Below are 56395 nucleotides of genomic sequence, written 5' to 3'. Positions count from 1 at the left end.
ACACGGACGCGTTGAATGCGCCCATCAACAACGTGTTCATCCGCGGCGATCTGGTCGAGGGCCCGGCCAGCGGTAGGCTGGATGGACGGGCCATGCCGGCCACGACCGAAATGCCGACTGGCTCCAGCGGCAACGGCTGCACCGTCACCGAAGTCAACACCAGCGGCATGCTGCCCGAAGGTGACGAGTCACTGATTCGCTTCAGCGCCGGTAGCGCAACGGCGGACGTCAAGGTGGTGCCACCGGGCTCGGCCATGCTTCAGGTCAGCCCGTCCAGCTACACTGATCCGAGTGATAGCGTCGTGAGTGTAAGCCTGACGCTGACTCTGCTGGCCAGCGGCGGCGATCCGATGCCTGGCGTTGACCTGGTCGGCGAATGCAGCGCTGACGACGGCGGTACTCTGAAGCTGACGTCTGGCCCCGGCGTGACCGACGCCGACGGCAGGACAAACGCCCGCGTAGAAGTTGGGCTCACGGAATGCACCGGTGATCCTGATTCCGAGGGCTTCCCGCGCCTGGGCCGCTGTACATTCACCACATCCAGTGGCTCGCCGGTGGGCACTTTTGTCGCTACTGGCGTCAATGCCAGCGCCAGCGGGGTCTCACCACCTTGCACGCCCTGAGGGGGCTGAGGGGCCATCTGTCCACGAAACCCAAGGCCCGGCACTGCCGGGCCTTCTTTTTGCCGGGAAGCAGTACAATGGCGGCATGCTTCACGATGACCGTTCCGGCAGCACGCCGCTGCTTGTCAATGTTCCCCACGCGGGTGTCGAACTGCCGCCAGAGCTGGCCTCCCGGCTGAGTGGCAACAGCCGTGAGCTGCCCGACACCGACTGGCATGTGCATCGATTGGCCGAGGCAGCCGCCGGATCGGAAGTCTCGGTGTTGTGCGCCCGTTATTCCCGCTACGTGATCGACCTCAATCGCGGCAGCGACGACAAGCCGCTGTATGCCGGCGCAACCACTGGCCTGGTGCCTACCGTGAATTTCGACGGTTCACCGGTCTATGGTGAAAGCCCGCCCGACGAGGAAGAAGTCGACGCGCGCATCGAACGCTATTGGCGGCCCTACCACCACAAGCTCTCCGCCGAGCTCGAAGCCCTGCGCCGCCGCCACGGCTTTGCGGTGCTGCTTGACCTGCACTCGATCCGCAGCGCCATTCCCCGACTGTTCGAGGGTCGGTTGCCCGACCTCAATCTGGGCACCTTTGAAGGCCGGAGTTGCGACCCCGAACTGCAACAGCGGGCGGCCGACTTGCTGGCCGGCGCAAGCGGGTTCTCCAGCGTGGTCAACGGCCGCTTCAAGGGCGGGTTCATCACCCGTCACTACGGTCGTCCGGAGGCAGGCGTACACGCGCTGCAGCTCGAGATTGCCCAGGCCTGCTACATGGACGAGTCACGACCCCGAGACTGGGACCCGACCGCCGCTGCTCCGCTGATCGCGCAGCTGAAGCAGCTCATCGATACGCTCTCGCAATGGCGCCCGGCATGACGCAAAGGCTGTACTGTTCACGGGTTCTCCTGGCCACGGGCTGGCGTGAGGACGTCACCCTGGAAATCGACGCCAATGGCGTCATCACCTCGGTCATCCCCGGCTGCGCCGAAGGCGCCGAGCGCCTGTCCGGGCCGGTGCTGCCGGGCATGGTCAACGTCCACTCGCATATTCACCAGCGACTGATTGCCGGCCTGACCGGCCGCAGCGCCGGGGCGGAGGACAGCTTCTGGAGCTGGCGCGAGCGCATGTACAAGGCCGTCGGCCTGCTCACAGGCGAAGATTTTCGCGCCCTGGCGGCCTGGGGCTTCATCGAGCTGCTCGAAGGCGGCTACACCACCACCGGCGAGTTTCACTATCCGCATGGCCTGGGCGGGCAGCAGCCTGCCCAGACCGCCGGGCAGGTGCTCGACGCGGCTCAGCAGGCCGGCTGCGCCCTGACCCTGCTGCCGGTCTGGTATCGCTACGGCGGCTTTGGCCGCCAGCCGCTCGGCGAGCGCCAGCGGGCCTTCGGCATGGAGCTCGAGCAGATCGTCGAGCTGGTGACCTCTCTCCAGCGCGAGGCCGGCGGCCTGCAGCGCATCGGCGTGGCGCCGCATTCCCTGCGCGCCGTCGACGCGCGCGATCTGCCGCAGCTTCTGAAAGGCATCGGCGAGGGGCCGGTTCACCTGCACATCTCCGAACAGCCCGCGGAAGTGGCGAGCTGCCTCAAGCACCACGACCAACGCCCGATCGACTGGCTCCTTGAGCACGTCGACATCGACAGCCGCTGGTGCCTGATTCACGCCACCCACGCCAGCGAAGACGAAATGCAGGCCCTGGCTGAACGCTCGGCGCTGGTAGGCATCTGCCCCACCACCGAGGCCGATCTCGGCGACGGCCTGTTTCCCGTGCGTGAATATCTCGATCATGGCGGCCGCGTTGCCGTCGGCTCCGACAGCAACCTGGTAATGTCGGCCGCCGAGGAGCTGCGCCTGCTCGAGTGGGGGCAGCGGCTGCGCCTGCACCAGCGCAACGTGCTCTGCGACGCCGACGAGCATGTCGGCACCGGGCTGTGGCGGCAGGCGGCCGCCAGCGGTGCCGCCGCGCTCGAGCAGCCGGCCGGCGCTCTCGAACCGGGCCGGCGCGCCGATCTGGTGGTCCTGAACGACGCCCATTCGCTGCTCGCCGGTTTGCCGGCGCCCGAGATGCTCGACAGCTTCATCTTCGCGCACGCCGCCGGCATGATCGATCAGGTCCGGGTCGGCGGCCAGACGCTTGTATCCGCAGGCCGCCATCCGGGCAGGGCGGCACTGGAGGCGCGCGTGGCCGATCTTCGTCGCCGGCTCGTCGAGGCCACGGCATCTGCATGAGCTCGGGCCCGCCCCATTCTCCGGCGGCCGAGCGCAACCGCCGGCCCATTGGCGAGGTTCTGCAGCGCTGGCTCGAACCCGACGCGCGCGTGCTCGAGATCGGCGCCGGCAGCGGCCAGCACGCCGCCTGGTTCCATTCCCTGCTGCCCGGAGTGACCTGGCAGGCCAGCGATCTGTCTGAAAACCTGCCCGCGATCCGCGCCCGCCTGAGCGCCGAGGCGCCCGATCTGCCGGCGCCGCTGGCGCTGGACGTGATGGCGACCCGGGACTGGCCTGATGGTCCGTGGGATGCCGTGTACACGGCCAACACCGTGCACATCATGCCCTGGGAGTGCACGCCGGTGCTGCTCCAGCGTGCAGCCGAGCGAGTGCGCCCGGGCGGCCTGCTGGTGATCTACGGCCCCTTCCGCGACGGCGAGCGCTTCGATACGGACAGCAACCGACGCTTCCATCAGCAGCTGGGCTCGACCGACCCGGCCATGGGCCTTCGCGACATCGGGCAGGTTCACCGCGAAGCGGAATCCTGTGGCTGGACGTCCGAGGCTGAAATTGCCATGCCGGCCAATAATCGAATCGTGATCTTCAGGAGACAACAATGAGCGTCAACTATGATGAGCTGGCCCGGCAGGCCGAAGGGCTGCTGTCCGGGCAGAAGCACCGCATTGCCAACGCCGCCAACCTGAGCGCGCTGATCTACCACGCGCTGCCCGAGGTCAACTGGGTCGGCTTCTATTTTCTCGAAGGCGACGAGCTGATCGTCGGCCCGTTTCAGGGGCAGCCGGCCTGCGTACGCATCGCCATGGGCGAGGGCGTGTGCGGCACGGCGGCGGCCACCCGGTCAACGCAGCGCGTCGAGGACGTTCAGGCTTTCGAGGGGCACATCGCTTGCGACCCGGTTTCGCGCTCGGAAGTGGTGGTGCCGCTGATTGTCGACGACCAGGTCATTGGCGTGCTCGATCTCGACAGCCCGCGGCGCGGTCGCTTTGACGAGGCCGATCAGCGCGGGCTGGAAAAGCTGGCGGAAGCCTACGTCAAGTCGCTGGGCTGAACCAGCGTGCGGATTTGCCCGCAGCCGGGCGCGGGTGGCATGTCGGCATCGATGATGACCAGCGTGCCGGGCTGGATGCCCAGACGCGGGCGCTGGTTGGTGAGCCACTGCACCAGCCACTCGAAACCGGGGTTGTGGCCGGTCAGCAGCAGTGATTCGGCGTCCTGATGCTTTTTCAGAATGCCGACCAGATCCTCCTCGAGCGCCTCCCACAGGTCCGGCTCGACAATGTGCTCGGGCCCTTCGAGCCCATCGAGCATCAGCTGCGTCGTTTCGCGGGTGCGCACCGCAGGAGAAACACGCACGGTCGACGGAACGTCCAGACCCGACTGCTGAATCCACTCCCCCAATTTGCGCGCGGTTTCGCGACCGGACTCGGTCAGCGGGCGCTCCTGATCCTTCTGGTCGCGCGCAGCCGAGCAGGCGCGCGCATGACGTAACAGCCACAGCTCCATCCGGGCAGGCCTCTCCATTGATTGCAAGGGGCGTCAGCATACCAGCGCGCGAACCTTTGTGCGTCGCTTCCATATCCGGCCCCAGTTCGGGGGGCGCAGACTACGCCGCTTTCCGCTTTCTTCTCGCAGGAAAAGGCTTGTAACCACGCAAAACAAGGAAAACACGGAATACACGGAATACACGGAAAGTGAATTGAAAACCGTTAACGGAAACGCTTGCAGCGCCCGGCCGCAAGCCGCCGGGTCAATAGCAGTGCGAGCGACTGGTTTGATCAAGCGCGTCGGCTCAGCGCAGCGCCGCCAGGCAGGCGGCGACGTCCAGATTGCCGCCGCTGATGATCACGCCGATACGGCGGCCGGCAAATCGCTCCGGATCGGTCAGTATGCCGGCCAGGGCCACCGCGCCCGAGGGCTCGGCGGTCTGTTTGAGCTGTGCCCAGATCAGCTCCATCGCCGCCAGGATCTGCACCTCGGAAACCGTAGTCACGGCGGTGACATGGCGCCGGATCAGATCGAGATTGCGCTCGCCCACCAGCGCCCGCAGGCCGTCGGCGACGGTGTCGGGTTGATGGTCCGCAACCCGGCGGCCGGCGGCCAGCGAACGCGCGGTATCGTCGGCGCCGGCCGGCTCGACGCCGACCACCTCCGGTGGCCGCGTGGTTGTCAGTGCGGCCAGGGCCGTGCTGGACACCAGCCCGCCGCCGCCCACCGGTGCGACGATGCAGTCGAGATCCGGTACCTGCTCGATCAGCTCCAGCGCCGCGCTGCCCTGGCCGGCGATGATGCGGTCGTCGTCATACGGTGGAATCGGTTCCAGGCCGGTGTCGACCAGCCGGGCAAGCATCGCTTCGCGCCCGGCCTGCGTGGGCTCGCAGAAATGAACCCGGCCGCCGTGGCGGCGAACATTGTCGACCTTGTCGGCCACCGCACCCTCGGGCATCGCAATCTCGGCGCGCAAGCCACGCTGCGCGGCCGCACAGGCCAGCGCTGCGCCGTGGTTTCCGGATGAATGCGTGGCCACGCCGGGGCAGTCGCTGTTCAGCAGCGACACCGCATGGCCGGCGCCGCGCAGCTTGAACGAGCCGGTGTGCTGCAGGTGCTCGCACTTGAAAAACAGGCGCGCGCCCGTCACTTCATCAAGCACATCGGATGTCATGACCGGAGTCGTTCGGATCATCGACCGGATCCGCTCCCGGGCGCGGACAACGTCTTTCGGGGTCAGCGTGGATTCGACAGGCATCCGCCCATGATACTTGCCCGATCGAACAGGAGCCCGCTCATGTCAGCCCGTGGTGACCAGCCCCGCACCCCCGTTTTGCGCCAGGACTACCGGCCGCCGGCCTGGTGGGTCGAGCACGTCGAGCTCGATTTCGACCTGGACGCCGCCGCAACCCGCGTAAAAAGCCGCATGCGGGTGCGCCGCAATCGTGAGCTCGGTGAGCTCGAGTCCGCACCGCTGACCCTGTCGGGTGCCGGCCTGGAAACCAAGCGCGTCGAGATTGACGGCGAGCCGGCGCAGTTCGAGGAGCGCGCCGGCGACGGGATGCTGATCGTCGAGAATGTGCCTGAGCGCGCCGAGGTCAGCATCGAGGTAGTCGTCCACCCCGACCGCAATACCGCGCTCGAAGGGCTGTATCAATCCGGCTCCATGCTGCTGACTCAGTGCGAGGCGCAGGGCTTTCGCAAGATCACCTGGTTTCCCGACCGCCCCGACGTGATGGCCACCTACCGCGTGCGCCTCACCGGCGATCGTGAGCGCTTTCCCGTTCTGCTGTCCAACGGCAACTGCGTCGAGTCCGGCGAACTCGACGACGGCCGGCACTTCGCCGTCTGGGAAGATCCCTTTCCCAAGCCCAGCTACCTGTTCGCCATCGTCGCCGGCGATCTGGCCGAGCTGAGCGATACCTTCACCACGCGCTCGGGCCGGGAAGTGACCCTGAAATTTCATTCCGAGCCGGAGAACATCGACCGGCTCGACTACGCCATGGACAGCCTCAAGCGCGCCATGGCCTGGGACGAGGAACGTTTCGGGCTGGAATACGATCTCGACATCTTCCACGTCGTCGCCACCCACGATTTCAACATGGGCGCGATGGAGAACAAGAGCCTCAACGTCTTCAACGCCCGCTACGTGCTGGCCGACCGCGAAACCGCCACCGACGCCGACTATGCCGGCATCGAGTCCGTCATCGGGCATGAGTACTTCCACAACTGGACCGGCAACCGCGTCACCTGCCGCGACTGGTTCCAGCTCACGCTCAAGGAAGGACTGACCGTCTACCGCGATCAGGAATTCAGCGCCGACCAGCGCTCGGCCGGCGTCAAGCGTATCCAGGACGTCGCCGATCTGATGGCACACCAGTTTCCCGAGGATACCGGCCCGATGGCCCACCCCGTCCGGCCCGAGCGCTACGTCGAGATCAACAACTTCTACACCGCCACGGTCTACGAAAAGGGCGCGCAGGTGGTGCGCATGTACGAAACCCTGCTCGGCCGCGCCGGTTTCCGCCGCGGCCTGGATCTCTACTTCCAGCGCCATGACGGGCAGGCGGTAACCTGCGACGATTTCCGCCGCGCCATGGCCGACGCCAACGAGCGCGATCTCGAGCAGTTCGAGCGCTGGTACCGCCAGGTCGGCACGCCCACGGTCGCGGCCGCCACGCGCTTTGACGAGGCAACCGGCGAGCTGGTACTCAGCCTCTCGCAGTGCCTGCCCGAGCACCCGGACAACCGCGACATCGGATCGCTGATGATTCCGGTAAAGGTCGGCTTTCTCGACGCCGACAACCGCCCGCTGCCGGTCACCCTGGCCGGGGAAACGGAGCAGGGCCCGGAAACCCGCCTGCTGGTACTCACCGACGACAAGACCGAGTTCCGCTTTCGCGATCTGCCGACCGACGCTCTGCCGTCGCTGCTCCGGGACTTCTCCGCCCCGGTGAAGTTCGATTACGACTACGCCAGCCGCGACCTGGCCCGCCTGGCCGGCTTCGACCCCGACCCGTTTTGCCGCTGGCGCGCCATGCGCGATTTGAGCCTGCGCGTGCTCGGCGACCTGATCGAAGGCCGCGACGGGCACGACGCCGAGCTGCTGATAGAGGCCTGGGCGGCCGTGCTCGACGGCTCGGATGCCGATCCCGCGCTGGCTGCCGAGCTGCTGAGCCTGCCCTCGGTGGGCGAACTCGCCCAGGATCGCGATCCGGTCGATATTGAAGGCATCCACGCTGCACGGCAGGAATTGATCGGCCTGCTGGGCGAGCGCCTGGAGCGCGCGCTGCGGCAGCGCTTCGATGCCCTGGCGCCGAGCGATGAATGGTCTCCCGATGGCCCGGACGCCGCCCGCCGACGCCTGCGCAACGCGGTACTCGGCCTGCTGGCCGCCGCCGGCTCGGAGTCGGCCGCCGAGCTGGCCTCGAATCACTATGCCCGGGCCGACAACATGACCGACCGGCTCGCCGCCTTGCGCGCCCTGGTTCACAACGGGCTCGAGGGCGCGGATCGAGCGCTGACCGACTTCGAGCAGCGCTTCGCCGATGATGCGCTGGTCATGGACAAGTGGTTTGCCGTCCAGGCCACGCGCGCCGACGAGGCGGTGGTCGACGACGTGCGCCGCCTGATGGGCCACGCCGCCTTCCGGCTGAGCAACCCCAACAAGCTGCGCGCGCTGATTGGCGCGCTGGCGATGAGAAATCCGGTGGCCTTCCACCGCGCCGATGGCGCCGGCTACCGGCTGGTGGGCGAAGTGCTCGAAAAGCTCGACGAAATCAACCCCCAGATCGGCGCCCGCCTGACGACCTGCTTCAACCGCTGGCGCGCCTTTGACGACAAGCGCTCGGCAATGATGAAGGAACAGCTCCAGAAGTTGGCGGCCAAAAAGGGCCTGTCGCCCGACATCGGCGAAATCGTCACCGCGGCGCTGAAGGAGCGTAAAGACTGAAATCCGGAATCACGGAAGACACGGAGTTCACGGTCAATCGCCTTTCCCGGAAGGCTGCAGGTCAACATGCGATCCGCTCCGGCTCTCGGTAATCAGTGCCCCCGCTTTGGGCCATGGCTCTCGCCAGCGGAAAAAAGCGTCGAGCAGCGCCACGCACAAGGCCGCCGACAGCGCCCCGATCAGCGTCAGCACGATCCGGGGGAACGTCGCGTAGCCGGGATCCTGGGTCGAAAGTGCGCCGGCGATCAGCGCCAGGGTTACCGAGAAAGCGTACTGATACACGTTGGCCGGATGCGGGCCCTGGAGCATGCGGTTGCCCAGCCACAGGCCGCCGAGAAAGATCAGCCCCAGAAGAATCGGGAGATGCGGCGACAGGGTGAAGAAAAATAGCGCCAAGAGCGCGATCGCGCCGCCGTAGAACGTGGCGCGGATTCGCTGCCGGGCTTCGTGAAAGACCGCGCGACGGGTCGGGAAGACGACGACCATGGCGGCGATCACCGCCATCATCATGTCCGAGGGCTGCATCACGGCATACAGCCAGAAGCTCAGCCCCAGAAGCACCGTCGCGCGAATCGCGGCTCCGACGCTGACGTTGCCCGGCGTGGGTATCGGCTCATCGACGTGCTGCTCGCGGCTTCGCGGCGGAAACAGCAGATAAACCAGCGGCCCGATCACCAGCGCCACGAGCGATGCCTGGATGAAGCCGTCGCGCATCGACTCGACGGTCGCGCTCCCGTGCATGCCCATCACCGAAAGCAGCACCGCCATGATGACGATCAGCATCCCCGCCTGGGCGCCGGTCTTGAGAATCATCCGGAACCCGGCGAAGTAGACCAGCCACATGGCACCGATGTAGACCAGCGGCATCGGACGCAGCTGCTCGACAAGCCAGGTCATGGCACAGACCAGCACGATCATCGCCACGGGCCCGCCGATCGCCTTGCCGGCATTGAAGGCCTTGCGCTGCGCGCCGATCATGCCCGCCGGCAGCGCGGCGATGATCGGCGCAAGCGCCGGGTCGAAGATCGCGATGGCCAGGTAGGAAAGGGCGCCCGTTGCGTCCAGGCGCAGCGCGAACAGCGGGTCATCCTCGGTTCTCGGGCGCGGGGTGACGTACATGGTTTCAGTGCAGGTAGCTCGTCCACGAGCGCAGGCGCTGCAGCGTGCGGCCGACAAGCGCGATCGGGTTCAGCGCGCCGTGCGCAAAGACCAGGGCGTGCACCTTGCCGCCCACCCGCGCTGATCGCGGCCAGGCGTCCATTCCGCCGGCCAGCTCGATGCGCACCGGAATCCGCCGCGCCGGTTCGAACCAGCGGTTGGCGGGCTGATTCACCACCAGGCCGCCCTGGCTGCTGCGGCCCGGGTCGATGCCCCAGGCGATGCTTTGCACCCGGCCTTCGAAAATCCGCCCCGGCACGGCATCGAACAGCAGGTGCACGTGATCTCCGGGGTCGACCGCGCGCAGCTGGTTCTCGCGAAAATCGACGGTGACCCAGGCCGCCTCGGCGTCGATGAAGGTCATGGCCGGGCTGCCCGCCGAAATGAACTGGCCCTCCGAGAGCGTGACGTTGGTGACCACGCCGAAGTGAGGCGCCCGCACCGACGTCGAGGCCAGATCGTACTGGGCGCGCTCGAGGCGCGCCTGGGCGGTGAGAATGGCCGGGTTGTCGCGGCCCCTGGGCCCCAGCTCGGCGCGCGCGCTTTCCAGGTTGGCCTGTGCCGAACGCAGGCCGGAACGGGCGTCGGCCAGACGGGCGCGTGCCGCGTCGGCATCGGCCTCGGATACCAGGCCGCGTTCGGCCAGCCGCAGGATCCGGTCGACCTCCGAGCGGGTGGTGTCGAGCTGGCTGCGTGCCTGGGTGACGGCCGCCTGCGCAGCCACCAGCGCGGTGCTGGAGGCGTCGATGCTCTGAGTCGTGCTCGCCAGCTCGGCTTCGGCCTGCGCGACGGCGAGCTCGAAAGGTCGCGGATCGATCCGGAACAGCTCGTCACCGGCCTCGACAACGGCATCGTCATCCACGGTCACCGCCGTGACCTGGCCGCCGATCCGCGGCGCGATCTGGACAACCTGGGCCGAGACCGTGCCGCGCGACGAGCTGGGGGCCAGCCGATCGCTCAGGGCGTAGTACACCACCAGCGCGAGGAGCAGCAGGATGATTCCGATGGCGATCGGTGCGGCCGGATTGCGGGATTCGGATTCGGTCTTGCGGGTGTTCGTGTTGTTATCCGGCATCTGGAATCTCCCTGAGCCTGCTCGCTGTCGATGGCGGGGTACACTCGCGTAAACTGTCCTTCGCGGGCGGCCCTGATGGATGGACGCCTGTCGTTTGCAGTGTGTGTCAGCCGGCCGAAGCAATCAACTGGAACCGCCCGATTGGCTCGAAAAATTCAAAGCACAGGAGTAGGTCTCATGCAGCATCTGATTCGCGCCATCGCCCTGGCTGCGGCCGCCGCGAGCGTCGGCTGCGCGACCACGCCCGCGCAGGATGCCGGCCCGGACGAGCGTCGGCAGCCCTCGCAATCGCCGGCGACGGCCCAGGGCTCCGATCCCGAACAGCTCGGCTGGATGCAGGGTTTCCCGCCGCCTGATGACAAGCTCATCCGCTTTACCGACCCGGATTATTTCTCTTTCCCGAAGCTGCGCTGGACGGTGTGCCACTTTCGCGAGCTGATGCCGACCGTCGGCGTCGATAACGGCAGCGGTGCGGCCCGAGCGCTGCCGCGCGCAATCGATCCGGCGATCGGTGAGGTGACGTTTGCGCCCATGGGCAGCGACAAGAAGATGAGCTGGGACGAAGCCTTCGACGCCAACTACAGCGACGGCGTGATCGTGCTCCACCACGGCCGGGTGGTGTACGAACGCTACGCCGGCTGCCTGACCGAGCGCAGTCTGCACGGCGCCATGTCGGTCACCAAGTCGCTGACCGGCCTGCTGGCAGAAATCCTGGTGGCCGAAGGCCGGCTCGACGAGCGCGCCCGGGTCGGTGATCTGATTCCCGAACTTCAGGGCAGCGCCTTCGGCGACGCGACCGTGCGCCAGGTCATGAACATGACCACCGGCCTGGACTACTCCGAGGACTACAGCGACCCCGACGCCGAGGTCTGGACCTACGCAAAGGCCGGCAGCCCGCTGCCCAAGCCCGAAGGCTACGACGGGCCGCGCAGCTATTTCGATTTCCTGCAGACGGTCGAAAAAAGCGGGCGCCACGGCCAGGCTTTCGGCTACAAGACCGTCAACGCCGACGCGCTCGGCTGGCTGATTGCGCGCACGAGCGGTCAGTCGGTGGCCGAGCTGCTGTCCGAGCGCATCTGGAGCCGCATCGGCACCGAGCGCGAGGCGTTCTACACCGTTGATTCCATCGGCACGCCGTTCGCGGGCGGCGGCTTCAACGCCACCCTGCGCGATCTCGCCCGGCTCGGGCAGCTGATGCTCGATGACGGCCGCCTGGCCGGCGACCAGATCGTCCCGCCGCAGGCCATCGCCAGCATCCGGCGCGGCGGTGACCCGGAGAAGTTCGCCGTCGCCGGCTATGACGCGCTGCCGGGCTGGAGCTACGCGAGCATGTGGTGGAACAGCCATGACGAGCACGGCGCGTTCGCCGCGCGCGGCGTTCACGGCCAGACGATCTGGATCGATCCGGCCGCCGACATGGTCATCGTGCGTTTCGCTTCGCATCCGGTCGCGGCCAATGCGGCCAACGACGCGACCTCGCTGCCGGCCTACCGCGCGGTGGCCCGCTACCTGATGGACAAGAATCCGATGCCCCATGATGATGCGCTGCTGCGCGGACGTGAGTGGATCATCGAGGATGTGGCCGGCCGCGGCGTGATCGACGACACCCGGGCCAGCCTCGAGTTCTTGCCGGACGGTCGCCTGGCGGGCAACGCCACCTGCAACCGCATCATCGGCAGCTACCAGGCCCAGGAAGGCGGGCGCTTGAGCCTGTCGCCGACGGGCACGACGAAAATGGCCTGTCCCGAGGCGTTGATGAATCAGGAGCAAGCCATACTGACGCTCTTGTCGGTCATCGAGCGCTACCGCATCGATTCGACCGGAGCGCTGATTTTGTCGACGATCGAAGGCCCGGTCATCAGGGCCAGGCAACAATAGCTTTGTCGATAGCGGTTGCTGGGCCGGTGGTGCTGCGGGAACCTGCGGGAAAGTCTGCGTGATACGTCGAATGCTCTGGATATTGTTCATTACCGTTTGCGTCAGCCTGCTGGCGGTGATCGTGGCGCGATGGCTGTTCGCGCTGCCGGCCCACCAGGCTGAACCGACGACTGCGCTGGCGCCCGCAACCGCGGGCCGGCTGGCCGAATCGGTGGCCGCGGAGACGTCCCGGCATCCGGGACGGTCCGGTGTCGTGCCGCTTTCCGACGGTGCCAGCGCCTTCGCCGCGCGATTGTTGCTGGCCGATGCCGCCAGCTCGTCGATCGATGCGCAGTACTACATCTGGCACGGCGATCTGACCGGCTACTTGCTGCTCGAACGGCTCAAGCGCGCGGCCGACCGCGGCGTTCGCGTGCGCCTGCTGCTCGATGACAACGGCACCGCCGGGCTGGATGCCGAGCTCGCGGCCCTGCACGCGCATCCCAACATCGAAGTGCGGCTGTGGAACCCCTTCAACCTGCGCACCCTGAAGGCGCTTTCCTACGGCTTTGACTTTTTCCGCCTCAATCGCCGAATGCACAACAAGAGCTTTACCGTCGACAATCGTGTCAGCATTCTCGGCGGGCGCAACGTCGGCGATGAGTACTTCGGCACCGGCTCGGCCGCGCTCTTTGTTGACCTCGACGTACTGACCGTCGGCCAGATCGTTCCTGAAATCTCCCGGGATTTCGATCGCTACTGGAATAGCCGGTCGGCCTATCCGGCTGACCAAATTGTTGCTGCCGGCGAAAGCCGGGATCCGGTCGGCGAGAGCCTGACGCGTTTCCGCGACAGCGAGCAGATGGCGCATTACCGGCAGGTGGTCGAGGCTTCGAAGTTGTTCGAACAGATCACCAAAGGCGCGCTGGATTTTGAATGGACCCGGGCTACTCTGGTCAGCGATGATCCGGCCAAGGGGCTTGGTGCTTTGCCGCGCAAGGACCTGCTGACCGGTCATTTGGCAGAAGCGCTGGGGGATGTCTCGGAGCGTTTCGACGGGGTATCGCCGTATTTCGTTCCCGGTGAGGAAGGCGTCAAGGCCTTCACCCGTCTGGAAAAACACGGCGTGAGCGTGCGGATGCTGACCAACTCCATGGCCGCCACCGATGTGTTGCCCGTTCACGCCGGCTACGCCAAGCGGCGCGACGATCTGCTCGCGGCCGGGGTGCAACTGTTCGAGCTGCGTCCGGCCGCCGCGCCGGCCAAACCGTCGGACATCCTCGGGCCGTTCGGTTCTTCGGCGGCCAGCCTGCACGCCAAGACCTTCGCCGTTGACGGTGATCGCATCTTCGTGGGTTCATTCAACTTCGACCCGCGCTCGGCACGCCTGAATACGGAAATGGGCGTGCTCATTCACAGCGAGCACATGGCCGGAGGTCTGCACCGGGCCTTCGACCAGGGCCTGGCCGGACTGGCCTGGAAGGTCCAGAATCGCGGCGGTCGGATGGTCTGGACCGACGCTGCTGACGCCAATGCTGCGCCGCTTGAGCGCGAGCCCGGCAGCAATGCCTGGAAGAATGCCGCGATCACTGTGGTCGGCTGGCTGCCGGTCGAGTGGTTGCTTTAACCTCTGCTCAGCCCCGCGTTTCTTTCCAGAGCCACGCGGTCCAGCACCCGGGTCCAGGGAAAGTGCGGGCCGGGATCGAGTTTGCGGTGGACTTCGATGGCTGCATCGTCGCTGGCCGCGACCGTTCCGGTATCCAGCTCGTCGTGGCCGGCGATATGGCGCAGCCCCGGCAGCCTGGATCGTAATTCTGACAGCAGCAGGATCAAGGCCTCGATCTGGGCGGTGCTGTAATCTTCCGGCCAGTCCTGATGGCGGCTGTCGAACCAGTCGGGCCAGCGCCCGCGGTTGACCAGTTCGATACCGACCGAGTTCCGGTTGTGGCCGCGCACGTGGTGCGCCACCCGCTCGAGCGCCACCCACTGATGAACCGAACCGTCGCGGTCGATATAGAAATGCCCGCTGTTGCCCGTCTGCGAACCTTGGTAGTGAATCCGCTCGCCGTACTCGCGCGCCGTTTCCAGATCCGGCAGCTCGGTGGCGTGAATCACCACCAGCTCGATCGACGCGAGCGGGCGCTCGTCGAGCCGGTCGACGTAGCTCAGCGGGTTGTAGTTCATGTCCAGCGGTACGGTAGTAGTCATGGCCCAAGAAATTCCATTCCGTGAATTCCGTGTCTTCCGTGGTTCAGGATTTCTTTTCCGAAGTTTTCGCTTGGCGTCTTTGCGTTTCAAGGGTTTTGATTTTCAGCTGTCACTTGCCCGAGATGCGATCGCATCCAGCGCGGCGTCGACGCGTTTGCGATCAAACCATGCCCCGGCGCGCATCACGCCCAGGATCGAGCGCGTATTGTCGATATCGTCCAGCGGATTGTGTTCGAGCAGCACCAGGTCGGCCACGCAGCCCGGCTTAAGACATCCGCGGTTGGTTTCGCCGAGGTATTCGGCCACGTTGGTCGTCGCCGTGGCCAGAGCTTCGGCCGGCGTCAGGCCGGCTTCGACGTATATGGCCAGCTCATGGTGAATGGCATCGCCCGGCACGCTCAGGATCTGCGGGGAGTCGGCGCCGGCCAGGATCATCGCGCCGGCCTCGTGCAGGGCCTTGATGAGCCTGCGGCGCAGCTCGATATAGCGCTCGGCATTTTCTTCGGAGCCGTAGCTTGCGCGCATCCGGCCGATACGCTCGCGCCAGCGCGCGGCGGTGTCGGCCGCAATCCAGCGCATCGCGTCACGGTTCATCAGCGCCTCGATATCGCCGGTGGCCCAGTTCTCGATCAGGCTCTGGGTGGGCACGTTGGCGATGCCTGCATCGGCCGTGCGCCGCGCCAGTTCGGAGATCTGGCCCGCGTCCATGGCCGCGATCAGGTTGGCTCCGAACAAGCCGGGGTCGCTACCGTGGAGCTCATGGTTTTCCGGCACCATCTCCTGAGCATAGCCGTCGAGATGATCGATCGTGCCCTGGCTCGACTCCAGCACGCGATCGAGGCCCACGGCCACCGAGACGTGCCCCGAATAGCCGATGCCCAGCGCGTCGGCGCTGCCGGCGATGGCATCGAAGGCTTGCGGCCACAGGCCCGGGTGCAGCTTGAGAAAATCGTAGCCGGCCTCGTGCTGGGCCAGCACCATGCGCCGGGCGTCCTCGGCCGACGAGACCGAGCCGCCATTGAACGACGGGCCGGAGGTGATCAGGCGCGGGCCGGGAGTCTGGCCGTCGGCCAGCTTCTGGCGAAGCGCCAGATGGCCGGGCTCGCCGAGCATGCCGCGGATGGTGGTGATGCCGTGGGCCAGCCACAGCATCAGGGTGTCGTGAACGTGCTGCTCGCCGTCGCGCATTGGCGGTACGTGTGCGTGCATTTCCGCCAGGCCTGGAATCAGGTAACCGGCGTCGCTGACAACCTCGCTGGCAACGGCGGTGTCAATCGAATCGGCCGCGACGATGAAGCCATCGCGAACGCCCAAGTGCATCGGTTCGGACACCGTCGCCCGGTCGATATCGACCAGGCGAACATTTTCGAAAACAAGGCTCTCGCCATGAGCGAGCCCGGCAAGCAGCGCTGCGGTCAGGACGATGGATACTCGGCTCCACATGGTTGGCTCCTCGCGCAAGAACGATCGAATGGCAGCTTCGAGTGTAACGGATGTCTCCCCGCGCGCTCGAAAGTGGGGCCCTGGTGCCCGGCCGACTTGCCGCATTCAGCCCCCTCCAGTAAAGTGCTTGCGGCTGATATCGGCCTGCAGACTGTATCCATTTTGATCGCCAACCCGCTCGAACGTCTGTTGTCGCGCTCCCCCCAGGACTGGGAGTTGTCCGCTGCTGCCCTGCACAGACAGCTTCGGCGGGAGCGGGCGCTGGTGGAGGAGTTTGCCAGCCGTGTGCCGCCGATTCCGCTCGTTCAACACCGCACCGGGCAGGATGACTCTGCGCTCGGTACCGCCGCGTTTGCCGATCTCGAGGCCCGGCCGCGCCGGATCTTTCCCACCGATGATCCGGCGGTGACATACGTGGAGCTGACGTTTCGCTATGCATCGGCTGAGGGGGATACGGCACACGAGCTGAATCTCGGCCATACACGGCTGTATGCGCGCATCGAGGATCCGCTCTACCTGGAAGGCCGTGGTCATACGGTGGAACAGGTTCGCGACTCCGAACGCTTGCGCTCGGCCTACTTTCGGCGCGTGTTTGCGCTCATGGCCGTACAAAGCGACTGCAATCTCGAGCTGGCCGAGTGGTTCAACGAGCTGATCCTGCCCGAGAGAGATGCAAGCGAGTTCGATCTGCTCGCGGCGATCCAGACCTTCAACCACAATATCGTCAAACAGCGGCGTTCTCCCGGCGGCGGGCGCGATGCCTTTCAGCGCGCCATGCATGATTACGACTTCAGTACGCATACCCCCGAGGAAGGACCGATTTCCCTGCGCCTGTCGGTGCGTCCCCACCGACAGGAAGACGGCAGTCATTCACAGTCGATCACGCACGTGCTGGTGGGCAATTCACGCGGGCCTGCCTTGCGTACGGCCAGCGGCAAGGTCATGTTCGCGGCGGCCGGCGGAAACGTGGAGCGGCATTTTCGCGCGTTTGTCGAAAGCCGCAGCGCCGAGCGGCTCAACAGCCTGGAGCGGCGCTCATGGCGCAAGAATGCCGAGGAGAGAATCTGGGGCGGGCCCGGCGAGTGCGAGGCCTGGTTCCACAACCACGAGTCCTTTGTCATGAAGGGGCTGGAGTGGTCGCTGGAGCGAGACAGCAATGATGCGCCCAGGGTGGTTGGCAGCCACCGCAACGTGGCGGTCTACCGCAGCGGTTCGCATCGGGTCGCCGTCAAGGCGGTGCCCTTCGAGTCAGCCGGCGATCTGGTCCGTCTGGCTCAGGCGCATCAGTACGTTCACGGGGTTCAGGTGCCGGCGCTGATGGCGCAGGCAGACAGCTGCCCGGAGCTTGCGGGCGAAATCCTGGCTGCCGCCACCGGGCTTCTCAGCGAACGCAGGTATACGCGCGACATTTTTCCGGCCTCGGCCATGAAACTCTTCGAGCAGAACTGGACCCGCTTGTTCACCCGCAATATCGGGCCCTTGCTGCACCAGGTGACCGTGGACTATGAACACAAGCTGATGCTGACGGTGCTGGATTGGAGTGAGCACGGCATGCTGTCGGACATGGTCGCCCGCCGCCGCCTGCTCGAGGACTGCTCGCTCAGCCATCGACTGCGGATGGCCGCCAACCTGTTCCGCAATGGCTACCAGTTGCTGCAAGATGACGTCACGCACAGCGATCTCAAGCCGGAAAATATCGTCAACCAGCCCGGGCCCGCCTATCGCGCGCTCAAGAAGGCACGACACAAGGGTTGGGAGAGCCTGACCATTCCCGAGCTGGAGGGGCTGATGGATGGTGAAGCCACCTTCGAAGGAGATTTCTCCGGCATTCATTTCGGGCGCGAAGGAGCCATTGACAACCTGGCGAAGGGCGAGGGCCTGCCAACCTCGATTCGCTACTCGAGCTGGAAATTCACCAGCCTGGGTCTGAGCGAAGGAACGCAGCCCACCGCGCTGCGGCAGCAGAAGGGGGTGCTGCCCCGAATCGATGCGCTCTTGCTGGAGCAGGATATTGCCAACCGCGGCACGACGGCGTGGGAAATCGTTTACGGCTCGCTCATCGACTGCCTGCCGCCGGAAGAAGAAGCACGGCGTCTGCGGCGTCGGAAAAGCGCTCAGGAGAATGTTGCCCGCCATCTGGCCGAGGCCATTCGTCTCAAGCGGCAAGGGCGCGTGGACGCGGGGGTGATGCAGCAGCTCGAAACGGCAATGCAGCAGTGCGACAGCCGCCTGCTGGATGTCGTCAGCCTGCGTTCGGAGACCGTCAGCGACAAGAAGCGAATCACGCCTCTGGTGCAGCACGCCAGGGACAACAGCAGTGGCCTGGCTGTATGGCTGGACCCGCGGGTGATCGAGATGCTCGACCATCTGGTCTGCGATTTCCGCCGCGACCAGGTCACGCGCAGCCGGGTGGCAAAGTTGTATCGCACGGCTGAAACCTTGCTGCGCGCCGAAGCAACCCGACTTGAGCGCGCTGACCGCCAGACCGCCAATGCGCGGCGGCGCCGGATGCTGTCCTACCTGCAGGTCAATCGTCTGCACTTCAATCCGGACTGCGGTCTTCTCGGGCTGGCTGAACTGCCACGGCAGCTTCGGGAGTTTGCCGAGCTGGTTGATCGGGTTCCCGACGCACGCGCGGCCCTCCGCGAATTCACCACCACCTGGAACAACATCCGCCTGTGGGACGTGAGTGTTGTCGAGGCGCTGGAGGAGTTGCGACAGGCGCGGGGCGGTGAGCCCGGCGCCGGCGACAGCGGCCGTGAAGAGCTCTACCAGCTGGTACGCTCGACGCTGCTCAGCGAGCACGCCAGGCTGGTCAGGCTGGAGTCCCGCGTCGACGAACAACGCATGCAGCCGCCGTTTCTCGGTCTGCTCGAGCGGCGGCGCATTCGGCTCTACGACGCCGGTGGCAAACTGCGCTTCAGCCATACTGTCGAGGCCTGAACCGCCCGCCGCCTGGGAATCGTGGTAGCGTGCAATGCATGCAGATGATTGCCAGATACCCTTCGCGTTCACAGGCCGAGGAGCGCGCCGCCTTCCTGCGTTCACGCGGTATCGTTACTCAAGTCACGGACATGACCTCGTTGCGGCTCAATCTGGCGCATCGGGGCCGGTTTCGGGCTGCGCTGTGGGCGGTGCTGGGCGAGCAGGCCGAGGATGCCGCTGCCTTGCTCGAAGATGCCGATCATCGGGCCACCACCGCGCTCGACGAGCACGAGCTCCAGCGGTTCGAAGACGAGGGCGCGGAGATTGCCCGGCGCACGCTGATCCGCTGGCTGACGATCACGGCGTTGGGTCTGGCTGCACTGGCAGCGCTGATCGTGGCGCTGGGACTGTAACCGCATGCCGGAAGGGCCGGAGATGTACCGTGCCGCGCGCGATATCGCCGCTGCGGTGGGGCAACGCCCGCTGGAAGAGGTATGGTTTGCCTTCGAGCGCCTGAAGCCCTGGTCGCAGCGCTTGATTGGCCAACCCCTGGCACGGGTCGAGACGCTGGGCAAGGCATTGCTGCTGTGTTTCGCTGATGACACCACGATCTATACCCACAATCAGCTCTACGGGCGCTGGATGTTCGCTGCGGTTGGGCGCCGCCCCGATACCCGCCGGCAGCTGCGCCTGGCGTTATCCACCGACGAGCGCTCGGCGCTGCTCTACAGCGCCTCGGAAATCCAGGTGATCGAGTCCGGCAGGCTCGGCGAGCACCCCTTCATCGCCCGGGCCGGTCTGGATATCCTTTCCAGCGGCGCGGAGGTCGAGCGCGTGGCCGAGTGGATCAGCCAGGATCGTTTCGGCGGCAAGCGTCTCGGCCATCTACTGCTTGATCAAGGCTTTCTGGCCGGCGTGGGCAATTATCTGCGCTCGGAAATCCTGTACGTCGCCGGCTTGCACTGGCAGCATCGACTGCGCGATCTCGACGATGCTGCGTTATGGGGGCTGGCGGCAGCCGCCCATGGGCTGATGTGGCGCTCGGCCGAGACCGGCGGGCTGACCAACGATCCCGATCGCATCGTGCAACTCGAGCACGCCGGCTGGCCGCGGCGTGACTATCGGCATTACGTATTCAATCGCGACGGTCAGGTCTGCCATGCCTGCAATACGCCGATCGAGCGCATCAGCGTCAGTGGTCGGCGCCTGTATTGCTGTCCGAGCTGTCAGGCCCGGCGGCGTGCTTTTTGATTGGCCGGTCTCGCCAGCGCTCGGCCACGCGCAGCGCGTGCGCCGTGTCACGGGCAAAGGTCAGCTGGCGGCTGACGCGGCGAATGCCGGCCCGCCGAAGCTTGACGATGATGCGCGGCTCGGCGTGGGTGACGATCAGGCCGACCTTGCGTTTGGCAAGCTGCTCGAGCATGGACTGGAAAACGACAATGGCCGACATGTCCATGCTGGGCACTTCGCGCATGTCGAGGATGACCATTTGCACTTCCGGTTCGAGCCGGTGCAGGGTGGCCAGCGCGCGTTCGGCCGCGCCGAAGAACATCGGCCCGCGCAGCCGGTAGGCGGCGAGGTCGGTTGGCAGGTCCCGCGGCAGGCCGCCTTCCTTGCCGATCATCGGCTGCGAGGCGGTCACGTCGGCCATGCGCTGAATGAACAGCATGGCCGCCAGCCCCACACCCACGGCCACGGCCACCACCATGTCAAAGACCACCGTCAGGCCGAAGCAGGTCAGCAGGATGGCAACATCTCCGCCCGGAGCGGTTCTGAGTATGCGCAGGAAGTGTCCGGCTTCGCTCATGTTCCAGGCCACGACCAGCAGCAGGGCAGCCATCGACGCCATGGGCAGTTGCGACAGGATGCCGGCCAAGAACAGCATCGCCAGCAGCACAACGGCGGCGTGTACCATCCCCGCTACCGGCGACGCCGCACCAAAGCGCACGCTGGTTGCGGTGCGCGCAATGGCAGCGGTCGCCGTGATGCCGCCAAACAGGGGGGCGACCAGGTTGCCGATACCTTGACCGACCAGCTCCGAGTTGGGGCGGTGTCGGGTCCCGGTCATGCCGTCGGCAATCACGCCGCACAGCAGCGACTCGATGGCGCCGAGCATGGCGATCGCCAGGGCCGGGCCAAACAGGTCGCGCAGCAACGCGAAATCAAGCTGCAGCGGTGTGCCGTCCGGGCCGGGAAGATGCCACGGCAGGCTGAAATGCGGCAGCCCCGGCGGAATGCCCTGTCCGGAGACGCCGCCCAGCTCGTAGCTGAACTGGCTGGCAATCGTGGCCACTTCGAAACCCGGCCAGTAACGCGCCGCCAGCCAGGCGCCCAGCCCGGCAACAAGCAGCGCAATCAGCGGCGAGGGTACGGCACTTTTCAGGCGCGGCCAGCCCAGGAGAATGCCCAGGGTCAGCAGGCCCACGGCCAGGTCCTGAAAACTGGTGCTCGGCAGTGCCAGCACGATGTCGTGAACCTGCTCCAGGAAATGCCCACCTGATTCGGTGGCAACCAGTCCGAGCAGATCGCGAATCTGCAGCGTGGCGATCACCACCGCAATCCCGGCGGTGAAGCCGACCACCACCGGATAGGGAACGAAACGGATCATTCGGCCCAGGCCGGTGGCGCCCATCAGCACCAGCAGCAGACCGGCCATCATCGTGGCCAGCAGTAATCCGCCCAGGCCGTGCTCGGCAACCACCGGCATCAGTACCACCACGAAGGCGGCGGTGGGGCCGGAGATGTTGAAGCGCGAGCCGCCCGTGACAGCGATCAGAAAGCCGGCAACAATGGACGTATACAGACCGTGCTGCGGCGGCACGCCAATGGCAATTGCCAGCGCCATGGCCAGCGGAATGGCCACGATGCCGACGGTCAGCCCGGCAAGAATGTCGCGTTTGAGTTCGTTGAGCCCGTAACCGGCGCGCAGGGTGTCGATCAGGGCTGAAAAAGGGGATCGATCGAGAAAGTTCGAGGGTGCAGTCATAGGCCCCTGATTATAGCGCTGGAGAGTGCCGGCCCGCGTCTGCGCTTGACTCGGTCGGCGTCAGCCGACAATCTGGTCGCCACCCGGGATCGTGAGCGCCATCCCGACGACGGCTTGCCAGCCTGGCGTACGCAGCAAAAGAGGTGAGGTCATGAAACTCTACACGTTCCCGGAGGCGCCCAGCCCGCGCCGCGTTCATCTGTTTCTCGCCGAAAAAAGCCTGGAGATCGAGCAGGTTTTCGTGGACATGCGCAAGGGTGAACACCTGACGCCAGCGTTCGCCGCTGTTCACTCCGATCTCACGCTGCCGGTGCTCGAGCTCGATGATGGACTGCGTCTGGGCTCCAGCGCGGCCATATGCCGCCATCTCGAAGGCCTGAAGCCCGAGCCGCCGCTGCTCGGAGTGACGCCGCAGGAGCGCGCCCGCATCGATGATCGTGATCGCTGGGTGGAAATGAACGGTCTGCTGGCCGTCATGGAAGGCTTTCGCAATTCGCTCGAGGGCTTCAAGGACCGCGCACTGCCGGGTCGGCGCCCGGTCGCGCAGATTGCCGAGCTGGCGCAAAGAGGGCGTCAGCGCTTCGACTGGTTCATGCACGACCTTGACGGCATGCTCACCGCGCATGATCACGTTGCCGGCAACGAGTTCAGCGTTGCCGATATCACCGCGCTGGTCGCTCTCGATTTTGGCCTGCGGGGCTTGAAGATGGAAATGCCCGCCCGAGCCAGGGCGCTCACGGCCTGGCATGCACGCGTTTCCAACCGCCCGGCCATCAAGGGCTGAAGAGCGCTCTGGGTCCAGTCAGTTCGACGGCCAGTAATGGCTGTCGGGCAGCGGCCGTGGCCCGAAAATGGCCTGACCGACGCGGACCACCGTGGCGCCTTCGGCGATGGCTATCTCGAAGTCGCCGGACATGCCCATCGATAGCTCATCGAAGTGCATATCGACCGGTCCGTCCTGGCGCAGCCGTTCCCGAAGCCGGTACATCAGGCGAAAGCAGTCTCTGACGCGCGAGCGATCGGTGGTCAGCGCGGCCAGGGTCATCAGGCCGCGCACCCGCAGGGCGGAGAAGGGTTTGAGCGCGTGCGCGAAATCGATCGCGTCATCGGGCTCGAGGCCGTACTTGCTCGCCTCGCCCGAGCTGTTGATCTGGATGAATACGTCCAGGCTCCGGCCTTCCATCTGCAGGCGCCGTTCGAGCGTTTCGGCAATCCTTATTCGATCCAGCGCCTGGAACTCGTGGGCGAAGCGGGCCACGTACTTGGCCTTGTTGCTTTGCAGGTGGCCGATGATCGACCAGCGCGCGTCCAGGTCGGACAGGGCTTCGACCTTGCGCTGAGCCTCCTGGACCTTGTTTTCGCCAAAGCTTGTGCAGCCGGCCTGCCAGGCCAGGCGCATGCGGCGCTCGTCGACGGTCTTGCTTACCGGCAGCAGCGTGACCTCGGTCGGGTCGCGATCAGCCTGTTGGCAGGCGGCCGCGATCCGGCGCTTGACCGCGGCGAGGTTGCCGGCAATGTCAACGCCATCGGCCGCGGCCTGGTGGTGGGCGTTCGAGTCGCTTTTTCTCACTGTTCGGCCCGGCCTCCGCAGGTATCTTGCACGAGTTTGCCGATTCCATCGGCCAGCGCCGCGCGTGCGCCCGGTGCCAGCGCGTGCCCGGCGGCCGCAGCGTGGTCGATGCGGGCAAAGACCGTTGCCCCGTGGGCGCGCACTGCGGCTTCGAGCCGGTCGATGGTCTCGCTGACCGACCAGGGGCTGGCCAGGGTTTGCAGACCCTGGTCCTGGTGCGGCGGTGTGCTTGCATCGGGCATGGCGTTTTCCTTCTGATCAGTTCTTGAACCTGCTGGCCCACTGGCCTGACCGGGCAGCGTCAGGTTCCGTCGTGGTTGTCGGCGCTGTATGTTTCCCTTTCGGGATCCTTGCGCCACACCAGGTAGGACAGCACGGTCGACACGAGTGCTGCGCTTGCAACGGCTGCGGCCATGACGATCCAGGCGGTCTGGCCTTCCGTGATCCACAGCGCCGGCAGCGAGATCAGGCCAGCGGCCATGAACAGGCGCGCGCCCCAGCGGTGCGTAACGTCCCAACTGCGATCCGACGACAGGCTCCATGGCGTACGGACGCCGGCAAACCAGTTCGGTCGCGCCTTGCCCAGCGCGTTGCCGATGACCATGATGAAGACCGCGACGACGCTGCCGATCAGCCTGGGCATGGTCGACCCGCTCATTTCGACCAGACCGACTGCCGAGAGGGTAATGACGCCCTGCGCGATGGCCAGAATGAACAGCGAGCCGAGCCAGCCGGCCAGCCACAGCGGTTTCGACCGCTGCAGGTTGCGACCGCGCGGGTCGATGGCCGGTGCGATCGCGAAGATCGCGATCAATACCAGCGCGGTGCCCGGAATGGCAAGAAAGGCCTCGATGGGCCCGGCGGTGCGATCGACCTCACCGGCCATATTCCAGTGCACGGCAATGGCCTGACCCTCGGGGGTCATCAGCCAGCCGGCCAGGCCGAGCAGTGCGATCGCGACAAACAGCGGAATCGAGAACAGCAAACCCTTGCGAACCATCATTCCTTCTCCTGTTCCTGTTCTTTTTCACGTTCGTTTTCATGCGCCTGGCTCTTGCCCGCGCCGAGGATACTCATCAGCGCGCTCATGGCTTCTTCGGCGACCGAGACGTTGAGCCGGTAGCGGATGGTGGTGCCGATGCGTTCGGCCTGGATCAGCCCGGCGTCTCGCAAGGTGGCAAAGTGGCGCGACATGGTCGGTTTCGACACTGGAAACTCGTCGGCCAGCTCGCCGGCGGAAAGCGGCCCGCTTCGCAGTTTTTTCAGCACGGCCCGCCGGACCGGGTGGGCGAGCGCCTGGAACAGATCCGTCATGGATCTAATTTAACAGGCACGCTAATTAGCGTCAATGCTAAATATCATTTTCCTGATGCTGACGAAGCAGCCGCGAAGCCAGGCCAACGCCAACCAGCCCGATGATTGCGCCGGGGCCGGCGCCCAGGACCAGCGCGCCGGCCAGGCCGGCGAACAGGGCGAAACCGCCGGCCAGGATGGCGGGCGTGGAATCGCTAGCGGGCGGTGTCCTGCGGCGGTGTGTTTCGATCCAGGCGACGATCGCCAGCACCGGCACGACCATCAGCAGGCACAGGCCAAGCCACCACAGCCGGCCGCTCCAGAAGCCGGGATCGCCAGGCGTGCCGGCATCGATGGGCGCACCGAGTTTCTCGCCCAGCCAGGCGGCGGGCAGCTCGGCCAGCTTGTGCCACAGATACAGCGGCATGCCGAAGGCGCCGAGAAAGGCGACGATGCCCGCCAGGCGCTCGCGATCAAGCAGCCAGCGCGCGGGTTTTTCGCACAGCAGCACCAGGCCGACCTGCAGCCACATCACGCCAATCAGCGCGAGCGTTGGCGGCAGCATGTTGCTGTTGCCCTCGAAATCCAGCCCGACCATGCCGACCGGGTAGCCGCTTTTGACGGCAGCGACGAGCCAGGCTGCGCCCAGCGCAAGCAGCCCCAGGCCCGCCAGCGCCCCGTGAAATCGGCGCCGTTTCCAGGCGATGCCGAGCTGCTGCGGCAGCAGCCAGACGAAGAGCGCATTGAGCCAGCCGATGCCGCCTTCGGTGGCGGTCACGCGTGCACCCAGGCTGGCCCACTGCGCGGGCCAGAAGGCGCCGGCGCGAAGGATATCGACAGCCGCGGCCAGCGCGATCAGCGCCACCACCGCGCTCAGTCCGAACCGGCGGTCGACGGTCACGCCCGCCGGCAGCAGGGCCTGGACGGCCAGCAGCATGACCAGAAACCACAAATGGATGGTCAGCGAGCCGCCGAAGGCGCCAAGAACACGGCCACCGGAGAACTGTGCGATGACGGCCAGCAGCGTCAGCGCAGCCATGTAGGTGAGCGTGGGCCGGGCCAGGCGCAGGGCGCGGGCGCCCCACCACCGGGTTTGCGAATGGCCCTGGTGCAGGCGGCGGGTCACGCCTTGAGTGCTCACGGCAGCCGAGACGAACACGAACAGCGGCACCACCTGCACCAGCCAGGTGAACAACCCGGCCGCGGGCCAGACCTTGAGGATGTGATCGGTGGCAATCAGCCGGTCGTCGGCCAGCCGCGGCAGCGTGGCCAGCCAGTGGCCGAAGACGACGACCAGCAGCGCCAACGCGCGCAGCGCGTCGGGGTAGATATCGCGTTGAGGGTCCCGGGCCGAGCTCAGGGTGCGCTCCTGAAGGAGACAAAACCCGAGTATAAACGCCGCCCGGGTCGGCGTGCGCGGCGGCGCCAGGCCAAGGCGCCGGAAAACGCAATGACCCGGGTCAAGAAATTGTTATAATGCATCTCAAATACCCTTTTAACCAAGAGTCAACAACGACAATGCCCGACAGATCCACCCTGCTGCCGCCCGAGCGGCCCTTTGTGGTCAGCAAGTCGCGCGTGGCCTCGGCCCCCGACTCCGATGCTGCCTGGACGCGACTGATATTTGCCTACATCGGCTTTGGCACCTTCTGGCTGATCATCGGCACGCTGGCGGGCGAGTATCTGGGCCTCAAGTTTTCCTGGCCCGACCTCGATCACATTTCCTGGTTGTCTTTCGGGCGCCTGCGCCCGGTGCACACCAATACGGTGTTCTGGGGCTGGGGCTCGCTGTCACTGATCGGGCTGGCGCTTTATGTGGTGCCCAAGACCAGCCAGAGGCGCTTGCACAGCATTCCGCAGGCCTGGGTGGCGCTCGGTCTGATCAACCTGGCGGTGCTGGTCGGCGATCTTCTGCTGATGGCCGGCATCAACAGCGGCGGCCAGGAATATCGTGAGTTCATCTGGCCGGTGATGGGCGTGTTCTCCGCCGGGGTCATCATGGTGGCATGGAACCTCATCCGCACCATTGCCGGCAGGGCCATCGAGGAGATCTATATCTCCAACTGGTACATCATGGGCGGCTTTCTGTGGACTGTCGCCCTGATGGTCATCGCGCATATTCCGACCTATCAGAACACCGGCGTCAGTCAGACCATCATCCAGGGCTACTACATGCACATGGGCGTGGGCATGTGGTTCACCCCGCTGGCGTTGGGGGCCACTTACTATTTCCTGCCGCGGCTGCTCAACAAGCCGATCTATTCCTATTCCCTGGGGGTGCTGGCCTTCTGGACGCAGATGGTCTTCTACAGCATGATCGGCGCGCATCACTTCATCTATGCGCCCACGCCCTGGGCGCTGCAGACGGTGGCCATCATTTTCAGCGTCGGCATGGTCGTTACGCTGGCGGCCGGAACCGGCAACTTCCTGATGACCATGAAAGGCAGCGGACGCACCATCGCCCGCAGCTACAGCTTGCCGTTTATCCTCGTCGGGGTCGTGTGCTACTTCGTGTTCTCGCTACAGGGCACCTTCGAGGCCTTCCGTTCGCTGAGCAAGGTCTGGCACTTCACCAACTTCACCGTCGCCCACTCGCATCAGACGATGTACGGTTTCGTGGTGTTTTTGATCTGGGGTGGCATCTATGGTCTGCTGCCGCGCCTGACCGGGCGTGAGCCGTCCGCCCTGCTGGCCGGAGTGCACTTCTGGTTTGCTCTCGTTGGCCTCGTTCTCTACTCCACTCCGTTGATGATCGGCGGCACTCTGCAGGGCTACAGCTGGATGTCGGATGCGCCCTTCATGCGCTCGGTCACGCTGATGGAGCCGTTCTATCTGTGGCGAGCCGTGGGCGGTACCCTGATGTTCCTCTCGCATCTGGTGTTTGCCTGGAACCTGTGGCGCATGCGTCCGCAGGGTGACGGAGCACCCCGTGGTGCAGCAGCAGAGGAGGTGCAGGCGTGAGCTTCCATCGTAATCACTGGATGCTGTTTGGCACCATCTTCTTCGGCTTCATCTTCCTGGGCATCATCGTTGGCATTGCGCCGGCCTACTGGACCCAGGCTCAGGTCGAGGTCAACTACACCGGCGACACGCTCTCCGACCGAGAAAGAGAAGGATTGGGCGTCTACATTGCCGAGGGCTGCGTTGCCTGTCATACCCAGCAGGTCCGGCCGCTGGAGATGGATGCGGACTTCGGCCGTCCGTCTGCGCGCGATGACTATGCCCGCATCGGTGGGCCACTGGATATGTGGCGACCCTATGCCCCGGCGGTGCTGGGCAGCGCGAGAATCGGCCCGGACCTTTCCGACGTCGGCTCGCGCCAGCCGGCTGAAACGTGGCAGTACATGCATTTGTACAACCCGCGTACCGTGGTTGAAGACTCCATCATGCCGGCTTATCCGTGGTTGTTCGAGGTCACCGATAACCCCGATGAGGATGCTTTCGTTGTGCCGTTGCCTGACGAGTTTGCCCCCGGAGACGATCTGCAGGTGGTTCCCAATGATCGCGGCCAGGCGCTGGTGGCGTATCTGTTTGCGCTCAAGCAGCCGATCGAGCGGCGAGCGGGCGCGGCTGCTTCCGGAGCCTCTCGCGAAAAGTCGCAAGATGAATCCGAAGCGAAGACAACAGCGTCGACGACAACCGCCAACGGTGAAACGCTTTACAGCAACAATTGCGCAGCCTGCCATCAGGCCAGCGGGCAGGGCGTGCCCGGCGCTTTTCCGCCGCTGGTCGATGACCCGGTTGTGGTCGCCGACGATCCCACTGAACATATCGATATTGTGTTGTTTGGTGCCCATGGCCGCGAGATCAATGGCCAGACCTATGGCTCGCCCATGCCGCCGTTCGGGCACTTCAGCGATGACGAAATCGCCGCCATGATCAACCACGAGCGCACCAGCTGGGGCAATGACGCACCGACGGTCAGCCCCGATGATGTTGCGGCCCGGCGCGAGGAGGGTGAGCAGAACCAATGAGAACGCACTGGATGAAGATGGTGCTGATACTTGCTGCGGTGTTGTTGCAGCCGCTGTGTCATGCTCTGGCACACGCGGCGGAAAGCGCCGAGGAGCATAGCGTGATCGAATACGCGATCGTCGGCATTGGCGTGGTCGTTGTCATCGCGGTCTTGGTCCTGACGATCAAATACTTTCTGCGCCCCGGCGAAAAAAGCCAGCAGCATATCAAGCGCCGAATTCTGGATGAAGAAGGTCAGGGTGATCGTGATGACAACTGAGAAGACAGAGGATCGCAATCGTATCGAGGCCTATCTGGATGACGATCCGGATCCGATCGTGGTTCATCGGCCGCCGGCGCGCTTCCAGCTCGATACCACGCGCCTGGCTGACGGTCCGCATACGCTGCATATCAAGGCCTGGGACAGCAACGGTCAGCAAGGGGTGCGCTCCATTCCCTTTACCGTGCGCAATGGGCCGGGCATCTCGGTCAACGGGGTCAGAGACAACGACGTGCTCGAAGGCGACATTCCGATTCTGGTCAACGCCTATGGCGGCCGCGGTGAACTGTACTGGGAGCCCTCGCGCGCGGAAACGCCGTCGCCCATCCCGACCTGGATCTGGGTGCTGCTGATCTTCATCGTCGCCTTTGCTGCGTTCTATGGCTTGCGTCAGTGGAGCCCGCCGGCCGACATGGCAGATACTCCGACCTACAGCAGCCCGCAGGAAACCGCGGATGGCCCCGACTGAAGCGGCGTACTGGCCTGCGGGCAGGCGACCGAATCAGGGGCGCTGATCCGCAGGCATGAAAAAAAGCCCGCCGACCTTTCGGGTCGACGGGCAAACCGGCTTGGGATGAACGGTTCATGTTGCCGTCAGGGCAGGACGGCTCCGTTCTTTTTTATGCCTGCGGCCAGTCCGACTCGCCTTGGGACTGGTTGCAGTGCTGCTGAACCGCCGAGCTGTATTCGCTCTGGCTCAGGCCCTTTTCGCTTTGCTTGTCGATGTCGTCGAAGGCATCCGCCAGGCAGGGCAGGGCACGTGCTTCACTCTTGCTCACGTAACCGTCACCGTCGGCGTCAAGCTCGTCGAAGCGCGGATTCTGCGCAATGGCCGACGAGGCCGCAAAGGTCAGGGCGATACCAAGGGCGAACAGGGATTGTTTGCTGAGATTCATCATGGTCAACTCCTTGTATGTAGTGTTTTCCAATTGTGAGTCTCGTGTGACTCGCCCTGATTAATGCAGCTGCCGTGCCAAGTTGGAAAATAGTTTTAGATTCAGTAACTTGCGTTTCCAGGCCCGTGCGGTATCGGTAACACCTGTTGCCTGCAGGCGACGCTGGTCCGGGTGTTTCCACGACAAAGCCCGTCGGTAGCGGCGCCGGGACTGTCGCCAGAGAGCGACATGTGGCGCAAGGTGTTGAAAAGTCAGGTAAATAAAGTGGTCAATTGTGGGTGCTGAGCCGCCAGAGCGGCGGGATCATTCCTTGAAATCAGCCGGCTCGAGCTGGTGGCGCCCCAGCAGGCGGTAAAACTCGGTACGGTTGCGGCCGGCCAGGCGGGCCGCTTCGCTGACGTTGCCTTCGGCCATGCGCATGATGCGCACCAGGTAGTCGCGTTCGAACGCATCGCGCGCCTCGGCCAGGGGCCGCACTCCGGTTGGATCCCGGCGCAGCGCGCGTCGAATCAGGCTGTCGGGCACCGGGCCCTTGCGGCAGAGCACACAAGCCTGCTCGACCACGTTGGCGAGTTGGCGCACGTTGCCGGGCCAGTCGTGGCCCAGCAGCACGCGCAATGCCTCGCGCGAGAAGCCCTGAATCCGCTCGCTCGCGGGGCGGTCGGCCTGCAGTTGGGCAAGGAAATGCTCGGCCAGCGGGACGATGTCTTCCGGCCGGTCGCGCAGCGGCGGCAGATCGAGCTGGACGACGTTGAGACGGTAGAACAGGTCTTCGCGAAAGTGGCCGTCGCGAATGGCCTGTTCGAGATCGCGATGGGTCGCCGACACGACGCGCACGTCGATGTCGACTTCTTCGGCTGCACCAACGGGACGCACCTGCTTTTCCTGCAGCGCGCGCAGCAGTTTGGCCTGAAAGGCGGCCGGCATGTCGCCGATTTCATCCAGCAGCAGAGTGCCGCCCCGTGCCTGGACGAAGAGACCATCGCGGTCGCTTTCGGCGCCGGTGAAGGCGCCCTTGCGGTAGCCGAACAGCTCGGATTCGAGCAGTTCGGCGGGAACGGCCGCGCAGTTGATCGCCACAAAGGGCCCGTCGTGCCGCGGGCTGGCCTTGTGAACGGCGCGGGCGATGACCTCCTTGCCGCTGCCGCTTTCGCCGATGATCAGCACGCTGGCATCACTTTCGGCCACCAGCTCCAGCTCGGACAGCAACGTTTCCATGACGTGACTGCGCGTGACGACTCCGGCGCGCCAGCCTGCCTCTCGGCTCGGCTCGCCACGGCGGCCGTCGGTTGCCTCGGCAATGGTGGCAAGCAGTTCCGCGCTGTCGAAGGGTTTGGTGAGAAAGGCAAAGGCGCCTTCGCGGGTCGCAGCCACGGCGTCGGGAATGCTGCCGTGGGCGGTCAGAATGACGACGGGCAGGGCAGGATCGCGCTCGCGCAGTTGACGGAACAGGGCCATGCCGTCCATGCCCTCCATGCGCAGATCGGTGATCACCGCATCCGGGGCACGCGCTGCCACGCGGCCCAGCGCGGCCTCGCCGCTGTCGGCGGTATCGACGGTATAGCCCCCGGACTCCAGCCGCAGGCTGATCAGTCGCAGCAGCCCCGGGTCGTCGTCCACCAGGAGAATCCGGGGGGCTTCCATCTCACGCGGCGGGTCGTTGTGCTCGTCGGCCATGGCTTTAGCCATCACTGTCCTTGCGCTCGTCGAGCTGTTGGTCGATTTCCCGCAGCGCCCGAAGCTTTTCCAGCGTCTGTTGATGAGCCTTGCGTTCGCGCTCCAGCTCGGACGCGACGCGATCGCGCTGTTCCTCTGCGCTGATGCTGCGGCGGACCAGCTCGGTCACTACCGACAGCGTCTCCAGGGCGTCTTCGGTGATGCGAGTGTTTTCGGCGGGCCGGTTTTCGAGCAGGGTCTCGAGCATCTGCAGGCCCGATCGTGCGTCGCGCAGCTTGCCCGGCCCAAGCGTTTTCAGCAGTGCCTGTTCCAGCTGCGCGAGCCAGGCGTCGAGATTCGATACCCCGGCGTACCAGGTCGCGGCGGTTTCGGCACTGACCCGCTGCACCCGCTCGACGCGGTTGATGATGTCGGCGCTGTCGATTTCGTCCGCTGCGGCCTGGAGATCAACGGCGAGCAAAAGAACGATGACGCATGCGATGACAACTGCGGGGGTTCTGGGCGAGCACTTCATTGGCGAGCATCTCCTGACGATGCAATGGGTAGCTCAATCACGACAACCGTGGACCAGTTCGCGCTGTCGATCAGGCGAACACTGCCCTGGTGGGCGCGAACGATATCGCGGCAGATGGCAAGCCCCAGACCGCTGCCCGGGCGGCTGCGGCTGTGCCGGCCGCTGCCGCGGTAAAAGGGCTCGAACAACCGGCTGCGATCCTGGGCGGGTACGCCGGGGCCCTGATCGGCCACCAGGATATGCGCTCGATTGCCGCGTTTTTCCACCCCGATTGCGATGCTGCCGTGGGCCGGGGAAAACTTGATGGCATTGGACACCAGATTGTCGATGGCCGTGGTCAGCATGTCGGGATCGGCGCGCATTCTGACCTCCGGGGAGCGTTTGCGCCGGACGCTGATGTCACGGGCTTCCAGGTTGAGTCGATGATTGTCGAGTACGTTCTCGACCAGTTCGTCCAGTGCGATGTCATCTTGCCACATCGGATCGGGGCGTGATCGGAGCCGGTTGAAGCGCAGCAGGTTCTCGATCTGCTCCTGCAGGCGTACGATGTTCGCCTGGATGATGCCGATGACTTCGCGCTGCTGCTCGCCCAGACGGCCGAAAGTCTGATCGGCAAGCAGGCTGGTGCCTTCACGAATTGCGCTCAGCGGTGTCTTGAGCTCATGCGAGACCTGGCCAACCAGCTGCTGACGCTCGCGTTCCCCGCGAACCAGCCGGCGGCGAACCCACTCCAGCCGGATCGACAGGGCGCGCAGATCGCGCGGGCTGTTGACCTGTTCGATGCGCGCGTGTTCAGGTTGCGCGAGTGCCCGCATGCTCCGATCCAGTCGCCGAATGCGGCGGTTGAGGAAGCTCGCCATCAGCAAGGCCAGCAGCACGGCCACCGGGACGGTTGATGCCAGGCTCAGGACGGAGACGTTGCGGGCCGACTCGCCCATGGCCTCCAGTCGCTGAAGTTCGTGCTGCGAGGTGGTTTCGGTGGCCATCAGCAGGCTGTTGGCGGCCTCCCCCAGCGCATCGAAGGACGCGGCCAGGCGAGCCGGCCATTCGCGGCTGGTGCGAGGTTCGATAATCAGCTGATACAGCTTCTGGCTGCTCTGGCGCATGGCATTGACCTGCTCGCGCAGATCCTGACGTTCGACCACAGCGTTAAAGGTGTCGAGATCAGCGCTGAGCGCCTGATGGCGCTCGCGCAGACTGGCTTTTGCGTCGCTATCCTGCAGAATTCGGTACTGGCGGGCAGAGCGCTCGAAGGCAATCACCCGGTCGCTGATCTGTCGGGCTGACTGCGTGGCGGAAATCGAACGCTCGAGCAGCTTCTCGCTTTGCCGCGTCACGCGGTCGATCTGCTGGCCGGAGACGATCAGGCCCACGAGCAGAGGAAAGGCCACCAGCGCAAATCCGGCCAGCAGCAGAGTCAGAACCGACTGAGTGCGCAAACGTCGGCGCCAGCCACGCCAGCGTGCGCTACGGCGAGTTCTTGCCCCCCGTTGTTGCTGCGTCCGTCTTTCCGGGCGGTTCAAGGCGCGTATGAGTCTCTGATGAGTGCTTTACGGCAGGCAACAGTATCGGCCCGGAGCGCTTCGGGTACAAGCAGGCCGGGCGTGTCCGGCCTCAGGCGGCGGCTCTCGACAGCCGATCGTGAACGGCCGACCAGGCGGGTGAATCAGGCGGGCGCTGGACCAGAATCCGACTGGCGCCACGGTCATCGAGATGACGCAGGACGGCGTAGAGGCCGCGAGCGTATTGCGCCGGGTCATCGGGTAACGCCTGCCAGGCTCTGAAGCCCCCCGGGTCGGGGGTGTCTGTCAGCGCCAACACCGCCGCATCCGGATCGGGGTCGGAGAGCGCTTCGGTGGTTACCAGCTCAAGCCGGGTTCGAGGCGCGTAATGCGAGGGCAGGCGGCCTGCAGTGCGCGGACCTTCCGACGCCCCGGCCACTTCGGGCGGGCTGCCGAGCACCTCGCCGAGCTGCTCCAGGCTGAGCATGCCGGGACGCAGCACGCGGGGCCGGCGCCCGCTGCAGTCGACAATGGTCGACTCGACACCTACTTCGCAGGGGCCGCCGTCGATCACGGCAGCGACGCTGTCACGGCCTTCGAATTCGTTGATGACGTGATCGGCGGTCGTCGGGCTGATCCGGCCAAAGCGATTGGCCGAAGGGGCTGCAACCGCGCGGCCCAGGCGCTTCAGCAAGGCAAGGGTGAGCGGATGGCCGGGAACACGAAGACCCACCGTCGGCTGGCCGCCGGTCACGCTGTCGGCTACCTCGGCGGCCTTGCGCACGATCAGGGTCAGCGGGCCCGGCCAGAAGGCGCTCGCCAGTTGCCGCGCGGCTGCACTGACTTCAGCAGCCCAGTGGTCCATTGCCTTGCTGTCGGGCAGGTGGACAATGAGGGGGTGGTCGGCCGGGCGCCCCTTGGCGGCGAATATACGGCGTATCGCATCGGGGTTGGCAGCATCGCCGGCCAGGCCGTAGACGGTTTCGGTCGGGATGGCCACCAGTTCGCCGCGGCGCAGCATGTCGGCGGCGCGCTCGATGTCTTCGCTGCTGCTGCCCAGGCGGATCATGGCGGCGAGCCTTTCAGATGCTGCGCTATCACACCGCACTGGCCGAGGGTGAGCGGGTCGACGGCGGCGTTTTCCCGCAACGGCATCGGAATCAGGTGCCAGTGCATTGCTGCTCCTCAGCCGGTGACCTGCCAGCCAATATTGGCGCCGGCGCGCAGCGGCACGATGGTTTCGTCGCCGGCACGGAGTTTCGCATCATTGCTCCATTCACGCTTTTCCAGCGTGATGCGTTCTTCGCTGGCGCTCAGGCCGTAGAAGGCCGGGCCGTGCAGGCTGGCGAAGCCCTCGAGCCGGTCGAGCGCACCGGCGGCTTCGAAGACTTCCGTGTACAGCTCGATGGCGGCCGGTGCCGAGTAGACGCCGGCGCAGCCGCAGTCGGACTCCTTGGCGTGCTGCGGGTGCGGGGCGCTGTCGGTGCCCAGAAAGAAGCGTTCGCTGCCGCTGGTGGCGGCCTCGACCAGCGCCCGGCGATGTGTTTCGCGCTTGATCAGCGGCAGGCAGTAGTGATGCGGGCGCAGGCCGCCATCGAACAGGGCGTTGCGGTTGTACATCAGATGGTGGACGGTGATGGTTGCTGCGATCGGCCCGGGCGCGGTCTTGACGTAGTCGACAGCCTCCCGGGTGGTGGCGTGTTCGAGCACCAGCTTCAGCTCGGGAAAGTGCGCTCTCAGCTTTTCCAGATGGCGCTCGATGAAGATCGCCTCGCGGTCGAAGACGTCGATGTCGCCATCGGTGACCTCGCCGTGCAGCAACAGCGGCAGTCCGTGTCTTTCCATCGCCTCGAGAATCGGGAAGACCCGTTCGAGATCGCGCACGCCCGAGTCCGAGTTGGTGGTCGCTCCGGCCGGGTAGTACTTGACCGCGTGGACGAAGTCGCTTTCAGCTGCAGCGCGAATGTCATCGAGCGTGGTGGTCTCGGTCAGATACAGCGTCATCAGCGGCTCGAAGCGGCTGCCCGCGGGCAGGGCCGCCAGGATGCGCTCGCGATAGGCGGCCGCGTCGGCCACGGTGCGCACCGGTGGTTTGAGGTTGGGCATGACGATGGCGCGGCCGAACACGCGCGCGGTGGCCGGCGCCACCGCCGCCAGCATGTCGCCGTCTCTCAGGTGCAGGTGCCAGTCGTCGGGGCGTCTGATGGTCAGTCGTTTCACGGGTCTTCAGGCCTTGGAGCGAGTTGCTGCATCGTTGGGAGATGCAGCCATTCTAGTGCACCCCGACCGGGTCTGGTTGTGTGTCCGGACCGACAAGGGAGCCTGTAAACCAAAAAATACAATTCCGGTATACTGTCGCTCTTTCCAGACCCCTGAAGGAGCGTGATTTGAGCTTGAATACATCCCATGCCCTCGGCGTGGCGCTGCTGGTTGCGGTGATTGTCAGCCCGGCGATGGCCGATGAGCGCCGTGGCGAATGGCTTGATCCGATCGTGATTACCGCCACCCCGACCGGGGCGTCGCTGCTGGAGTCGTTTCAGTCGGTGACCGTGATCGATCGTGACTGGATCGAATCCTGGCCGGCGCCAACCGTGGCAGACCTGCTTGCCGGCGTGGCCGGGCTGGATGTGCAGCGTCGCGGCGAGCCCGGGGTGCAGGCCGATATCGGCATCCGCGGTACCGGCGTTGAACAGACCATCGTGCTGCTCGACGGCATGCCGATGGGTGATCCCCAGGCCGGTCATCACAATCTCAATCTGCCGGTGCCGGTCGCGCATATCGAGCGTATCGAGGTGATCAAGGGGCCGGGCGCCATGGCCTACGGCGGCAACGCAACCGGTGGCGTGATCAACGTGGTCACCCGCAGCGCCAGCGATGCCGGTTTGTCGGCGCAGGCGCGCGTCGGCAGCTATCGCACCCGCTCCGGCGGCTTGTCTGCAGCCGGCCCCTGGGGCCAGAGCGGCCATCGGGTCAGCGTCGATGGTCTCAAGACCGATGGGCACCTGTCGGCGCGTCGGGCCGATGCCGACATGGTTCGCGGACTCTATACCGGCACGGCGGCGCTGGGAGAGGCCACCTTGCGCTGGGGGCTGGGGGGCGAAAATCGCGATTTCGGCGCCTGGAAGTTCTATACCGCCGACTTTCCCGACCAGCGCGAACGCACGCAGACGCGCAGCGCCTGGCTGTCGGCTGACGCGTCGGCTGGCCAGTGGCAGGTGACGCCACGCCTGTTCTGGCGCGAGCACGATGATCACTTTAGCACCCTGATTGCCGGCGCAGCCTACATCAACCGCCACGCCACACGGGTTCAGGGGCTGCGGGTGTCGGCACGTCGCCACCACGCCGGGGCGGTGACGGCGGTGGGCGCGGCTTACTCGCGCCAGCGTATCGATTCGAACGCGCTCGATCAGCATGACCGGGACGAGTCCCAGGCATGGTTGGTGCATCGGCATGCATTGGGAGAGCGCGCAGAGATCGAGGCCGGATTATCGCTGGTCGACTACAGCGATCATGGCGGCTACGGTCTGCCGTCGCTGGCCTTCAAGTACAGCCTGAACGAACATTGGGTGAGTTTTGCGTCCTGGGCCGCTTCGGCCCGGACGCCGTCCTATACCGAACTGTTCCTGGACAGCTCGGGCAACCGCGGCAGCCCCGCCCTCGGGCCAGAGCGCTCGGACTATGCAGAAATCGGCCTGCGTTATCTTGCGGCAGCGCAGCGCGTCAACCTGGCCCTGTTCGAGCGCCGCACCGACGCGCTGATCGACTGGGCGCGCCTGCCCGGTGAGGTGCAGTGGCAGGCCCGGCGATTCGACGGCCACCGCAGCCGCGGCGCCGAACTGGAATGGCAGTGGCTGCCCTCCGGCAAACGGCTCGAGCGGGTTGACCTGGCCGCAACCGTGCTCGACACCCGCCTCGACCGTCGCGGGCTGCAGATCAAGTATGCCCTTGACTACGCCGAGCTGGGCATTATCGCCGGCGCCGTCTGGCGCCTGAGCAATACGCTTGGCCTTACCACCCGGGCGCGATACAGCCAGCGCAGCTCCGGGGAGGCGGGCACGCTGCTCGATCTGCGTCTGAGCTGGCAGCTTGCCGATCTCCAGCTCTTTGTCGAAGGCAACAATCTGCTCGATAGGCGCCTGGTTGAAAGCGGCTTCGCCAAGCTGCCCGGCCGCTGGCTTTACGCCGGAGTCGCCGTGGGCTGGTGAGCGCGTCCGGTTGTCAGCGCGGTGGGCATTCGCGGCTGGCTTGTTCAAGGCCTCGATCACTCTTCACAGCGACGGTGTATTGATATAACATTACACCTCTTTCACCGTGGAGCTGTACATGATCCGAACGAGTCTTCTGCCGGCCGCGCTGCTGTCGCTCGCCGCCGTGGCACAGACGCCAACCGATTCTCCGCAGGAGGACGAGTCGCACTATGAGCATGATGAGATCGACCGGGTCGAGGTCAGCGCTCTGCCACTCAGGCGCAGCAAGCTGGAATCGGCACAGCCGGTCGACATGCTCATGGGAGAAGAGCTCGACGATCGCCGCGGACTGACTCTGGGCGATACCCTGATGCAGCAGCCCGGCGTTCACTCGACAAGCTATGGCCCCGGTGCCGGGCGGCCGGTGATTCGTGGTCTGGGCAGTGGCCGCGTACAGATCCTGGAAGACAGCCTGCCGGCCGTCGATGTCTCGGCGCAGTCCGACGACCATGCCGTAAGCGTCGAGCCGATGCTGATAGACCGCATTGAGGTGCTGCGCGGGCCGTCAACGCTGCTGTTCGGCTCCGGCGCCGTCGGCGGTGTGGTCAATATCATCGACGGCCGCATTCCTGAGCGAGCGCCGATGGGGGCGCTCGAGGGGCGCTTCGAGCTGCGCGGCAATACCGTCTCCGACGAGCGCACCGGCGTATTGCGGCTTGACGGTGGCGGCGATCAGTGGGCCTGGAACATTGCCGGCTCCTGGCGCGATGCCGACGATTACAGTATTCCCGGCACGGCCGAGCCCGGCGATGACGAGAAACCGGGCAGGCTGCCCAACAGTTTTGTCGAGTCGCAATCGGGTTCTGCCGGGTTGAGCTGGATCGGGAAGCGCGGCATGTTCGGCATTGCGGTCAAACGTTTCCAAACCGAGTACGGCATTCCAGCGCCGCACAGCCATGGGCCGGCTGATTCGGGCCATGAGCATCCGGGCGGGAATCGCTTCCGGCCCGCGCTGCTGTCGCGACATGTTCATGCCGACGAGCACGATCACGACGACGAAGACGTCTACGTTGATCTCGAACAAACGCGCTGGGATGCCAAGGGCCGGCTCGACGATCCGCTGCCGGGCTTCTTGCGGGCAACGCTGCGGGCCAGCTACAGCGACTACACGCACGCCGAACGCGCGCTCAACCCGAGCGACGCGGTACATGGCTCTGGCGATCATGCGCATACCGTGTTCGACGTCGAAGCCTGGAGCAGCCGGCTCGAGCTCGAGCACCGACCGCTGGCCGGCTGGCGCGGCGCGCTGGGACTGCAGCTTGAGGAGAAGACACTTGCCGCCATGGGCGACGAGGCCTACGTGCCGGACGGCGATACCCGCAGCGGGGCCCTATTTGTGCTCGAAGAAAAGCGCAGCGGCCCGCTCACCTGGACCCTGGGTGCACGGGTCGAGCACAATGAGATCGAGGTTGACGAGCTGCTCGAGCCGCAGGAACACGATTCGGCCGCCAACGGCCAGCGCCAAAACGTGCGCGCGCCTGCCCGGCTCGTCAAGCAGAGCTTCACAACGGCTTCAGCCAGTGTCGGCGCGCTCTGGCAGATGAACGAACGCTGGCAGACATCGCTGAACTACGCCTACGCCGAGCGCGCCCCGACGCAGGCCGATCTGTTCGCCGAGGGGCCGCATCCGGCGACCTTTACCTACGAGCGCGGCGCCGTTGATCTGGGCAAGGAGGTCACCAGCGGTCTCGACCTGATCGTGCATCGGCATTCGGAGGCACTCGATCTGGAAGCTTCGCTGTTCTACAACACCATCGATGACTTCATCTATCTGCACCGAACCGGGGAAGTGCGTGCCGGCCTGCCGCTGTATCAGAGTCAACAGCAGGATGCCACCTTCCATGGCGGCGAGCTGCAGGCGATCTGGCACCTGCCCGACAGCGTGCTTGGTCACTTTGACCTGCGGCTGGGCTACGACTGGGTGCGCGCCGAGTTCGACTCCGGCGAGCAGCTGCCGCGAATCTCTCCCGGCCGCTATGTCGCCAATCTAGACTGGCATCTCGGCGACGTGCGGGGCAGCCTGGGCTACAAGCGCGTGCGCTCGGCCCGTCACCTGGCACCGGAAGAAACCCCGACGGCGGGTTACGACATGCTCGACCTCAACATCGCCCATGTCTTCGCGATTGGATATTCCGAGCTGGAGGTCTTTGCCAGGCTCTCCAACCTGCTCGACGAAGAAGCGCGCGTGCACACCTCGTTTCTAAAGGCGTTCGCGCCTCTCCCGGGGCGGGATCTGAGCGTGGGTGTGCGCGGACGATTCTGAAGCGCGTCGCGGCCCGCCCTCCGGGCGGGCTCAGGCGGCGGCGTGTTCTTCCTTGCGTATCTGTGCGAGCAGTTCCAGATAGGCGCCGATGAGGTCGGACTCGTAGATGGCGCCCACCAGGCGACCCTCGGCGTCAACAACGGCGACGCTTTCGCCGACAAAGCGGCGCATGGCATTCATCGCACCCCAGATCGTCTCGTCTTCGCGCATGGTCAGTGCGCTGCGGTCGCACCAGTCCTCGATTGACTCGCTGGCGTCCGCCGGGAAAATTTCGTGCAAGTGAATCGTGCCGATGTAATGGCCCTTGTCGTCGGTCAGATAGGCGCGGGCGCGGGCCGCTTCAAGGATGGCGTTACGCGCCTGGCCGACGTTCGTGTCGGGGCGCAGGCTGACGTACTGCTCGGACAGCAGTTCGCGGATTCCGTGGACCTGCAGAATGGCCTGGCTGCGGCCGCCGGACAGATCGTGGCCACGCTTGGCCAGCTCCTGATCGAACAGCGAGCGGGCAAAGAATCTTGACGCTACCAGGTTGGCCAGGGCGACGCTGGCCAGCGCAGCAATGGTCAGCTCGTAGCTCGAGGTCATTTCGAATACCAGCACCACGATGGTCAGCGGTGCGCCGATGACCGGCGAGGCCACAGCCACCATGCCGCAGATGGCGTAGACCATCTGCGCGGATACATCAACACCGAACAATGCACCGGCCAGATAGCCGACGACGCTGCCGAACAGCGCGCCAAACAGGCTGCCAACGATCAGCGCCGGGCTGAACACACCACCGGCAAAACCCATGCCCAGACACCAGGCCGTGGCCAGCAATTTGAGCACCATGATCAGCAACAGCTCCCAGTGCGGCCAGCCACCTTCGATAAAGCTCTGGCGCAGCGTGTCCAGACCAAGGCCAAGAACCTCGGGCACCCACAGTGCAGCCAGCCCCAGGCCCAGGCCTGCGACTGCCGGGCGCAGCAGCGCCGGAACCTTCAGGCGCGTGGCGAGATACTGCATTTGCAGCAGCGCCGACATGTAGCTGACCGCCACCAGCGCGCTGGCAATGCCCAGCGCGATGAACAGACCGTATTCCCACAGATGGGCGACCTCGACGCTGGCGACGGAAAAAAGCGGTGGCTGCGGCCACACCAGTCGCGAGGTGACGTGGCCCAGCACCGAAGCGATGGCAATTGGTGCAAACGCGCGCAGGGCGAAGTGGCGCAGGATCACTTCATGGGCAAACAGGATGCCGGCAATCGGCGCGTGAAAAGCGGTGGAAATGACCGCGGCGACGCCGCAGGCAATGGCGGCATTCTGGCTTGTCAGCCGGGCGCGCAGCAGCCGCGACAGCAGCGAGCCGACCGTGCCGCCGATATGCACCAGCGGGCCGTACTGGCCCACTGAAGCGCCAAAGCCCAGCGAAATCAGACTCGACAGGCCCGTCAACAGTCCGGCGCGCAATGGCGGTCGCCCGCGCCGCGTCTGCACCGCAGCAATCAGGTCCGACGGCGAATGCGGCTGGCGTTCGGGAATGAAACGATGCAGGATCCCGCCGATCAGCCCACCGGTTGTAGGCACCACCACAATGGCCAGCGTGACCAGCCAGGCGCGTGATTCCTGGGCGCGACTCGCAGCCGAAATCAGCAGTAGGTCGTTGAGCCACACGAACGAGCCAACGAAGGCGTTGGCCACCACGGCCGCTGCCATGCCGACCAGAACCCCGAGCACGACAATGGCCATGATCCGGCGCAGCAGGTTGCCGCGCTCGGGGCTTGGGGGCAGGGGTTGGCCAGTATCGCTCACCGACCGGTTAGCGGATGATGGCTACGCCAAACAGCAGCGGGTGCAGCCAGAAGACGAAGGCGATATAGATCGCCAGCCCGCCGATGATGGCGATTGCATCATTGGCGCGCGAGCGCGGCAGCTGCGGAATCGTGCGCGCCGGGCGACGCTTGAGCGAGATGCGATCGACCACAGCCCAGACCAGAAAACCGCCAAACAGCAGCACCGCGGCGAGCGTGCCGTTGACCAGAAGATGCGCCAGCGCCCAGGCCTTGACCGCCACCAGCATGGGGTGTTTCAGGGCCTGCTGGATGCGGCCGGGAAAGTAAGCGGCTACCAGCGCGGGAAAGGCAAACAGCATCAGCAGCATGGCGATATGGCGCATGAACGCCGGCGGATGCCACAGCCAGATCGGCTCCAGCCGCGCCTGCCCGTAGCCGATGACAATCAGCACCAGGCCGACGATGGAAATCAGCCCGTAGATGCCCTTGAACGGCAGCTCGCCCAGCTTCGCGACCATACCGTCGCGCCAGCGCCATGAAACGATGCTGATCGAATGAATGCCCAGAAACAGTACCAGACCGGCAATAAGCAAAGACATTGCACTTCTCCCTGTGTCGTATTACCCATTGTAAGGCTGCTGGCCCGTCCCGCCAGCCTTGTCCGGAATCGCCGCGAGAATTTGGTGCTAGACTTTTTGGCCGAGCGGTGCAGTCTCGTGCGGGCCTGGCATCAAGGAGATCAAACAGAGTCGAGGGCGCTCAATAATGAGACCGCTAGTAAAAGCAGGGCAGGGGCTGGCTCCGGTTGTGCTTGTTGTTTGGCTGGTCTCGCTTTCACTTGGGCTGCCGGGCAGCGTGTCTGCCGCTGAAGAAACAACTTATCTTCAGCTGCTGGCACGCGCGCAAGTCGAGCTTGTAAACGCTTCCGGGACCATTCCTGAAACGACAGGCGAGGATGGGCTTCACACCACCGATGCCTGGGGCGCTGGCCGGCCAGACAGCCACAACTGGAGCGGTCTGTTTATCGACGCCGGCCACAGGCTGGGTCCGGAGCTGAAGCTGATCGGCCGCTTTGCGTTCAACTTCAATATGGACGGCCTGCCCGATGGACGCGGCAAGTACCGCGACGCCTATGCCGGAGTGCAGGGCGGCTTTGGCACCGTGCGCTTGGGTCGGCTGGAAACGCCCTACAAGCTCGCCGGCCTTGGCTGGGACCCAATGAACGCCACGGCGCTGCAGGCGCGCCTCAACGCCGGCCGTTCCGGCGGCGCCCTGGGGCACGGCGGCTACCATAACGACAGCGTCGACTACAGCGCGTCGATCAAAAGCGTCCGCGTCCGGGCCTTCTATTCAAAAACAGACGGTGGACCCTCGGGCCCGGATCGCGGCTCGATGTATTCCGCCTCGCTGAGCGTGCCGCTGGGCAATACTGAACTTTCCCTGGCCCACCTTGATGCCGGTGATCGCGGCGCCGGCAGCCGCAGTGGAACCCAGCTCGGCCTCCGCCACCAGCAAGGCCCCTGGGAATTTGCAAGCCTGTATGAGTTTCGCGGCCGCGGGCTCGACCATGGCGATTATCTCTTTGTCAGCGGTGCCTATCAGGCTGATATTGGCAAGCTGTCGCTCGGCTATGGCCGCTTCATGGATGATCATGTTCGCGGTGATGATGGTCAATACCTGGCCGCAGGCCTCATGCGTCGCCTGTCGCCGTACGTTACCGGCCATGCCGGTGTTCGCTATACCGATCGTGATCGGGCAGGCACTGAAACGTTGTTTGATATCGGTTTTCGCTTCAGCTGGAAGCAGCGCTTCAGCCGGACAGCTTACTGATACGGGGCTGCTTAAAGCACGCCCTGGGACTTCAGGCGCTGGTACTCGCTGACCAGCGCTGCCGGCAGTTGGTCGGGCAGGACATCGAGGTGGATGATGCCGCGCTGGCGCAGGCGGGCGGTGGCGGCTTTGCGCTGCTCGCGGTAGAGCGAGCAGGCGGACTGGAGCAGCGCGCCGCTGAAATCAAGCTTGCCGGCTTTGGCGCTGCCGGGTATTGCTGCGCCGGTAATGCGTTCGCGCAGATCGGCAAGAATGACCAGGTGGCGCTGCCTGATCCGGCCTAGCGCGCGCAAAAGCTCGCTGTGGTCGCTGTCGCGCAGGTTGGTCAGCAAGATCACCAGCGATCGCCTTCTTTGTCTTTCCAGAAAGCGGCTTGCGGCGGCGGCAAAGTCCGGGTGCGTTGTGGTCGGCTGCAGGTCAAAGGTGCTCTCGAGCAGGGCCGCGTACTGACGCTGGCCTCGTGCGGGTGGCAGCACGCGCGCCCGGCCGCGGGCATCGCCTGCGGTCTGCACGCCCACTTCGTCCCCCTGTTTGAGCGCGACATGACCGAGCAGCAGCATGGCGTTGAGGCAGTGGTCGAAGTGACTGAGCTCGCCATCCAGGGCCTGCATGCGGTGGCCGGTATCGAGAACAAACATCAGCGACTGGTTGCGTTCGGCCTGATACTCGCGCGAGATCAGCTTGCGCGTTCTGGCAGTGGCCGACCAGTCGATCTGGCGCAGGCTGTCGCCTTCCCGGTACTCGCGTAGCTGCTCGAACTCGGAACCGCTGCCGCGCCGGCGGTCGAGATGAATGCCCATATCTTCCAGGCGCTGCTCGCCGGCCAGCAGCCCATATTGGCTGACCAGGTTGAAGTTGGGATAGACCCGGAACGGGGCTGGCGTATTCACGCTGACGCGCTGCCACCACAGCCCGGCCGGCGAGCCGCGGGCGATATGGCAGGCATTCAGGCTGAACTCGCCGCGCCGGGTCGCGGTGGCCCGCCAGCGAATTGTGGCGGTTCGGCCTGAAGCCAGGTCGATGCGCTGCGGAAGGTGTTCGGCCCGGCAGGATTCGGGAAAGAGGTCATGGACGAGCAGCGGCAGTGCGCGCCCGGCCTGGTGCGACACGCTGGTTTCGACCGTGACTGCGGCGTTGAGCGGCCAGGTGGCCGGCAGGCTGCGCTTGATTTTCAATTTCGGGCGCTCGCGCCAGACTCGCCACGCGTCGATCAGGGCCAGTGCGGTCAGTGCACCGCCCAGCGCCGGCCACAGCGGCCAGACCGGCGCCAGTGCGGGCACTAAATGAAGTGCCAGGCCGAGCAGCAGCCAGGTGGTCACCAGCTTCAGCAGGCGGCGCGTGGGCCGAAGCTTCGAGCCCGTCGGCTGGCGAGGCGCGCGGTCGAACGAACTCACTGGCGCGGCGCTTTCTGATCCTCGACCAGGCGCTCAAGAACCTGATCGGGCGTCTGGCCTTCCATCTGCAGCTCGGCCGAGAGCAGGATGCGGTGGCGCATCACCGGCGCGGCGAAGCGCTTGATGTCGTCGGGCACCACGAAATCGCGCCCCGCAATCACGGCCGCAGCCTGGCCGGCGCGCAGCAGGGCAATGCTGGCGCGCGGCCCGGCGCCGATGTAAATGCCCGGCCACTGGCGGCTGGCGCGCACGATGGCAACCGCATAGTCAGCCAGAGCCGTGTCGATGTGCACCCGGCGCGCGTGGGCGCGCAGCGCCAGGGCCGTGGCCGTGTCGAGCAGCGGTTCGAGGGTTTGCGCCAGGGTCACCAGATCATCGCGAATGCCGGCCACGTTCAGCGCCAGCTGGCGCTCGGATTCGGCATCGGGATAGTCGATCAGGATTTTCATCAAAAACCGATCAAGCTGCGCTTCGGGCAGCAGATAAGTGCCCTCGTGCTCGATCGGGTTCTGGGTTGCCAACACCATGAAGGGGTCATTGACCTTCAGCGCCTTGCCCTCGATGGTGACCTGGCGTTCCTGCATTACTTCCAGCAGGGCGGCCTGTGTCTTGGCCGGCGCGCGGTTGATTTCGTCGGCCAGCAGAATGTTGCAGAACACCGGGCCGCGGCGCAGCCGGAAACGCTCGCTTTTTAGATCGTAGATCGCATGCCCGGTGATGTCGGCGGGCATCAGATCGGGCGTGAACTGAATGCGCGAGAACTTGCCCGCGATGCAGGCGGCCAAGCTCTGGGCCAGAAGAGTCTTGCCCAGGCCCGGCACGCCTTCGATCAGCGCGTGGCCGCCGGCAATCAGGGCCGCGACAACCTGCTCGACCACCGCGCGTTGTCCGATGACAACCCGGTCGAGCGCCGTGATCAGTTCAGCGGCAAGTGCCGTTGCGCGCTCGTCATCCAGCGCTGGGGTTGTCGGATCGTTTCTGTCCTGGTTCATTGCAGTCTTCCCGTGATTTGTTGCGTTTTCAAAGGGTTTCCAGCACGTCGTTGTGCAGGCGCACGTAGCGAACAAGCTCGTCGGGCGTGCCAAGCTCGCGCGCGCTGATCAGCCAGGCGATGCTGGCCATTTCGTGCCGGGCGCAGCGAGCGGCCAGGCGTCGAGTTCGTTCGCTGGTATCAAGCTGATGCCAGTCGGGATAGCAGCGCAGGAGATGTGGCCGCCGTTCCTCGCGCATGGCCTCCACCAGCTGGCGCGCGCGGTTGTATCGCCAGTCGAAGCGCGCGATGGCCTTTAAGTGCGCGCGCATCTGCAGGGCTGCACGCCGGTCGCGACCGCGCACCGGGCCCAAACGAATCAGATGGCGCCAGACCCACAGCGCGAGCAGCCCCAGGGCGGCCAGCCACAGCATCGGCGCCTGGCGCCACAGCCAGGGCAGCAGCCCACTGCTTGCCGGACGGTGCTGCAGGTAAACCGGTCCCTGAGGCTGGCCGACCACGGCCTCGAGCAGCCGGACGTGGTCGGGATGGATCAGCATCCGGTTTTCGAGCCAGCCGATATCGGCCAGCACGGTCACGCGGCCTGCGCCGATTCGATACCCGGCCAGCGCGGGCTCGCCGCTGTCGCTGCGCCACAGTTCGGCAGGGCCGTCAGTCGCGTGCTTGTCGTCGCTGCGGTTGTCCAGGCTCAGAAATTCCGGCGCGAACAGCTCGAAGCTCTTTCCGTCGGGCGCGGTGACCTGAATCGAGCGTATTTCCGTGCGGTCGTCGCTCGGAATCTGGCACGACTCACAGCGGCTGATGCGGTACGGGTTAAGCCCTCGCTCGGCCTGGCGCTCGGAGACCGAGCGCACGGCACCGATGACCAGGTGGCCGCCCGATTCGACCCACTCGCGCAGCTCCTGGCGGTCGATCAGGCTGTGCGTTCCAAGCGCCTGGCGCGTGATCAGCACCGGTCGTTCGTCGGGGCGCCTGAGCATATCGGCCAGGGTATTGATATCGCGGGTTTCGAGACCCTGCTGCTGCAGCCACAGGCCGGCAATGTAGAACGGCCGGGTCAGCAGCTTCTCGCTGGCCGGTTCCCAGACCCACTGGCGCTCGCGCTCGCCGGTGAAATACCACAGCGATGCAGCGGCCACCACCACAATCAGGCTCACTATCACCAGCAGCCGTTCGCGCGAGCTCATGAGCGACTGCTCCTTTTGCCTACAGTAAACGGCACGCGATTGGCCGCAAACAGTGCGCGCCACTGATCCTGCAGTGTGTCGAAGTCGGCGTCGCCGGGCGGGCGCTGCGCCCAGGCGGCGCGCAGCCAGCAGGCGATCAGCCGACGCATGTGGGCGATGATCTCCGCGTCGGCCTGTGCTTTTGCAAGCCGCTGGAGTACTTCGCCTTCGGTGGCGCTCTGGCCAACGTGTTCGCCGTGCGGCAGGCGCTCGAGCGCGCCGCGATAGAGCAGGCTCAGGGCCAGGCGTTTGTCGCCGCGGCGCCAGGCCTCGCGCGCTGCGGCGGGAATGTCGTCGGGCAGCGGGGCCTCCAGCGCTTCGGCCAGAAAGCGGGGCTGCGGTGGTTCTTTGGCTGCATCGGCTGGCGCGCGCTGGAAGGCCGGCAGCTTGCGCAGGCGCAGAATCAGCCACAGGCCGAGCGCCCCCAGGCCGAGAATGACCAGCCATTTGACCACCAGCGCCAGGCCGCCAAAATCCGGCAGGCTGCCCGGCTCCCAGTCGAAGTCGAAATCGAAGCGGCTGGTTCGCACCTGCTTTTCCTGGCAGTAAGCCAGGTCCGGGCGCGCGTGGAGCTCGCCCAGTTGTCGTTCGAGCGCGTCGTCGGATTCACGCAGCTGACCGATATGCGCCTGCCAGCGTTCACACTCATGCGGGCTAACGGGGTGCGCCGGTTCGTCTCCGCCCGTCGTGTCGGCGCTGCCCGATGCCGCAATCGGCAGCGAGAGTGCCATCAGCAGGGCTGCAAGGCGGATGCTCATGCCGCCTGCTCTCCGGCGTGGCGCATGGCCAGGCGGCGCAGGGTGAACTCCAGATCCCAGCATTCCAGCCGACAGCGCTGGTTGAGATACAGGCCGAAACCAGCGCCGAGGTAAAAAGATTCGACCAGAATGATGGTGGTGGCGTAAAGTCCGGCCAGCCAGACCCACATCGAGGTGGGCAGCTGCAAGCTTGCATTGGCCGGGTTGTAGGCAATATTGTTGAAGATGGCATCGGGCAGCAGCCAGGAAACCAGCGACAGCAGACTCACCAGGACGCAGATTTCGAAGAGCTGCGCCATGAGCGTCAGCCCGGCAGCAGCCCCGAAGCTGCCGCGACCGAGCGCGCGCGTGCGCTGGCGGCGGGCTGTGCCTGTCAGGCCTTCGAGCTGGCTGACGGGCAGCACCATCGGGCGGGCCGGATGCCAGCTCAGCCGGATCAGCAGCATCAGCGTCTTTGCCCCGGATGCAAGCCCGTGGCGCGCGGCCGCGCGGATGCCAAGCGGCTGCCGGCCAAGCTCGGCGGCCAGCAGGGCCAGAACCGTGCGGTCGATCAGCGGCTTGCTCCACCACAGCACCAGCAGCGTCAGGAGCGGAGACCAGAACCAGGCGAGTGCAGCCACCAGGGCCGGTGGCAGCATGGTCAGGCAGCTTGCTGCCAGTATGGCAGGCCAGCGGGCCTGAACCAGGCGCAGGCCCAGGTCCATGGCCTCGTTTGCTGGCCGGGGGCGCAGGGCAATGCGGTCAATCAGCATCGACTGCTCCGGAGCGGCGGCGGCCGGACAGCGTCAGCCAGGCGCCGACGGCCAGCCATAAGGCAGTACCGACGATGTACTTGGTGGTGACGGCTGCCGTACTGGCCGACCAGAAGGCTTCGAGGGCGGCGGCCAGAAACAGCATGGCCATGACGCCGTAGAGCAGCAGCACGGCGGTTCTGGCGCTGCGTCGCAGGGCCTCGATCCGGGTCAGCGATCCCGGCGCGATCAGGCTCAGGCCCAGGCGCAGCCCGGCCGCACCAGCCAGCGCGATGGCCGGCAGTTCGAACGGGCCGTGGCCGATCACGAAGGTCCAGAAATTCTCGTGATAGCCCTCGAAGGTCAGATGCGCCGCAACGGCGCCGATCTGGGTGCCGTTGAACAGCAGAATCAGCGCGCTGCCGACGCCGAAGACCAGGCCGCCGGCAAAGGTTCGCAGCGCCACGCCGATGTTGTTCATGATGTAGAAGCCGAACATGAACAGGTCCTGATCGGCGCTGCGATGAATCGAATCACTCTGGCTGTACATGAACTCGATGCGCTCGATGGCCTCGGGATCGAGTACCCGATAGACGAACTCGGGCGTCGAGCCGATCATCAGGAACAGCCACAGCATGGGGCCGAACAGCAGCAACAGGCTGATGACGCTCAGGCGCCACTCCGAGCGCACGAGCGCGGGAAAGCCGAAGGCCAGAAAGCGGATGATTTGCGAGGCCAGCGGCGCGCGTGAACGATACAGCACGGCATGGCCGCGGCTGACCAGATCTTCCAGACGATGAATCAGGTTCAGGCTGTAACCGCGCGAGCGGGCCAGCGCCAGGTCACCGCAAAGCTGGCGATAGCGCTCGGGCAGGCGGGCCACGTCGTCCGGGGTGCGCTTGCGGCGGCGCATCGCTTTCAGACCCTCGGCAAATGCCTGCCACTGATCCTCACGCGCGGCAATGAAAGCGGCCTGCCTCACGCGCTTGGCCCCCGGACCCAGCGCGCCCAGGCTTCGAGCGTTTCCAGCGACTGTTCGGGCGGCTGGCCGGTGACCGGCTGCATCAGCGCGGCCAGCTCGCGCGCCCGCTCCGGGTTGAGCCGGGGCAGGCGCTCGGCCAGCGAAAGCAGCACCTGTTGTTCCTCTGGCCCGAGGATCAAAGCGGGTGCGCGGGCCGGTCCCGGGCTGATCTCGTTTGCAGCCGCTCCGGGCCGGGTGGCGTGAACCACCAGACTGCCGGCGGCCAGATCACCCAGGCGCTGGAAGCGTCGGTTGCACATCATGGCGGTCAGGCCGGCGCCGTAGGCAAGCGGCAGAAAGTCGATCTGACGCAGCAGGTTGCGCACGATCGACGCACCCCAGCCGATGGGCGTGCCGTCGTCGTGCAGCACGCGCAGGCCGAGCACGCGTTTGCCTGGCGTGGCGCCGTCGGCCAGAACCTCGAACAGCACCGGGTACCACCAGGTAACGAGAAACCAGAGCAGCAAGAGGAGCGCCATGCCCAGCATCTGCAGCCAGCCCAGAGCGAACACCAGGACGAAGATGATGGTCCAGCGAATCAGGGTGTCGAGCAGCCAGGCGGCAGCGCGCGCTACTGGCCCGGCCGGGCGCAGATTCAGGCTGACGCCCTCGGGCGTGCCCACCGGCACGATGGTGTCAACGGTGCGATCCGACATGAGCACGGATGCTATTCGTCGAGGTAAATGTCGCGATAGGCGGTGTAGATGGAGCAGATGAAAATCGGGTAGACAACCAGCCAGCCCAGAAACAGCGGCAGCGCGCCCGCGATCAGCAGTATGGTGCAGATCAGGCCGTAGATGAGCATCGGCAGAATATTGCGCAGGCAGCCGACAAAGCTCATCTTCAGCGCCTCGGTGGGGGCCACGCCGTTGAGCATGATCAGTGCCGGAGCAAACCAGATCATCATCAGCAGCGGCAGCATCAGGGCCATCATGACCAGAAAGAACAGCGCCATGCCGAGCAACATGGCTTGCACGTTGGGCTCGGCGCCGGACATGAATGAACCCCCGATCAGCGCGAAGCCGACGATTCCGCTCACTACCATGATCGCCAGACTGGCGGCCAGATAAATGGCACCGGCAATGGCCATGGGCTTGATGTGGTCGCCGGTAAAGCCGGCAAACAGATCTTCCAGACGCGCCGATTCGCCCCGGTGAACGCGGTCGGCAGCCAGCATCCAGCCGCCGAGGAAGATCGGAAACACGAAGCCGCCAAGAATGCTGATGACCGGAAGCATGCTGATCACCAGAAACAGGCCGCCAAATACCAAAAGCATGAGAATCCAGGTGCCCCAGTCTTGCGCGAACAGTCGAGCGGCATCGCCGATCCACGAGACACCATTGCCCACTGGCGTGCGGCGCGGCTCGCTTCGAAGCGCGTCCGGGCCGTCATTCTCCTCGACTGGATCGATCGCCGCCGACGGCGGCTCGAAAGGATTGGATTGCGTCATCTGGCGTCTCCCTGCTCTGCGTTGCCCACCGCAATTGTAGCCGGTCTTGACCGGCGCTCCGCTGGTAGCCTATCCGAATCGGCCGACCGGTACAAAACCGGAATGAGCTGTTTTCGCTACTTCATTCGATGCGATGGGAACGAAAGACCAGGTGTGCAGCCGCAGCAAGAATCAGAAACTTTGGACGACCCACCACCAGGGGAGTGAAAGCATCGGGTCACGGCCCCATGTAGAGAGAAGAGTCTTGTGTGGAGGATGCAATGATCCCTTTTTCCATTCTTGATCTGGCGCCCATCAACGAGGGCGGTTCGGCGGCGGAATCGTTCGCCAACACGGTGGATCTGGCCCGCCTTGCCGACACCCTCGGTTTCAGGCGCTACTGGATGGCCGAGCATCATGGCATGGCGGGCATTGCCAGCGCAGCCACGGCGGTGCTCATCGGTCATGTTGCCGGAGCCACGCAGCATATTCGCGTGGGCGCTGGCGGCATCATGCTGCCCAACCACTCGCCGTTGATGGTGGCCGAGCAGTTCGGCACCCTCGATACGCTTTATCCAGACCGCATCGATCTGGGCCTGGGGCGGGCCCCAGGCACTGATCCGGCCACTTCGCGGGCGCTGCGGCGCGATCTGCAGACTGATCCTCACGCCTTTCCCCAGGACGTGGCCGAGCTGGTGAGCTATTTCGAAGGTACGGCCGCGATTACCGCCGTGCCCGGACAAGGATGCGACCGAATCGAGATCTGGATTCTGGGCTCGAGCCTGTTCGGCGCCCAGCTGGCCGCGCAGATGGGCCGTCCGTATTCATTCGCCTCGCACTTTGCGCCTGCCCAGCTGCACGATGCGCTGGCGGTCTATCGCTCTCAGTTCCGGCCCTCGCGCTACCTCGATAAACCGCATGTCATGCTTGGCTACAACGTGTTTGCCGCCGACACCGACGAAGAAGCGCGGTATCTGGCTTCATCATGGCAGCAGTCTTTCGTTCGGCTGCGCTCGGGTAACCCGGGGCAGCTGCCGCCGCCTCAGGAGGGCTATCATGAATCGCTGCCCGAGTCGGCGCGAGCCCTCCTCGATCACGTTCTCGGCTGCACGGCGGTGGGCTCTCCGCAAACCGTTGCCCGGCAGATGAAGAAGTTCATCGAAGAGACTGAAGCCGACGAGCTGATCATCAACAGCAGCATGTTCGATCACACGGCCCGCCGACGCAGCGTGGAAATTGCTGCCCAGGTCATGCAGGGCGAATAAGGCGGGCTCAGGGTTTTCTTGCCAGCATGGTGGCAAATTGAAACTGCAGCGGGTTGCCGTCGGCGTCGGTGCGATGCAGCGCGCCGACATTCTCGTTGTACTTGAGAAAATCCCAATCCCGGTAATAGTCCTTCAGCTCTCCTTCAGCAAATCTGAACGAAAAGCGATCGCAGGGATAGGCCTTGGTGTCCATGGCGCACACAATCAGGTTGTAGCCGCCTGAATGAGTCGATGCCTGTATGTCGGCAATCACGTCGGGAACGCGATCGGCTTGCAGAAACATGAGTACGACGGTTGAAACGATGAAATCGTAGGAACCCTTGATGGACGCTTCGTTGATATCGTAAAAAGACGTTTGTACATTGTCGATGCCTTCGGTGGCGACAATCTGTTCCAGGGTGCGAATGGCCTCGAGGTTGGCATCCACCGCCGTCACGTCAAAGCCCAGACTGCTCAAATACAGCGTATTGCGCCCGCGTCCGCAGCCCAGATCCAGCGTTTTGCACGGGGGGATCCGCTTGCTGGCTGCCAGTACCTCGCTGTGGGTAGTGGTCAGGCCGTAACGCTCCGAGAAGTAGTTGCCGTCATGTGTCGTTTCCATCATCTCCGTGTTGCATCCTTCCAGTATGAAAGTGGCAAGTTTGATTGTCGCTTGAAAGCAAGCTTGATAGCAGGAGTGCCGGGGCGGCGTTCAGCGTGGTCGCAGTGGCTCGAATTGAATCAGCGGCTCCCGGCCGCCAAACGCCGTCTTGCTACAGCAGCCACTCAATCGGCAGCCAGGAAAGCAGGCGTGAGCTGGTGCGTCGCATCCAGCCGGCATCGGGTTCGGTGTTGTAGCGGCGCAGCTCGTCACCCTGCGGGCGGACCCAGCGAATATTGTCATTGCCGTCAAGATAGGCCCGGTAGGCGTGACGGGGTATCTCGCGGTCGAAGGCCCGGTGCATTGCTTGAGCGAGCGCCGGGCTGTCGATCAGAAAACCCATTTCCGTGTTCAGATTCGCCGAGCGTGGGTCGAGATTGAACGAGCCGATGAACAACGTCTCGCCGTCGATGGCAAATGTCTTGGCATGCAGGCTGGCGCTCGAGCTGCCGAACAGCCCGGTGAGCTCGCGGTCGGGGGGCTGCTCCGCTCCGCGTGGCAGCTCATAGAGCACGACCCCTGCTTCGAGCAGTGGCCGGCGTCGCCTGGCGTAACCGGCATGCACGGGCAGCGTATCGGCGGCAACGAGTGAGTTTGTCAGGATGCGCACGGGCACGCCGCGGCGCGCCAGCTCGATCAGGCGTTTACTGCCCTGCACCCCGGGCACGAAATAGGGCGAGACCAGATCCACGGAGCGAGCGCTGCTGATAATACGGTCGGACACGAAGTCGACCATGCCGACACCATAAGCCTGGCCGAGGGCTTTGGCCGGTGGGTCGCTGATCAGCTCCGTGGGCGCCCAGGTCAATGGCGCCTTTTCATCGGACAAGCGCCAGGTTGTGCGATCGTTCTCCAGGGCCTTGCGGTAGCTCATGGCCGCCGGGTCCTGTTCCAGTGCATCGTGGCGGGCATGAAAGCGATCCAGGGCGCCTGTCGTTGATGCGCCCACGATCCGGTCAATCGGGTAGGCCAGCTGGCTGGCCCAGTAGCGGTCGAACTGGTCGGAGACTTCCGGCACCACCGGCCCGATTGCCATCACGTCGAGATCGGAGAATACGACGCCATTGGTTGCCCCGAAGTAGATGTCACCTATGTTGCGTCCACCAATAATCGTTGCCTGGTTGTCCACCGTGAAAGACTTGTTGTGCATGCGATGGTTGAGGCGCGAAAAATCAGTGGCCCAATTGGCCCAATTGGCCCATTTGAAGCGGCGATAGGCAAACGGATTGAACAGGCGCACCTGGAAATTGGGCTGCTCGGAAAGTGCCTTGAGCGTCTGGTCAAGCCCATGAATACCATTGTCGTCAACCAGAAGCCGCACGCGTACGCCGCGCCGAGCTGCGCGCTCGAGCTCGGCCAGGAGCATGGTGCCGGTGATGTCGTTCTGCCAGATGTAGTACTGCGCGTCGATGCTGCGCTCGGCCTTGCCTGCCAGCACCATTCGTGCTGTAAACGCCTCGCGCGGATCCGATAAGGGCCGCAGGCCGCTGACGCCCGGGTTTTGCGCCAGCTGTGGCTCGATTGCCCGGCCCAGAGAAGTGCTTCGGGCTTGCTCAGCACTCAAGGCCTCGGACGACGGGCGCCCGTCGATCGACGGCAGGGTCGTGCAGCCGCCCAGCGCCAGCGCGCTGAGCAGGAGCAGCATCAAAGTCGCGTTTCGTATGCAGCTCAAGCGCATCTCGGGCGGGGTCCGCTACAGCTTGACCAGCATCTTGCCGTGGTTGCCGCCGGTGAAGAGCTTCAGGAAAGCGTCCGGTGTCTGTTCCAGGCCCTGTGCCACGGTTTCCTGATAGTCGATCTCGCCCGCAGCCACCCTGGGGCCGAACTCCTTCACGAAGTCGTGGTGATGCTGCCAGTGGTCGAAAACGATAAAGCCCTCCATGCGCGCGCGCCGGATCAGCAGCATGGCCAGGTTGCCGGGGCCGGCGCTGGGGCCCTCATCGTTGTAGCGTGAAATCAGGCCGCACACCGCAATCCGGGCGCCTACGCGCAGGTTATTGAGCGCGGCTTCAAGGCAGTCACCGCCAACGTTTTCATAGTAGACATCAAAGCCGTCCGGGCAGGCCTGCTTGAGCGCTTCAGTGAGCTGCCGGGCGTCCTTGCCCTTGTAGCTGACCGCCTTGACGCCGATCGATTCAAGCCAGTCGAGCTTTTTCTGATCGCCGGCAATGCCCACGACGGTGCCGCCTCTGGCCTTGGCCAGCTGCACCGCCAGGGAGCCGACGGCACCGCTGGCTGCGCTGACCAGCACATTATCGCCTTCCTGCATTTCGGCAATGATGTTGAGCCCGACCCAGGCGGTGGTGCCGGGCATGCCCAGCACGCCCAGATGGGCCTGCTCCGGCACATCGATATCGGGCAGTGCTTCAACCTGGTCTTCGGGGAGCTGGGCAATATCGCGCCAGCCGGCCATGTGGCGAACCCGGTCGCCAACGGCAAAGGCGGTGCTGCGCGACTCGATGACCTCGCCCACGGCGGCCCCTTCCAGCGGCTTGCCGAGCACGAACGGCTCGATATAGGTCGTCACGCCGTCCATGCGGCCACGCATGTACGGGTCGACCGACAACCAGCGGTTGCGGATGCGCACCTCTCCTTCCTGCAGATCGGGCAGCTCGGAGTGCTCCAGGGTGAACAGCTCGGTTGTCGGCATGCCCTGGGGATGATTGTTCAGCGTGAAGTAGCGGCTTTGCATGGTTTTCTCCGGTGCTTGGTTACTGCCCATGTTCTCAAATCGAGGAGTCTCCGGGGCAGTCGGGCGACTGATGCCGTCATGACTCGGGCATGATCAGGACGCCAGCTCGATGCGACGCTCACAGGGAGAGGGCTCCGGGTCGGCCAGCGAGGTCGCCAGAAGTTCAGGGGCTTGGTCTGTATCTTTTTGATCCAGAACGAAAAAAGCCGGCGCAAGGGCCGGCTTTTCGCGGGAAATTCATTTGGTCGGGGTGAGAGGATTTGAACCTCCGACCCCTGCCTCCCGAAGACAGTGCTCTACCAGGCTGAGCTACACCCCGACGAAGCCGGCTATTCTAGGATAATTTACCCCTGCTGACAAGCGCGTGTCCTGGTTTGTGTTAGCCCAAAGCACTAATGTCCCCTTTCCACAAAGTTAAAGTGTCCCCTTTTTGTTCTGACAAGGAGCGGGGCCATGGATCGGGAGACGATTGCCATGAGTCACAGGGAGTTGGATCGGGTGGGTGTCATCCGGAAGGT

Annotated in this window: 51 protein-coding genes and 1 tRNA gene (1 of these 52 cut by a window edge); 20 read left to right on the top strand and 32 right to left on the bottom strand. The window is 65.1% G+C overall.

Translation table 11 applies throughout. The annotated features are described in order from the left end of the window. The 5 genes from ACEWQ0_RS10095 to ACEWQ0_RS10075 all read left to right on the top strand — a co-directional run. Positions 1-623, top strand: the 3' portion of a protein-coding gene (locus tag ACEWQ0_RS10095; RefSeq protein WP_476485283.1) for a hypothetical protein. Its footprint begins 2047 nt before the window's first position; only the last 623 of its 2670 coding nucleotides appear in the window; its start codon lies off the left edge, out of view; its stop codon occupies positions 621-623. A gap of 85 nt (positions 624-708) precedes the next feature. Next, positions 709-1491 carry an N-formylglutamate deformylase gene (gene hutG / locus ACEWQ0_RS10090; RefSeq protein WP_476485282.1) on the top strand — a complete coding sequence of 261 codons (783 nt, stop codon included), beginning with the start codon at positions 709-711 and terminating at the stop codon, positions 1489-1491. Further along, positions 1488-2843 carry a formimidoylglutamate deiminase gene (locus ACEWQ0_RS10085; protein WP_476485281.1) on the top strand — a complete coding sequence of 452 codons (1356 nt, stop codon included), beginning with the start codon at positions 1488-1490 and terminating at the stop codon, positions 2841-2843. Before hutG ends, ACEWQ0_RS10085 begins: the two co-directional genes overlap by 4 nt. Then, complete coding sequence (locus ACEWQ0_RS10080) at positions 2840-3442, top strand: DUF938 domain-containing protein (protein ID WP_476485280.1); 603 nt, start codon at positions 2840-2842, stop codon at positions 3440-3442. The genes ACEWQ0_RS10085 and ACEWQ0_RS10080 overlap by 4 nt, the downstream gene beginning before the upstream one ends. After that, entirely contained in the window at positions 3439-3891 is a 453-nt protein-coding gene (locus ACEWQ0_RS10075; RefSeq protein WP_476485279.1) for a GAF domain-containing protein, read from the top strand. Before ACEWQ0_RS10080 ends, ACEWQ0_RS10075 begins: the two co-directional genes overlap by 4 nt. Here the strand turns inward: ACEWQ0_RS10075 and ACEWQ0_RS10070 are convergent. Both ACEWQ0_RS10070 and ACEWQ0_RS10065 read right to left on the bottom strand, forming a co-directional pair. Continuing rightward, positions 3870-4364, bottom strand: coding sequence for a SixA phosphatase family protein (locus ACEWQ0_RS10070; RefSeq protein WP_476481890.1), 495 nt, complete (start codon positions 4362-4364; stop codon positions 3870-3872). The two genes, ACEWQ0_RS10075 and ACEWQ0_RS10070, sit on opposite strands and share 22 nt — an antisense overlap. A gap of 268 nt (positions 4365-4632) precedes the next feature. Next, complete coding sequence (locus ACEWQ0_RS10065; protein ID WP_476485278.1) at positions 4633-5523, bottom strand: threonine ammonia-lyase; 891 nt, start codon at positions 5521-5523, stop codon at positions 4633-4635. Positions 5524-5625: 102 nt separating this feature from the next. Here ACEWQ0_RS10065 and pepN point away from each other — a divergent pair, with 102 nt between their 5' ends. After that, positions 5626-8280, top strand: coding sequence for an aminopeptidase N (gene pepN, locus ACEWQ0_RS10060; protein ID WP_476485277.1), 2655 nt, complete (start codon positions 5626-5628; stop codon positions 8278-8280). A gap of 33 nt (positions 8281-8313) precedes the next feature. On the opposite strand, the gene ACEWQ0_RS10055 is transcribed toward pepN, so the two are convergent. Then, positions 8314-9399, bottom strand: a complete 1086-nt coding sequence (locus tag ACEWQ0_RS10055) for an FUSC family protein (protein ID WP_476485276.1) — start codon at positions 9397-9399, stop codon at positions 8314-8316. Between the two features lie 4 nt (positions 9400-9403). Continuing rightward, positions 9404-10513, bottom strand: a complete 1110-nt coding sequence (locus tag ACEWQ0_RS10050; protein WP_476485275.1) for an HlyD family secretion protein — start codon at positions 10511-10513, stop codon at positions 9404-9406. 177 nt (positions 10514-10690) lie between these two features. Here ACEWQ0_RS10050 and ACEWQ0_RS10045 point away from each other — a divergent pair, with 177 nt between their 5' ends. Both ACEWQ0_RS10045 and ACEWQ0_RS10040 read left to right on the top strand, forming a co-directional pair. Further along, a complete protein-coding gene (locus ACEWQ0_RS10045) occupies positions 10691-12391 on the top strand; it encodes a serine hydrolase (RefSeq protein WP_476485274.1) in 1701 nt (566 codons plus the stop codon). A gap of 70 nt (positions 12392-12461) precedes the next feature. Then, entirely contained in the window at positions 12462-13997 is a 1536-nt protein-coding gene (locus ACEWQ0_RS10040; protein ID WP_476485273.1) for a phospholipase D family protein, read from the top strand. On the opposite strand, the gene ACEWQ0_RS10035 is transcribed toward ACEWQ0_RS10040, so the two are convergent. Continuing rightward, entirely contained in the window at positions 13994-14578 is a 585-nt protein-coding gene (locus ACEWQ0_RS10035; RefSeq protein WP_476485272.1) for an N-acetylmuramoyl-L-alanine amidase, read from the bottom strand. The two genes, ACEWQ0_RS10040 and ACEWQ0_RS10035, sit on opposite strands and share 4 nt — an antisense overlap. 102 nt (positions 14579-14680) lie before the next feature. Beyond that, positions 14681-16021: an amidohydrolase family protein gene (locus ACEWQ0_RS10030; RefSeq protein WP_476485271.1), complete on the bottom strand. Its 1341-nt coding sequence runs from the start codon at positions 16019-16021 to the stop codon at positions 14681-14683. Positions 16022-16117: 96 nt separating this feature from the next. Between ACEWQ0_RS10030 and ACEWQ0_RS10025 the strand changes: the two genes are divergently transcribed. Genes ACEWQ0_RS10025 through nei form a run of 3 tightly spaced genes read left to right on the top strand, consistent with a single transcriptional unit; the run spans position 16118 to position 20197 of the window. After that, a complete protein-coding gene (locus tag ACEWQ0_RS10025; RefSeq protein WP_476485270.1) occupies positions 16118-18964 on the top strand; it encodes a hypothetical protein in 2847 nt (948 codons plus the stop codon). A 44-nt stretch (positions 18965-19008) separates the two neighbouring features. Continuing rightward, the gene (locus ACEWQ0_RS10020; RefSeq protein ID WP_476481900.1) at positions 19009-19359 is read left to right on the top strand and encodes a hypothetical protein; all 351 of its coding nucleotides are present in this window, start codon (positions 19009-19011) and stop codon (positions 19357-19359) included. 4 nt (positions 19360-19363) lie between these two features. Then, positions 19364-20197, top strand: a complete 834-nt coding sequence (gene nei / locus ACEWQ0_RS10015; protein ID WP_476485269.1) for an endonuclease VIII — start codon at positions 19364-19366, stop codon at positions 20195-20197. Here the strand turns inward: nei and dauA are convergent. Beyond that, positions 20139-21932, bottom strand: a complete 1794-nt coding sequence (gene dauA, locus ACEWQ0_RS10010) for a C4-dicarboxylic acid transporter DauA (protein ID WP_476485268.1) — start codon at positions 21930-21932, stop codon at positions 20139-20141. The genes nei and dauA overlap by 59 nt on opposite strands. 151 nt (positions 21933-22083) lie before the next feature. On the opposite strand from dauA, the gene ACEWQ0_RS10005 reads away from it, so the two are divergent. Continuing rightward, complete coding sequence (locus ACEWQ0_RS10005) at positions 22084-22716, top strand: glutathione S-transferase family protein (protein ID WP_476481903.1); 633 nt, start codon at positions 22084-22086, stop codon at positions 22714-22716. Between the two features lie 18 nt (positions 22717-22734). On the opposite strand, the gene ACEWQ0_RS10000 is transcribed toward ACEWQ0_RS10005, so the two are convergent. Genes ACEWQ0_RS10000 through ACEWQ0_RS09980 form a run of 5 tightly spaced genes read right to left on the bottom strand, consistent with a single transcriptional unit; the run spans position 22735 to position 26125 of the window. Beyond that, a complete protein-coding gene (locus ACEWQ0_RS10000) occupies positions 22735-23502 on the bottom strand; it encodes a YggS family pyridoxal phosphate-dependent enzyme (RefSeq protein ID WP_476485267.1) in 768 nt (255 codons plus the stop codon). Then, entirely contained in the window at positions 23499-23744 is a 246-nt protein-coding gene (locus ACEWQ0_RS09995; protein WP_476485266.1) for a hypothetical protein, read from the bottom strand. Before ACEWQ0_RS09995 ends, ACEWQ0_RS10000 begins: the two co-directional genes overlap by 4 nt. A gap of 59 nt (positions 23745-23803) precedes the next feature. Beyond that, the gene (locus tag ACEWQ0_RS09990; protein ID WP_476485265.1) at positions 23804-24505 is read right to left on the bottom strand and encodes an SdpI family protein; all 702 of its coding nucleotides are present in this window, start codon (positions 24503-24505) and stop codon (positions 23804-23806) included. Next, the gene (locus tag ACEWQ0_RS09985; RefSeq protein WP_476481907.1) at positions 24502-24816 is read right to left on the bottom strand and encodes a metalloregulator ArsR/SmtB family transcription factor; all 315 of its coding nucleotides are present in this window, start codon (positions 24814-24816) and stop codon (positions 24502-24504) included. Before ACEWQ0_RS09985 ends, ACEWQ0_RS09990 begins: the two co-directional genes overlap by 4 nt. A 37-nt stretch (positions 24817-24853) precedes the next feature. Continuing rightward, positions 24854-26125: an acyltransferase family protein gene (locus tag ACEWQ0_RS09980; RefSeq protein WP_476485321.1), complete on the bottom strand. Its 1272-nt coding sequence runs from the start codon at positions 26123-26125 to the stop codon at positions 24854-24856. Positions 26126-26313: 188 nt separating this feature from the next. Between ACEWQ0_RS09980 and ACEWQ0_RS09975 the strand changes: the two genes are divergently transcribed. The 4 genes from ACEWQ0_RS09975 to ACEWQ0_RS09960 are packed head-to-tail and all read left to right on the top strand — an operon-like array spanning position 26314 to position 29498. After that, positions 26314-27756, top strand: coding sequence for a cbb3-type cytochrome c oxidase subunit I (locus ACEWQ0_RS09975; RefSeq protein ID WP_476485264.1), 1443 nt, complete (start codon positions 26314-26316; stop codon positions 27754-27756). Then, positions 27753-28769, top strand: coding sequence for a cbb3-type cytochrome c oxidase subunit II (locus ACEWQ0_RS09970; RefSeq protein ID WP_476485263.1), 1017 nt, complete (start codon positions 27753-27755; stop codon positions 28767-28769). Before ACEWQ0_RS09975 ends, ACEWQ0_RS09970 begins: the two co-directional genes overlap by 4 nt. Before the next feature lie 11 nt (positions 28770-28780). Beyond that, on the top strand, positions 28781-29029 hold the full coding sequence (locus ACEWQ0_RS09965) for a hypothetical protein (protein WP_476485262.1): 249 nt from the start codon (positions 28781-28783) through the stop codon (positions 29027-29029). After that, complete coding sequence (locus ACEWQ0_RS09960; protein ID WP_476481911.1) at positions 29019-29498, top strand: hypothetical protein; 480 nt, start codon at positions 29019-29021, stop codon at positions 29496-29498. The genes ACEWQ0_RS09965 and ACEWQ0_RS09960 overlap by 11 nt, the downstream gene beginning before the upstream one ends. A 151-nt stretch (positions 29499-29649) precedes the next feature. On the opposite strand, the gene ACEWQ0_RS09955 is transcribed toward ACEWQ0_RS09960, so the two are convergent. From ACEWQ0_RS09955 to pyrC, 6 genes are all read right to left on the bottom strand, one after another. Continuing rightward, on the bottom strand, positions 29650-29928 hold the full coding sequence (locus ACEWQ0_RS09955; RefSeq protein WP_476481912.1) for an EF-hand domain-containing protein: 279 nt from the start codon (positions 29926-29928) through the stop codon (positions 29650-29652). Between the two features lie 300 nt (positions 29929-30228). Then, positions 30229-31614 carry a sigma 54-interacting transcriptional regulator gene (locus ACEWQ0_RS09950; protein ID WP_476485261.1) on the bottom strand — a complete coding sequence of 462 codons (1386 nt, stop codon included), beginning with the start codon at positions 31612-31614 and terminating at the stop codon, positions 30229-30231. Then, positions 31607-32116 (bottom strand): hypothetical protein, encoded by a 510-nt coding sequence (locus ACEWQ0_RS09945; protein WP_476481913.1) that lies wholly within the window; start codon positions 32114-32116, stop codon positions 31607-31609. Before ACEWQ0_RS09945 ends, ACEWQ0_RS09950 begins: the two co-directional genes overlap by 8 nt. Continuing rightward, positions 32113-33555: a sensor histidine kinase gene (locus ACEWQ0_RS09940; protein WP_476485260.1), complete on the bottom strand. Its 1443-nt coding sequence runs from the start codon at positions 33553-33555 to the stop codon at positions 32113-32115. Before ACEWQ0_RS09940 ends, ACEWQ0_RS09945 begins: the two co-directional genes overlap by 4 nt. 175 nt (positions 33556-33730) lie before the next feature. After that, a complete protein-coding gene (locus ACEWQ0_RS09935; RefSeq protein ID WP_476485259.1) occupies positions 33731-34687 on the bottom strand; it encodes an L-threonylcarbamoyladenylate synthase in 957 nt (318 codons plus the stop codon). Positions 34688-34803: 116 nt separating this feature from the next. Further along, positions 34804-35838, bottom strand: coding sequence for a dihydroorotase (gene pyrC / locus ACEWQ0_RS09930; protein WP_476481916.1), 1035 nt, complete (start codon positions 35836-35838; stop codon positions 34804-34806). Between the two features lie 173 nt (positions 35839-36011). Between pyrC and ACEWQ0_RS09925 the strand changes: the two genes are divergently transcribed. Continuing rightward, positions 36012-37823: a TonB-dependent receptor plug domain-containing protein gene (locus ACEWQ0_RS09925; protein ID WP_476485258.1), complete on the top strand. Its 1812-nt coding sequence runs from the start codon at positions 36012-36014 to the stop codon at positions 37821-37823. Between the two features lie 118 nt (positions 37824-37941). Further along, positions 37942-40128, top strand: coding sequence for a TonB-dependent receptor (locus ACEWQ0_RS09920; RefSeq protein ID WP_476485257.1), 2187 nt, complete (start codon positions 37942-37944; stop codon positions 40126-40128). A 30-nt stretch (positions 40129-40158) separates the two neighbouring features. On the opposite strand, the gene ACEWQ0_RS09915 is transcribed toward ACEWQ0_RS09920, so the two are convergent. Together ACEWQ0_RS09915 and ACEWQ0_RS09910 are read right to left on the bottom strand one after the other, a co-directional pair. After that, positions 40159-41919 carry a chloride channel protein gene (locus ACEWQ0_RS09915; protein ID WP_476481919.1) on the bottom strand — a complete coding sequence of 587 codons (1761 nt, stop codon included), beginning with the start codon at positions 41917-41919 and terminating at the stop codon, positions 40159-40161. Between the two features lie 7 nt (positions 41920-41926). Continuing rightward, a complete protein-coding gene (locus ACEWQ0_RS09910) occupies positions 41927-42499 on the bottom strand; it encodes an NnrU family protein (RefSeq protein ID WP_476485256.1) in 573 nt (190 codons plus the stop codon). 166 nt (positions 42500-42665) lie between these two features. Between ACEWQ0_RS09910 and ACEWQ0_RS09905 the strand changes: the two genes are divergently transcribed. After that, positions 42666-43730, top strand: coding sequence for a porin (locus ACEWQ0_RS09905; protein WP_476485255.1), 1065 nt, complete (start codon positions 42666-42668; stop codon positions 43728-43730). An 11-nt stretch (positions 43731-43741) separates the two neighbouring features. On the opposite strand, the gene ACEWQ0_RS09900 is transcribed toward ACEWQ0_RS09905, so the two are convergent. The 8 genes from ACEWQ0_RS09900 to ACEWQ0_RS09865 are packed head-to-tail and all read right to left on the bottom strand — an operon-like array spanning position 43742 to position 51301. Continuing rightward, positions 43742-45124 (bottom strand): DUF58 domain-containing protein, encoded by a 1383-nt coding sequence (locus tag ACEWQ0_RS09900; protein ID WP_476485254.1) that lies wholly within the window; start codon positions 45122-45124, stop codon positions 43742-43744. Further along, a complete protein-coding gene (locus ACEWQ0_RS09895) occupies positions 45121-46116 on the bottom strand; it encodes an AAA family ATPase (protein ID WP_476485253.1) in 996 nt (331 codons plus the stop codon). The genes ACEWQ0_RS09900 and ACEWQ0_RS09895 overlap by 4 nt, the downstream gene beginning before the upstream one ends. Before the next feature lie 28 nt (positions 46117-46144). After that, positions 46145-47302: a DUF4350 domain-containing protein gene (locus ACEWQ0_RS09890; protein WP_476485252.1), complete on the bottom strand. Its 1158-nt coding sequence runs from the start codon at positions 47300-47302 to the stop codon at positions 46145-46147. Beyond that, positions 47299-48099 carry a DUF4129 domain-containing protein gene (locus ACEWQ0_RS09885; protein WP_476485251.1) on the bottom strand — a complete coding sequence of 267 codons (801 nt, stop codon included), beginning with the start codon at positions 48097-48099 and terminating at the stop codon, positions 47299-47301. Before ACEWQ0_RS09885 ends, ACEWQ0_RS09890 begins: the two co-directional genes overlap by 4 nt. Beyond that, positions 48096-48851, bottom strand: a complete 756-nt coding sequence (locus ACEWQ0_RS09880; RefSeq protein ID WP_476485250.1) for a hypothetical protein — start codon at positions 48849-48851, stop codon at positions 48096-48098. Before ACEWQ0_RS09880 ends, ACEWQ0_RS09885 begins: the two co-directional genes overlap by 4 nt. Beyond that, positions 48841-49812, bottom strand: coding sequence for a stage II sporulation protein M (locus ACEWQ0_RS09875; RefSeq protein WP_476485249.1), 972 nt, complete (start codon positions 49810-49812; stop codon positions 48841-48843). Before ACEWQ0_RS09875 ends, ACEWQ0_RS09880 begins: the two co-directional genes overlap by 11 nt. After that, positions 49809-50507 carry an RDD family protein gene (locus ACEWQ0_RS09870; RefSeq protein ID WP_476485248.1) on the bottom strand — a complete coding sequence of 233 codons (699 nt, stop codon included), beginning with the start codon at positions 50505-50507 and terminating at the stop codon, positions 49809-49811. The genes ACEWQ0_RS09875 and ACEWQ0_RS09870 overlap by 4 nt, the downstream gene beginning before the upstream one ends. An 11-nt stretch (positions 50508-50518) precedes the next feature. Continuing rightward, positions 50519-51301 (bottom strand): BPSS1780 family membrane protein, encoded by a 783-nt coding sequence (locus ACEWQ0_RS09865; protein ID WP_476485247.1) that lies wholly within the window; start codon positions 51299-51301, stop codon positions 50519-50521. 260 nt (positions 51302-51561) lie between these two features. Here ACEWQ0_RS09865 and ACEWQ0_RS09860 point away from each other — a divergent pair, with 260 nt between their 5' ends. Beyond that, a complete protein-coding gene (locus ACEWQ0_RS09860; RefSeq protein ID WP_476481930.1) occupies positions 51562-52545 on the top strand; it encodes an LLM class flavin-dependent oxidoreductase in 984 nt (327 codons plus the stop codon). 7 nt (positions 52546-52552) lie between these two features. Here ACEWQ0_RS09860 and tehB read toward each other — a convergent pair whose 3' ends face one another. From tehB to ACEWQ0_RS09840, 4 genes are all read right to left on the bottom strand, one after another. Beyond that, the gene (gene tehB / locus ACEWQ0_RS09855; RefSeq protein WP_476485246.1) at positions 52553-53149 is read right to left on the bottom strand and encodes a tellurite resistance methyltransferase TehB; all 597 of its coding nucleotides are present in this window, start codon (positions 53147-53149) and stop codon (positions 52553-52555) included. Positions 53150-53297: 148 nt separating this feature from the next. Beyond that, complete coding sequence (locus ACEWQ0_RS09850; RefSeq protein ID WP_476485245.1) at positions 53298-54830, bottom strand: phospholipase D-like domain-containing protein; 1533 nt, start codon at positions 54828-54830, stop codon at positions 53298-53300. A 48-nt stretch (positions 54831-54878) separates the two neighbouring features. Next, positions 54879-55877, bottom strand: a complete 999-nt coding sequence (locus ACEWQ0_RS09845) for an NADP-dependent oxidoreductase (protein ID WP_476485244.1) — start codon at positions 55875-55877, stop codon at positions 54879-54881. A 242-nt stretch (positions 55878-56119) separates the two neighbouring features. Beyond that, a tRNA-Pro gene (locus ACEWQ0_RS09840) sits at positions 56120-56196 on the bottom strand. Positions 56197-56395: the final 199 nt, after the last annotated feature.

It is taken from the genome of Wenzhouxiangella sp. YN9, assembly GCF_056324165.1.
Note: the sequence above shows the minus strand (reverse complement) of the source record. Positions and strands in the feature narration are given on the sequence as shown.

Bases quoted from the DNA above. Each gene is read 5' to 3' on its own strand.
- hutG (WP_476485282.1), top strand. From the start codon at position 709: ATGCTTCACGATGACCGTTCCGGCAGCACGCCGCTGCTTGTCAATGTT.
- ACEWQ0_RS10085 (WP_476485281.1), top strand. From the start codon at position 1,488: ATGACGCAAAGGCTGTACTGTTCACGGGTTCTCCTGGCCACGGGCTGG.
- ACEWQ0_RS10080 (WP_476485280.1), top strand. From the start codon at position 2,840: ATGAGCTCGGGCCCGCCCCATTCTCCGGCGGCCGAGCGCAACCGCCGG.
- ACEWQ0_RS10075 (WP_476485279.1), top strand. From the start codon at position 3,439: ATGAGCGTCAACTATGATGAGCTGGCCCGGCAGGCCGAAGGGCTGCTG.
- ACEWQ0_RS10070 (WP_476481890.1), bottom strand. From the start codon at position 4,364: ATGGAGAGGCCTGCCCGGATGGAGCTGTGGCTGTTACGTCATGCGCGC.
- ACEWQ0_RS10065 (WP_476485278.1), bottom strand. From the start codon at position 5,523: ATGATCCGAACGACTCCGGTCATGACATCCGATGTGCTTGATGAAGTG.
- pepN (WP_476485277.1), top strand. From the start codon at position 5,626: ATGTCAGCCCGTGGTGACCAGCCCCGCACCCCCGTTTTGCGCCAGGAC.
- ACEWQ0_RS10055 (WP_476485276.1), bottom strand. From the start codon at position 9,399: ATGTACGTCACCCCGCGCCCGAGAACCGAGGATGACCCGCTGTTCGCG.
- ACEWQ0_RS10050 (WP_476485275.1), bottom strand. From the start codon at position 10,513: ATGCCGGATAACAACACGAACACCCGCAAGACCGAATCCGAATCCCGC.
- ACEWQ0_RS10045 (WP_476485274.1), top strand. From the start codon at position 10,691: ATGCAGCATCTGATTCGCGCCATCGCCCTGGCTGCGGCCGCCGCGAGC.
- ACEWQ0_RS10040 (WP_476485273.1), top strand. From the start codon at position 12,462: ATGCTCTGGATATTGTTCATTACCGTTTGCGTCAGCCTGCTGGCGGTG.
- ACEWQ0_RS10035 (WP_476485272.1), bottom strand. From the start codon at position 14,578: ATGACTACTACCGTACCGCTGGACATGAACTACAACCCGCTGAGCTAC.
- ACEWQ0_RS10030 (WP_476485271.1), bottom strand. From the start codon at position 16,021: ATGTGGAGCCGAGTATCCATCGTCCTGACCGCAGCGCTGCTTGCCGGG.
- ACEWQ0_RS10020 (WP_476481900.1), top strand. From the start codon at position 19,009: ATGATTGCCAGATACCCTTCGCGTTCACAGGCCGAGGAGCGCGCCGCC.
- nei (WP_476485269.1), top strand. From the start codon at position 19,364: ATGCCGGAAGGGCCGGAGATGTACCGTGCCGCGCGCGATATCGCCGCT.
- dauA (WP_476485268.1), bottom strand. From the start codon at position 21,932: ATGACTGCACCCTCGAACTTTCTCGATCGATCCCCTTTTTCAGCCCTG.
- ACEWQ0_RS10005 (WP_476481903.1), top strand. From the start codon at position 22,084: ATGAAACTCTACACGTTCCCGGAGGCGCCCAGCCCGCGCCGCGTTCAT.
- ACEWQ0_RS09995 (WP_476485266.1), bottom strand. From the start codon at position 23,744: ATGCCCGATGCAAGCACACCGCCGCACCAGGACCAGGGTCTGCAAACC.
- ACEWQ0_RS09990 (WP_476485265.1), bottom strand. From the start codon at position 24,505: ATGATGGTTCGCAAGGGTTTGCTGTTCTCGATTCCGCTGTTTGTCGCG.
- ACEWQ0_RS09985 (WP_476481907.1), bottom strand. From the start codon at position 24,816: ATGACGGATCTGTTCCAGGCGCTCGCCCACCCGGTCCGGCGGGCCGTG.
- ACEWQ0_RS09975 (WP_476485264.1), top strand. From the start codon at position 26,314: ATGCCCGACAGATCCACCCTGCTGCCGCCCGAGCGGCCCTTTGTGGTC.
- ACEWQ0_RS09965 (WP_476485262.1), top strand. From the start codon at position 28,781: ATGAAGATGGTGCTGATACTTGCTGCGGTGTTGTTGCAGCCGCTGTGT.
- ACEWQ0_RS09960 (WP_476481911.1), top strand. From the start codon at position 29,019: ATGACAACTGAGAAGACAGAGGATCGCAATCGTATCGAGGCCTATCTG.
- ACEWQ0_RS09955 (WP_476481912.1), bottom strand. From the start codon at position 29,928: ATGATGAATCTCAGCAAACAATCCCTGTTCGCCCTTGGTATCGCCCTG.
- ACEWQ0_RS09950 (WP_476485261.1), bottom strand. From the start codon at position 31,614: ATGGCTAAAGCCATGGCCGACGAGCACAACGACCCGCCGCGTGAGATG.
- ACEWQ0_RS09945 (WP_476481913.1), bottom strand. From the start codon at position 32,116: ATGAAGTGCTCGCCCAGAACCCCCGCAGTTGTCATCGCATGCGTCATC.
- ACEWQ0_RS09935 (WP_476485259.1), bottom strand. From the start codon at position 34,687: ATGATCCGCCTGGGCAGCAGCAGCGAAGACATCGAGCGCGCCGCCGAC.
- ACEWQ0_RS09920 (WP_476485257.1), top strand. From the start codon at position 37,942: ATGATCCGAACGAGTCTTCTGCCGGCCGCGCTGCTGTCGCTCGCCGCC.
- ACEWQ0_RS09910 (WP_476485256.1), bottom strand. From the start codon at position 42,499: ATGTCTTTGCTTATTGCCGGTCTGGTACTGTTTCTGGGCATTCATTCG.
- ACEWQ0_RS09905 (WP_476485255.1), top strand. From the start codon at position 42,666: ATGAGACCGCTAGTAAAAGCAGGGCAGGGGCTGGCTCCGGTTGTGCTT.
- ACEWQ0_RS09895 (WP_476485253.1), bottom strand. From the start codon at position 46,116: ATGAACCAGGACAGAAACGATCCGACAACCCCAGCGCTGGATGACGAG.
- ACEWQ0_RS09890 (WP_476485252.1), bottom strand. From the start codon at position 47,302: ATGAGCTCGCGCGAACGGCTGCTGGTGATAGTGAGCCTGATTGTGGTG.
- ACEWQ0_RS09885 (WP_476485251.1), bottom strand. From the start codon at position 48,099: ATGAGCATCCGCCTTGCAGCCCTGCTGATGGCACTCTCGCTGCCGATT.
- ACEWQ0_RS09880 (WP_476485250.1), bottom strand. From the start codon at position 48,851: ATGCTGATTGACCGCATTGCCCTGCGCCCCCGGCCAGCAAACGAGGCC.
- ACEWQ0_RS09870 (WP_476485248.1), bottom strand. From the start codon at position 50,507: ATGTCGGATCGCACCGTTGACACCATCGTGCCGGTGGGCACGCCCGAG.
- ACEWQ0_RS09865 (WP_476485247.1), bottom strand. From the start codon at position 51,301: ATGACGCAATCCAATCCTTTCGAGCCGCCGTCGGCGGCGATCGATCCA.
- ACEWQ0_RS09860 (WP_476481930.1), top strand. From the start codon at position 51,562: ATGATCCCTTTTTCCATTCTTGATCTGGCGCCCATCAACGAGGGCGGT.
- tehB (WP_476485246.1), bottom strand. From the start codon at position 53,149: ATGATGGAAACGACACATGACGGCAACTACTTCTCGGAGCGTTACGGC.
- ACEWQ0_RS09850 (WP_476485245.1), bottom strand. From the start codon at position 54,830: ATGCTGCTCCTGCTCAGCGCGCTGGCGCTGGGCGGCTGCACGACCCTG.
- ACEWQ0_RS09845 (WP_476485244.1), bottom strand. From the start codon at position 55,877: ATGCAAAGCCGCTACTTCACGCTGAACAATCATCCCCAGGGCATGCCG.